A 57,671-nucleotide genomic window follows, 5' to 3' on the forward strand; every position below is an offset into this window, starting at 1 on the left:
GATATGGGGAAAGGTGAAGGTGATGATCTGCCCGGCATAGGATGGGTCGGTCATCACTTCCTGATAGCCGGTCATGGCCGTGTTAAAGCAAAGTTCGCCAATGGCTTCCCCTTCTGCTCCAATACCTTCTCCCCAAAACACATCGCCATCATCTAAAACCAAGGCAGCATTATAGGCAGGGCGGGCAGACGCCATGGGTCCTCACTATCTTTCCGGGCAAACTTGCGAGCGTTTAATGGACCATTGGGCATGCGTCAATCAATTTTTCATTTTTTTGACTGCTTTGGAAACCCGCGTAAATATGTTAATCATTCCGCATGACCACCTTCCCCCGAGCCCCTACTTATCAACGCGAGTTCTTGGACCGGCTTCGAGACTCCGTCCCGGTTTCGCAGGTATTGGCGCGTTTCATTCCGCTCAAGCGCAATGGCCGCCTCTGGAAGGCCTGCTGCCCGTTCCATAAGGAAAAAACCCCCTCCTTCCAGGTGCAGGATGACCGCCAGTCTTACCATTGCTTCGGCTGCGGCGCGCATGGCGATCATATCAAATTCCTGATGGAACATCAGCGCATGAGCTTCGCCGATGCCGTACGCGACATCGCCGCCATGGCGGGCATCCCCCTGCCGGAGCAGCCAAGCTTTTCTTCCACCGGCCAACCGCAGGCCGCCCGCCCGCAGCACGAACGCGCCTATGCCATGCTGGAGGCCGCCGCCGCCTGGTTTGAAAGCCAGCTCGCCAGCCCAGCCGGGTTGCAGGCCCGCGCCTACCTCGACAAGCGCGGCCTGAGCCAGACCATGCAGGCGCGTTATCGCATCGGCCTGGCGCCGGACCACCGCCAGGCTCTGGGCACGCATCTAAAAACACTGGGTTTTGACGACCGCCTGATGATCGAACACGGCCTGCTGATCGCGCCCGAAGCCGCGGGAAGCCAGCCCTACAGCCGCTTCCGCAGCCGCCTGATGATTCCTATCAAAAATCGCCAGGGCAAGGTTATCGCCTTCGGCGGGCGCATTCTGGGTGAAGGCCAGCCGAAATACCTCAACTCCCCCGAAACCCCGCTATTCCAAAAACGCCTGACGCTTTTTAACCTCGATACCGCCCGCAAACCCGCGCACGACAACAACCGCGTGCTGGTGGTGGAAGGCTACATGGACGTCATCGCCCTCGTGCAGGCGGGCATGGAAGAAGCCGTCGCCCCGCTTGGCACCGCCGTGACGGAAGAACATCTGGGCACCCTCTGGCAATTGTCCGACCGCCCCATCCTTTGCCTGGACGGTGACACGGCGGGTCAGCGCGCCATGCTCCGTGTGGCCGATATGGCCCTCCCTCTCATGCAATCCGGCAAGGATTTGCGCTTCGCCATCCTCCCAGCCGGAGAAGATCCCGACAGCCTGCTGAAAAAACCGGATGGAACCGCCAAAATGGAGGCCTGCCTTGCTCAGGCCGTTCCTCTGTCGCAGGCTCTCTGGCAAAGTCGCCTGAATGCCGCCCCGCACGCCACACCCGAAGAGCTCGCCAGCCTTGGCCGCAACCTGCGTGAGCTGGAAAAGAAGGTGAAGGATGATTTTTACCGGGAATCCCTCGGGGATTTCTTCCGTGCCAAGCTTTACGAACTGAAACAGGCAGCGCGCCAGGCCGCCTTTACGGCCAGCAAAGCCAGGGCAAACCCGGCCTCCGGACGCATGCGCTATCAGCCCGCACCCAAAAACCAGCCCGCCCGCAGCAGCCTGGCCGCCCCCAGCCGTGACATGCGCGCCATCCCCATCATGGCCTGGCTTATGCGCCACCCCGATCTCGTAGAACGGGCCGATGTGGAAGAGGCCCTGGCCGCGCTTGAGTTGCAAAGCCTTGAAATGCGCCATCTGCAAACCTATCTGCTGAATGACCGCCTGATGGGCGCGCTCCCGCCTGATGCCCCGGCGGTGGCGCAGCTTATCGCGCGGTTACAGGCATTTACCTTTCCGGATGAGGCCAGTCTTCATCCGCCTCATGTACACGCCATGCAGCTTTTCGGCCAGATGGCGGAGCATGAAAAAGGCCTTGCCGGGCTTCCCCGACCTGTTTCCCCCTCTCGAAACAGGGCCGGAAAAGCCGTTTAAAAAACAGGTTAAATAAAAAAGCGCTTTAACTTTATGTAAAAATTCGCATGATACGCGCTTTTGGTGGCATGGGTTACCATGCCAATAAATATGCTATTCTTTTATCTGGGCTCTGACGTAGGACGCAAACATGGCCAAAACCTCTGCCAAACCAGCCGCAAAACCCGTAAAGAAAACCTCCAGCAACAAAAAGCCCGCCATTAAAGTCGTAAAAGCAAGCTCCAGCAAACCCTCCACGGCCAAAAGCCTGGCTGCAAAAATGCTGGCCGGCGCCAAGGCACTTGCCAAGGGCAAAAGCAAACCAGCGGTGAAAGCGGTGGCCAAACCTGCGCCTAAAAAAGCAGCCCCACCCGCCAAGGCAAAAAAAGCACCGGTAAAAGCACCTACCAAACCCATCAAGCAGGTTGCGAAAAAACCCGCCCCCAAAAAAACCGCCCCAAAAAAACCGGTGGCAAAAAAACCTGCCGTCAAGCTGGTGAAAAAACCCGTCGCAAAAACGGCTCCCAAAAAACCGGCTAAGCAGATTGCGAAAAAATCCGCGCCTGTGGCAAAAACAAAAAAACCACCGGTGAAGCAACCGCCGCAGAAAAAAGCTTCTGCAAAATCAGCGACATCCAAACCGGTTTCAAAGCAACCCGTCAAGCCTATCGCCAAGCAGCCGCAACCAAAGGCAACAAAAGCACTTGCAGGTAAAGCTGACTCCGCTAAACAGACGCCTTCCAAACCATCGCCCAAAGCAGCGCCCGTGCAAAAAACCGATACCACCACCAAGGCAGGCCTCCTTAAGTCCAATAAGGCCTCCGCCGCGGTGCAGACGTCCGCAAAAAACACCGACAAATCCTCCAAAGCCGCCACCGCCGCTCAACAGGCGGCGGAAGCGGGCAGCATTTTCAAAAAGCTCGTCGCGCTCGGAAAAACCAAGGGCTATGTGTCCTTCGATGAACTGAACGGCATCCTCCCGCCCGATGTTTATTCGCCTGAACAGATTGAAGGCATTGTCGCCACACTGGTGGAATCCGGCATTTCCGTGCGCGATGCCAAAGGCAAGCCGATCGACCGCGATACGCGCGCCAACACGGGCGGCGAATTCGACGAGGATGACGACGACACCGGTTTCGTGCCCCCTCCCGCCGAAGCGGAAGACGAAGCCGAACCTCAGGAAGAAGTTTCCGATATCGGCCGCACCGACGACCCCGTGCGCCTCTACCTGCGCGAGATGGGCAGCGTGGAACTCCTTTCCCGCGAAGGAGAAATCGAACTCGCCAAACGCATCGAGCAGGGCCGCCAGATGATCATCGGCTCCCTCGTGGAGCTGCCGATGGTAATGCGCCAGTTCGCCGAATGGTATGACAGCCTGAGTGAAGGCACGTTGCTGCTGCGCGACATCATTGACCTCGACGCCACATACGGCGCAGGGCCTGACAGCCTGCCCGCCATCCCGGGCGAGGAAAGCTTCAGCGGCAAGCAGGAAGACTCCGAAGCCGCAAAGAAAGCCGCCGAGGAACGGAAAGCCGAAGAAAAGAAAAAGGCCGAGGCCGAAGCCGCCAAGAAAGCGGAAGAGGAGAAAAAGAAAGCCAAAGCCGCCAAACCGGCTAAAGCCGAAAAGAAACCGACCCGCGCCTCCCGCAAGGTAAGCGATGAGGACGAAGACGACTTCGAGGACGATGAGGAAGAAGATTCCATCGACGACGAGGATGAAGAAGAGGAAGAAGAAGGAGAAGGCGAGAAAGCCGAAGAGGAAGAAGACGAGGACGATGAGGATGATAGCGCCATTTCCATCACCGCGATGGAAACCAAGCTGCTGCCGCACATGATGGAGACCTTCGGGCTCTATGTGAAACAGTCCAAAAAGCTGAAAGGCTTTCTTGATCGCCAGCTTCAGGCTTCCATCGACGGCAAGCCGTTTACCGACAAGGACAAGGAGCAATACGCCCAGCTGCGCAGCGGCATCGTGGCGCTCATGGAAAACCTTCGCCTCAGCAACCCCGTGCTGGACCGCCTGCTGGAACGCATCAACGGCCGCTACAAAGAGCTGATCGCCATTGAGACCGAACTCTTCAAGCTCGCCACCGATGCCAAAGTTCAGCGCAAGAGCTTCTTCAAGTTTTTCTACAGCAACGAGCTCAACCGCGACTGGCTGGACGAAGCCGTCAAAAGCAAGGAACCGGGGTTCAGCACGCTGAAAGAGAAATATAAAAAACAAGTGGACGAACTGAACGACCGCATCCACCGCTTCGCGCTGGAAGAGGAAATGGAGATCGCCCATTACAAAAAATCCGTCCAGGCCGTGCAGAAGGGCGAACGCGACGCCACCCGCGCCAAAAAGGAAATGATCGAAGCCAACCTGCGTCTGGTGATTTCGATTGCCAAAAAATACACCAACCGCGGCCTTCAGTTCCTCGACCTGATTCAGGAAGGCAATATCGGCCTCATGAAAGCGGTCGATAAGTTCGAATACCGCCGTGGTTACAAATTCTCGACCTACGCCACCTGGTGGATCCGTCAGGCCATCACCCGCTCCATTGCGGATCAGGCCCGCACCATCCGCATCCCGGTCCACATGATCGAGACCATCAACAAGATCGTCCGCACCAGCCGCCTGATGCTGCACGAGATCGGCCGCGAACCGACGCCGGAGGAACTGGCCGAACGCCTCGCCATGCCACTCGATAAAGTGCGCAAGGTCATGAAAATCGCCAAAGAGCCGGTCAGCCTCGAAACGCCGATCGGCGACGAGGAAGACAGCCAGCTGGGCGATTTCATCGAGGACAAGAACGCCGTCCTCCCGCTTGAGGCCGCCATCCAGTCCAACCTGCGCGAAACCACCACGCGCATTCTCGCCAGCCTCACCCCGCGTGAGGAACGCGTGCTGCGCATGCGCTTCGGCATCGGCATGAACACCGACCACACGCTGGAGGAAGTGGGCCAGCAATTCTCGGTCACGCGTGAGCGTATCCGCCAGATCGAGGCCAAGGCGCTGCGCAAGCTCAAACACCCGAGCCGCTCGCGCAAGCTGCGAAGCTTCCTCGACACCTAACAAAAAGCCCCGCTCTGCGGGGCTTTTTTCTTTCTGCCATATCCGCCTGAAAACCCTGCATTGCTGCGCCGCAGCGGCGAATTCTCTGGCCTTGTCCCGCCTGTGTAATATTATGAGACTATACAAAAACGGATGCTCAACGAAGCATTCGCACAGGGACTTAACATGTACAATAACTGCACGGCGATCAACAAGCACCCGTTGAGCGTTCTCTACAAACAGGTCTTGTCGGTATGCCGCAACACCGCCGCTTTCCTGAAGCGGGAGGAAGGGCAGGACCAGCCCTTGCAAACCGGTGTGCGCGACGCCGTTAAAACCATGCTGGAACGCATGGAAGCCGCCAACCTCATCAATGCCACGCCCGAAGCCATCCTGACGACGCCCGGCATGCGCACGCCCCTGCACTCCTTACCGGTGGAAACGGTGCAATATCAGGCGCAGGCCATGAACATCCTGTTAAGCGACCTGGCCAGCACCCTGGAGCCGGAAGATACGCTACCCCGCATCCGCGTGGCGCTGGATAACATCGATGAACATCAATACCGCGACCTGCATGCCTACGAGGGGTTTCTGGTGCCCAGCCGTGGCGGCATGTACAGCATGCTGCAATTCATCAACCTGCTGCAGCACAAGTCGCTGGCGGAATATTACGGCAACAATACCCATGGCGGCAATCCGCATATCCACGAAGGCAATATCTTCGCCAAACCGGTGGTCATCCACCGCGAAGGCGATTTCTGGACCCCGCTGCTGGATCTGCTCCAGATCGACGAGGAAGGCCTTGCGCGTGACTGGAACATCCATTTTGCGGGCAGCCTGGAAGAATGCGCCGAGAAAATGACCGAAGGCTGGTGGCGCTATCGCAACGGCCCGCATTATCAACCCGCGCAGTGGCAGGGCAATATTCCCGAATGGGATGACCGCAAGCTGGTCATCCTCTTTTCGCGCACCGCTGAAAAGCTGGAGGATATAAAAGCCGCCATCGCCAACAGGCCGGAATATGCGCACATCACCGTCACCGATATCGGAGAGATTGAGCATCTGATGGCCCATGCCGATATTCGCGACGGCAACGGCCGACATGTCACCTTCGCCTTCCAAAGCCCACTGGAAACCAGCCTGAGCTATTCCGGCAACGCCGAGGAAAAACTCGCCGCGGCCTTCGACGCCATGAAACAGATCGGCATGACGCGTGACCAGGATGGAAACCAGACGGATGCCGGACGCCAGGCTACACGCTTTCTACTCGATCATTTCGGCGTGGGTTACAGCAACGTGCTCATCATGGTGGACGATGCCGGGCTCAACCTCAATGAACGCGAAAGCAGCGAACATTTCACCTTCCCCGCGCTGGACAACCTTCCGACGGACGCCATCGAGCGCAGCATCGAAGGCATGACCTTGAACGAACTCTATAAATGCATGCATGAAAGCAACTGCCTGGAACAGCTTCGCACCCGGCTGGCAACGGAGTTTCAACAACCTATCGACAACGACATGCTGGGCGACTGGATGCTTTACGTCATCTGGAATACCACACTGGTGAACAACCTGCCCTTTCCCGGCGTGGAACTGGCCTACGCGCGCGATGCGGCGGGCGGTTTCGGCCCCCTGATGAAGCGGCTTCAGCAGGCGGCGGAAACCGCCCTGCCCGATGCACAATCCACCATCAACAGCAATTACACCCAGCTTGCCTGCTCGCTGGATGCGTTGCGCGGCACGGTGGATATCACCCGCGTGCTGGCGGTGCATGATGCGCGCGACTACCTGCTTGCCCGTTCCGATCATGAAGGACGCGGCTACGCACCCGAACTGCCGCTGGAAAAAGCGAGCACCTGGCATTTCTCCATTCCGCTGGATGATCACCGCACCGTGCGCGAACTGCCGCCCGAGGAGGCCGCGTTCCATAACCAGCGGCAATCCTGCTTCCTGACCCTGCTGGATGAATTGCAGGCATTAAGCCATTCCATCGCGACGCAAGCGGACCGGGACGACGGCGCCATCCTCACCTCCAACGCCGCCGACGGCACCTACAAAACGGTGGCCTAGGACGCCCTAAGCCGCCTCCGCCTTATCATCCCCATTGGTGAGATACTGCATCGGCTGCGCGGCTTCCTCCACCGCCTCTTCGGCTTCCAGTTCGATCATGTGCGTTTCCTCCAGCACCGAGAAGCTCGGCAGCTGCTTTGGCAGATCCTTGTTCTTGGCCGGGCGGATGCCAAGTTTGCCGAGTTTGCGTGCGGTTGCCAGCAAACGACCATTCACGGAGGCCGAGAACTCGCTATACTGCTCCGCCGCCTGCTTCAGGTTTTTGCCAATGGCCCCGGCCTTGCCCAGCGCCACGCCGGTACGGTCGAGCAATTCGGATACGGTCTGCATGATGAGTTCCTGGTTCTCCGCCTGCTGCGCCAGCTGAATTTCCATGCGGCAAAGCGCCATCAGCCCTGCCAGACCGGTTGGCCCTGCCAGGATGATATTGCTGTTCATGCAGCTCTGGGTGAATTCCGGGTCCGCCTGCTGAATATGGTCCAGCGCCGCTTCGCTTGGCAGATACATCACGTTCAGCACACGGCGGATGCCCTGCTTGCCGTTAGCCTGCTTATGTGCCGCGCGCACGGCCTGTTCGTAATCCTTGGCGGCCAGCCCTTTCAGGTGGCGCTGCATACTGCCCTTGAGGTTTTTAGCAGCCTCCAGCTTGGCGACTTCACCTTCCGCCGCGCCGAACTGCAGCAGAAACTGGCTGGCCTTGCTGTCGATCACCATCACCGTTTCATGCGGCAGAAAGATGATCGCATCCGGCCGCAGCTTGTTGGCGGCCTCGCCTTCCACGCTGTATTGCATGCGGTAATCCCGCCCCGGCTGCAGACCGAATGCTTTGAGGGTATTTTCCAGGCCGATTTCGGAAAAACGCCCCACCTCGCCCGGCACGGTCAAGGCCTTCCACACACGCTCCACCGTGCCGCGCTGCTCGCCCACCTGCTCACGCAGCGTGGCCACATGCTGCAGTACCGTCTGGAATTCCTTGGTCAGCCCCTGCGTGGTTTTCTGGGTGGATTCCTCCTGCTGCTTGCGGGCTTCCTCCGCCTCGCGCTTGTGGTCTTCCAGCAATTTGCTGGAAAGCTGGTGGCCCGCTTCAAGCACGGAGGCTTTCGCCGCATGCAGGCTTTGTTCCTTCAGCGTCTCCCAGTCGCGCATGCGCTCTTCCATCGCCTTGATATCCTGCTGCACCAGCGCCACGCGCTGATCGGCCGCCTGCTTCTGCGTGAAGGCCATTTCGGCGCGGCTGATGGCCTGGGTGCGCTCTTCAAAGGCTTTCACGAGCTGTTTTTCCAGCTCTTCCATCCGTGTTTCCGCCGTCACCTGCGCTTTCAACGCCTCGGTCTTGGCCTCGCGCGCGGCGTCGATCTCCTCTTCCAGCGCGGCAAGGCGGTTACTCACCTGCTCATGCTGCACTTCCAGCGAATGCGCCATGTTCTGCGCGGCATTCAGCTCGCCGATCAGGTGCTGCCTGTCCTGCAGCGCGCGCCACAGCGCAATCACGGCCCACGCCCCGGCCGCGGTGATCACCAGCATCAACATGCCCATGCTGTTGGCTGCGAAACCTTCCATAGCGATCTCCCTGATTTATCGATGGCTTATAATACCTAACAAGACCGTAACTGGTGTTTTTATGAATACCTGTTAGAGAGGGGGACTGTAACAGATTCATCCATAAACGTCACCCATACGAAACAATCCCATGAAACATTTGGCTAAACGCTTGATATTCTGCTTCATGCTTCTGCTGGCCGCCCCCGCGCAGGCACAGGAGGCCTTCCCCGCCAAACCAGCGGATATCGAAGCCGTGAACAAATACATCAACAACATCCATTCCCTGGTGGCGGATTTCACGCAGGTTGCGCCGGACGGCTCCATCGGCTACGGCAAATTCTTCCTTAAGCGCCCGGGCCGCTTCCGCTGGCAATATGAGCCGCCCATCCCGCTGCTCATCATCGGCAATAATAACAACATGATTTATCATGACCTGGAACTAGACCAGGTGAGCAATGTTCCCACGCGCGACAACCTTGCCAGCATCCTGGCCAAGCCGCAGCTGGACATTGCGAAAGATGTGAAGCTTGCCAAAGCTGAGCGCCGCGCCAACACGCTGCGACTCACCATTCAGGATAAGACCACGCCGAAGGATGGCAGCCTGACGCTGATCTTCACGCAAAACCCCGTCTCACTCAGCCAGCTGGAGGTGCTGGACGCCACCGGCAACCTCACCCGTCTGAGCCTGAGCAACCTCGTCTATGGCAGCGACCTGAGCGACAAGCTCTTCACCATCGACCAGACATCCCGTCTGATGAAACGCGGCGGCGGACGCAAGTAACGCATCAACGGACGGGCATACTCCAGTCCTCACGCAAAATCTCCTGCGCGCCGCGCTTCATGACGAAATGCGCCGTGTAGCTGCCCTTCTCCCACCCGGTTGCAGGCTGCTTCAGCCCGAATGACCAGAGCGTGGTTGCCTGCGGCCGCGGCTGCACCTCATGGCGCTTCACCAGTTCGCGCCCGTCCGGCGCCATCAGCTGCATATCCATCACATCACCCTCGCGCGCGCCGGCCACTTCCAGCCAGGCAATCAGCGCGGGGGCCGCCGTGGGCAGTTGCACAAATGGGTCCGTCCCCGCACGCGCGGGTTCCAGCTCTTCCTGCTTTTCCACAAACCCGTGCCCCAGCAGGTTCACCGGCTTATAGGCCAGCAGGTTCAGCGCCGCCTCATCCCACAGCGGCTGCGCGCCTTCGGGGTGGCATCCCGCATCATTCTCGCCCTTTTCCGGCACCATGCGCCCGGTGAATGGGTCCACAGAGATGTTATGCTTACGAATCTCCGCATGCACATGCGGAAACTGCGCATTGCCCGAATGGCCGAGCATCGCCACCTTCTGCCCGCGCACCACCTGCTGCCCCGGCTGCACCTGGACCGATCCTTTGCGCAAATGGCATAGTTGCGACTGCCAGCCATCCGCATGGTCAATGACCACGCCATTGCCGCAGTCCTTGCCCTTAGGCAACCCACCGGGCAGCTGGCGCGGGTCCTTGTCTTCCATGCCGTCGCGCACGGCTTTCACCGTGCCGTCGGCCATTGCCAGCACCGGCACGCCGCGCTGCATGTCGGCAATGTTCTTCACCCGCACATCCGTGCCGTCATGCCCATTATAGGTCATGGCGCCGCACTGATAATCCCGCCTGCCTTCGCCGGGGTCCGTATCCACATAATTCTGCACGAAGCACCGCCCCGGAGCGCAATCCACCGGGCTGGAGAAGCGCATGCTACTTTCCTCAGCGCACGCGCTCCCCAAAACGATATTCCATGTAATAGGCGTCATCATGAGGGCTATGGTTGAACGGCTGAATTTCATAGAACCCCACTTGCTGATAAAGTTTTCCTGCGGCTTCCAGTCGTCGCATGCTGTCCATGCGCAGCATCTTGTATCCGGCTTTTTCGGCCTGGTCCATCGCATGCGCCAGCAGCAACCGGCCAATCTTCAATCCCTGATAGGCAGGGGTGACATACAGCCGCTTGATTTCTGCCACCCCCTCCCCTTGTGCGTAAAATGCCGCCGTACCGGCAATGACACCATCCACAACCGCCACGAACAACCCGCCTTTGGGCGGGGCATAGCGCCCCGGCAACCCGGCAAGCTCTTCCTCAAACCCCTGAAAGCAAAGGTCCACCTGCAGAAATGCCTCATATTCACGCCAGAGCCTGCGGATGGCGTCCATCTCCCCTTGCTGCGTTGCGGCGCGGATTTCCATTGAACGCGCAGTCCCTTTGCCCCATAGATAAATCAGTTCTTTCCCTGGGTTTATTCTATCAATGTCCTTAAGCGTTTTCGATCTTTTTTCCATCGGCGTCGGCCCTTCCAGTTCCCACACGGTTGGCCCCATGCGCGCCAGCGCCCATTTCGCCAACACCCTGCTGATGGCGCATGAACCATCTTCCATCACCCGCGTCATGGTTGAGCTTTACGGTTCACTCGCCCTCACCGGCATCGGCCACGGCACCGACAAGGCCGTGCTGCTCGGGCTGGAAGGCGAATATCCCGAAACGGTCGGCCTCGACAAACTCAGCAAACGTCCCGCCGCCATCAAGGAAGGCGACAGCCTGAAACTGGTGGGCCGTTACGCCGTGCCCTTCCATTTCAAAAATGATGTCATCTTCCGCAAGGCCGACGTGCTGCCCATGCATGCCAATGGCCTGCGCTTTGTCGCTTATGGAAAGAACGAAAAATTGTTGATGGAGTCCGTTTATTATTCCATCGGCGGCGGCTTCGTGGTGGATGGCGAGGGCAACCCTATTGGCGGCACCACGGCGCTGGTGGAAAAGCAGGAGCCCTATCCTTTCCGAACATTCGCCGAATTGCGCGAACATTGCGAGAAAAACGACCTCTACATCCACCAGGTGATGATGGCCAACGAGCGCTGCTGGCGCGGCGAAGATGCCATTCGTGAGAAACTCAACGACATCTGGGACGTCATGCGTCACTGCGTCGATACCGGCATTCATGGCGAGGGTATCCTCCCTGGCGGCCTCAACGTGCGCCGCCGCGCGCCGGGCATCTACCAGAGCCTGCGCGGCACCACCAACCCCGAGCGCGTCAGCGGCGCCATGGACTGGCTCAGCGTCTACGCCATGGCGGTGAACGAGGAAAATGCCGGGGGCGGCCGCGTCGTCACCGCACCCACCAACGGCGCGGCGGGCGTCATCCCCGCCGTATTATATTACTACCTGCACCATTCCCGCACCCCTCGGGCCGATGCCATTCAGGTCTACCTGCTCACCACCGGCGCCATAGGCATGCTTTACAAGCACGGCGCATCTCTTTCCGCCGCCGAGGTTGGCTGTCAGGGCGAGGTCGGCGTGGCTTCCTCCATGGCCGCCGCCGGTTATGCCGCCCTTATCGGCGGCACGCTGAACCAGATCGAGAATGCCGCTGAGATCGCCATGGAACACCATCTCGGCATGACCTGCGACCCCATCATGGGCCTTGTGCAGATCCCCTGCATCGAGCGCAACGCCATGGGCGCCATCAAGGCCGTCGGCTCCGCCAAACTGGCGCTGCATGAAGCAGGCACCAATATCGTCTCGCTCGATCGCGTCATCGCCACCATGCTGCAAACCGGCAAGGACATGATGAGCAAATACAAGGAAACCTCGCTTGGCGGCCTGGCCGTCAACGTGCCTGAGTGCTGATTAGGGAGTACTAGGAATGCTGCCATTCTGGTTCGAAGCCTTCTACGTGCTTGCGCTTCCATCCCTCATGGCCTTTGTACTTTCCCTCGCCGCCACCGGCTTCCTCATCCGCTGGCTGCACCACAAGCAGATCATGGACACCCCAAACGCCCGCAGCAACCACACGCTGCCCACCCCGCGCGGCGGCGGCCTGGCTGTAATGGGCGTCACCTTCCTCATGTGGGCGCTGGTGCCCTGGATGCAAAGCAGCCTGCAAAAACACACCGTGCCCGAAGGGCTCTGGCCCATCCTGCTCGCAGCCACCGGCCTCGCCTGGCTTTCCTGGCAGGACGACCGGCACGGGCTTTCCGCACGCATCCGCCTGGCCATGCAGGCGCTTGCCGTGCTGGCTGGCCTTTTCACTTTTCATACGCCCATTCTCGGGTTTTCCTTCCTGCCCCTTTGGCTTGACCATGCCATCGCCGCGCTCATCTGGCTCTGGTTCATCAACCTCACCAATTTCATGGACGGCATCGACGGCATCACCGGCAGCCAGGCCCTTTGCATGGCGGGCACCATCTGGATGGCGGTCATGTTCACGGATATGGACCGCGCCCACTTGGCCTACATCTCGATCCTCGGCGCCAGCGTGGCGGGCTTCCTTGTGTGGAACTGGCAGCCCGCGAAAATTTTCCTTGGCGATGTCGGCAGCATTCCGCTCGGTTTCATCCTCGGCTGGTTTCTGCTGAAATTGGGTGAAGGAGGCCACTGGCTGGCGGCGGCAATCATCCCAAGCTATTACCTGATCGACAGCTCCATCACCCTCATCCGCCGCCTGCTGAAACAAGAACGCATCTTCGAAGCCCATTCCCAGCACGCCTACCAAAAAGCCAAGCGCGGTGGCCTTTCCCCCCGGCGCATCTGCGTCATCCTTGCCGCCCTTTCCGCCCTTAATTTCGTCTGGATTGCATTATTTTATAACATGCCCGCCGAATGGGCATGGGTCTGGGTTGCGCTTGCCTATGGCTCTGGGCTATTAGTATTTATCCAATTCAGCCGCCGCGCATCTTCATGAAGCAAACATTCAGGCCTTTCTGGTCTCACAAAAACGTCATCGCCGTCTCGCATGATGCGGCCATGGCGGCCATCAGCTATGTGCTGGCGCTTTATCTGCGTCTGGGTGGCAGCCAGTCAGGGCAGATTCCTGGCCTGCTCTGGCCGGGCATGCTCATGTTTGTGCTGGTCTGCGTCGGCGTCTTCATTGCCAGCAAGCAATATCGCGGCATGTGGCGTTATGCCTCCATGCAGGATGTGGTGACCATCTGCAAATCCGCCACGCTGGCCGTGCTGATTTTCCTGCCGCTGCTCTTCCTCGTCACACGCCTGGACGGCTACCCCCGCTCCGCCCTCGTCATCAACTGGCTGCTGCTGGCCGCGCTGCTGGCGGGCCCGCGCCTGCTCTACCGCCTGCTGCGCGAGCGCAACATCGCCATGATATTGGGCGACCGCTGGAGCTGGCTCTTCCCGCCGGACCATCGCACCCCCGTGCTGCTGCTTGGCATGGATAACAACGCCGAGATGTTCCTGCGCAGCACCCAGCGCGCCGAATGCACACCATACAAAGTCGTGGCCATTGCTGATGACGACCCCCGCCTGCGCGGCCGCTACATCCATGGCGTCAAGGTCATGGGCAGCTATGCGCATCTCGAAAAAATCCTCTGGAAGCTCGGCAACAAAGGCACGCCCGCGCAGCAACTGATCCTGAGCCAGCCTTATCTGGAGCCTGATCGCGTCCGCAACATTCTCGCCATTGCGGAGAAGCATGGCCTTTCCATGGCCAAACTGCCGGATTTCGATCATCTTCAGAATGCCGTGGACAAAAACAAGCTCAAGCCCATCGCCATTGAAGAACTCCTCGGCCGTGCCCAAATCCCCATCGCGTGGGAAAATATCCACGCCCTCATCCGTGGCCGCAGCGTGCTGGTCACCGGCGCGGGCGGCAGCATCGGCAGCGAGCTGGCACGCTGCATCGCCGCCGTGGAGCCCGGCTGCCTCATACTGCTCGATCATTCCGAACTCGGCCTTTATAATATCGACCAGGACATCGCCGCCCTTGCCCCGCAGGTGGAGCGCATCAGCCTGCTGGCCGATGTGCGCGACGGCCCCACCATCCATCACCTGCTGCAAACCTACCAGCCGGAACTCATCTTCCACGCCGCCGCCATCAAACACGTGCCAATTGCCGAGCAAAACCCCTTCGAGGCCGTGATGACCAACCTGGTCGGTACGCGCAACCTGGCCGATGCCGCGCGCGAATCCGGCGCGCTGGCCATGGTGATGATCTCCACCGACAAGGCCGTGAACCCCACCAGCCTGATGGGCGCCACCAAACGCGCCGCCGAGCTCTATTGTCAGGCTTTGGGGGAGGAATCCTCCAGCAAGCACCCCACCCGCTTCATGACCGTGCGCTTCGGCAACGTGCTGGGCTCCACCGGCTCGGTCGTGCCGCTCTTTCGCAAGCAGCTGGAAGCCGGCGGCCCCATCACCATCACCGATCCCGGCATGGTGCGCTATTTCATGACCATTCAGGAAGCCGTCCATCTCGTGCTTCAGGCCAGCGTGGCGGGGATGGACCCCGCCCATAAAAGCGGCCAGATCTTTGTGCTCGATATGGGCGAACCCGTCCGCATTATCGAAATGGCCGAAAAGATGATCCGCCTCTCAGGCCTCATCCCCGGCAAGGATATCACCATCGAAACCATCGGCATCTGCCCCGGCGAAAAGCTTTTTGAAGAGCTGTTCTACCACGACGAAGCGCCGGAACGCACCCCCTTCCACGGCATCCTGCTCGCCAAACCGCGCCCGCTGGCCGGCCGCGCCGCCCGCCGCCACGCCGATGCGCTGGAACGCCTCGCCGCCAGCCACGACCTGACCAAAATGCTCCAGGCATTGCAAATGCTGGTAGAGGAATATGACCCCAACGGCCTGGCGGAAAGCTTCGCCGCCTAACGTCTATGCGCAGCGCCCCCTCCCCCTCACCCCAGCCCTCTCACCTTGTGGGAGAGGGCTGGGGTGAGGGGGTCTCTAAACAAAGATGAATCAACCATGACAAACTTGCGGCCCGTCGGCATCCGGGCTATAGCGCAGGCTTCCCTATCATAATGAGTATCATAATGAGTCATCCCATGCTGGTTCCCATCAAACGCGCGCTTATTTCCGTTTCCGACAAGACCGGGCTCATCGCCCTGGCGGAAGTGCTGCACAAGCATGGGGTTGAGATTCTCTCCACCGGCGGCACCGCAAAGGCCATTCAGGCCGCCAATATCCCGACCGTTGAAGTGGCCGACTATACCGGCTTTCCCGAAATGCTCGACGGCCGCGTCAAAACGCTCCACCCTAAAATCCACGGCGGCCTGCTCGGCGTGCGCGACGACGAACATCACCGCGCCGCGATGGACCAGCACGGCATTGGCAATATCGACCTCGTCGTGGTCAACCTCTACCCGTTCGAGGCCACCGTCGCCAAAGGCGCAAGCCATGAGGAAATCATCGAGAATATCGACATCGGCGGCCCCTCCATGGTGCGCTCGGCCGCCAAAAACCACCGCTTCGTCACCATCGTCACCGAAGCTGAGGACTACACCCAGGTCATCGCCGAGATGCAGGCCAACCGCGGCGCCACCAGCCTCGACCTCCGTCAGCGTCTGGCCGCCAAAGCCTATGCCCGCACCGCCAGCTACGATGCCGCCATCGCAACCTGGTGCAATGCCAACCTCGCGGGCGGCAACTGGCCCACGCGCTTCACCCTCGCGGGCGAGCTCAAGCAATCCCTCCGCTACGGCGAAAACCCGCACCAGAAAGCTGCCTTCTACGTCACCGATGGCAGCACCCCCGGCGTCGCCTCCGCCGAGCAGCTGCAAGGTAAGGAACTCAGCTACAACAATATCAACGATACCGACGCCGCCTGGCTGCTGGCCGCCGAGTTTGATGAACCGGCCGCCGTCATCGTCAAACACGCCAGCCCCTGCGGCGCCGCCACCGGCAAGAATTTGCTGGAAGCCTACGAACGCGCCCTCGCCTGCGACCCCGTCAGCGCCTTCGGCGGCATCATCGCCCTCAATCAAACGCTTGATGAAAAAACGGCCGAAGCCATTGCCAAGCTCTTCGCCGAGGTCATTATCGCGCCGGATGTAAGCGAACAGGCCCTTGCCATCCTTTCCGCCAAACCCAATGTGCGTGTGCTGAAAACCGGCGGCATGCCTTCACCCGCCCAGCTCGGCCTCGCCGCCCGCAGCGTCGCCGGTGGCCTTCTTCTTCAGGATTTGGATGCCAAACGCGTGACGCGTGAGGACATGACCGTGGCCACCACCCGTCAACCCACCGAGGCCGAATGGGCGGACATGCTCTTCGGCTTCCGCACGGTCAAACACGTGAAATCCAACGCCATCGTCGTGGCGCGCAACAACGCCACCATCGGCATCGGCGGCGGCCAGACCAGCCGCGTGGACGCCACCGAACAGGCCCTCGGCCGCGCCGCCAAAATGCATGGCAACCTGCTGAAAGGCGCCAGCCTCGCCTCCGATGCCTTCTTCCCCTTCCCCGACAGCATCGAGCTAGCGGCCAAAACCGGCATCACCGCCATCATCCAGCCCGGCGGCTCCATGCGCGATCAGGAAGTGTTAGATGCTGCCAACAAGCTCGGCCTAGCCATGGTCATCACCGGCGCACGGCATTTCAGGCATTAATCATTAACTCCCCAACCGTCATTCCAGCGAAAGCTGGAATCCAGCCAACGTCTCCACAACCTCATACCCAACAGATAATGCGTCCCTCAAAACAAGGACGCATACAAATCTTTCCATTCAGAATTCAGCGCCGCAATGGCCTGTAATTTCCAAACCCGCTTCCATGCCTTGATAGTCGTCTCCCGCAGAATTGCCTGCTCCATGGATTCATGCACCTCAAACCACACCAGCATATGCAAACCATAACGCTTGGTGAAACCTTCCATATCCCCTGCTTTATGCTGCGCCACCCGTTTGGGTAAATCCGACGTTACTCCCACATACAGCGTGCCGTTAGGCTTATTGGTCATCATGTAAACGCATGGCTTTGTCATGGGCAAGCACCGCTGGATTCCAGCTTTCGCTGGAATGACGAAAGAGTGAATGAAATCACAAACACTCCATGATGGAGCGAAAACAGATGGTGTGCGAGCACCGACGCGTAGCGCACCTCAGGACGTGAGCATCGGAGCGCAGCAAACCACCATTTGCAGCCTATGAGGGCGTTTAAACCGCCCGGCTTACCGCCTCAACCTTCCTGAGCGCCACCACCAGCCGCGCCGTATCCAGCGAGCCGGAGGCCGCGATATCATCCATCGCATGCTTCATGCGGCTGACACTCGCCTGGTTGCGTTCCATCCAGTCGGCCACGGCCACATCGGGCGTTTTGGCTTTGGGTGCGGCTTTCAGCACTTCACCGGCAAGGCGGGCATGCTGGTCAAACAGTTCGCTCTCCATCGCCGTCAATGCCTGGCGTGACCAGTCATCGGTCGGCTCCAGCTTATTCACGGCGGCATGCAGCTTATCCATACCCACCTCATGGCTCAGGTGCATGTAAACACCGGCCACATACGCCAGGGACACCTTGCTGCTTTCGCTCACACGGATGATATCGTAGGCGCCTGCCATCCAGGGCAGCAATGCCATGGTACTGGCCAGTTCTTCCGGCACACCGGCATCGGTGTAATGCGCAGCCACGCCAATTAGCTCCGCACGGATGCCTTCGCTCATCATCTTTGGCAGGCTTTCCATCAATTGCTGCACCGGCGCACTGAAACGCTGCACCGCCTCTGCCACATTCAGCGGGTGCGGCAGGTTACGCAGCAGCCACAGCGTCAAACGGTACAGCAGCTGGTTGATGGCCACAAACATGCTCACCTGAATGTCGGCGCTTACCTTGCCGTCCAGCGCCTCGATGGCTGCCCAGATGTCGCGCAGCTTGAAGCTGTCGCGCGCCACCACATAGGCCCGTGCGATGTCGCAGCTCTGCATGCCCACATCGTCCGTCAGCTGATAAAAGAACGTGCTGCCCACGCGGTTGATGATGGAGTTGGTCGTCATCGTGGCGATGATCTCACGGCGCAGCTGATGCTGCTCAATCACCTTGGCGTAACTCTCCCGCATGTTCATGGGGAAGTAACGGATGAGATCCTGCGCGAAATAGGGATCGTCCGGCAGGGTGGATTGCAGCAGGTCACGGAACAGGTGCATCTTGCTGTAGGCCAGCAGCACGGCCAGCTCCGGCCGGGTCAGGCCTTTTTTCAGCGTCTTGCGTTCCTCCAGCTGTTCATCGTCGGGCAAAAACTCAATGCCGCGGTCCAGTATGCCGTCCTTCTCGAGCATTTTCATCACCCGTGCCTGCGGCCCGAGCAGAGAGACGCCCTGGCGTTCGGCAATGGTCAGCGCCTGTGTCTGCAGGATATTGTCACGCAGCACGAGGAATTCCACCTCCGGCGTCATCGCCGCCAGCAGCTCGTCGCGCTTGGGTATATCCAGCGCGCCGGATTCCACCGCACGGCGCAAGGCGATTTTGATATTCACCTCATGGTCGGAGCAATCCACCCCGCCGGAATTATCAATCGCATCCGTATTGATGCGCCCGCCATGCAGCGCATACTCGATGCGCCCACGCTGCGTGAAGCCGAGGTTACCGCCCTCGCCCACCACCTTGCAGCGCAGGTCGCGCCCATCCACGCGCACGGCCTCATTGGCGCGGTCGCCTACATCCGCATGGTTCTCTTCTTCCGATTTCACATAGGTGCCGATGCCGCCGTTCCACAACAGGTCTACCGGCGCCGTCAGCAGCACGCGGATCATCTCATCAGGCGTCAGGCTGTCCTGCACAATGCCGAAACGCGCCTTCATCTCCGGCGTCACCTGAATCAGCTTGGCATTGCGCGGAAACACCCCGCCGCCTTTGGAAATCAGGGATTCATTATAATCCGCCCAGGTGGAACGCGGCAGGGCGAACAGCCGCTGACGTTCCACAAAGCTCGCCTTCGCATCCGGGTTGGGGTCGATGAACACATGCATATGGTTGAATGCGCCGACCAGTTGCATGGTTTCCGACCGCAACAGCCCGTTGCCGAACACATCGCCCGCCATGTCGCCGATGCCCACCACCGTGATGGGATCGCGGTTGGGGTCGATTCCCATTTCCTGAAAATGCCTGCGCACGGATACCCACGCCCCTTTGGCGGTAATGCCCATTTTCTTATGGTCATACCCTGCCGAGCCGCCAGAGGCGAACGCATCCCCCAGCCAGAAGCCGTAGCTTTCCGACACGCCATTGGCAATGTCGGAGAAGGTCGCCGTGCCCTTGTCCGCCGCCACCACCAGGTAAGGATCGTCGCCGTCATAACGCACCACGTTCTGCGGCGGCACCAGCTTGCCCTTCACCATGTTGTCGGTGATGTCCAGCAGGCCGGAAAGGAAGGTGATGTAGCAATAAACGGCCTCGTCCTGAAGCTCCTGACGGTCGCCGGAAGCGGGCGGCTCCTTCACATAGAACCCGCCTTTCGCGCCTTCCGGCACGATCACGGCGTTCTTCACCATCTGCGCTTTCAGCAGACCCAGCACCTCGGTGCGGAAATCCTCGCTCCGGTCGGACCAGCGGATACCCCCACGCGATACTTTCCCCCCGCGCAGATGGATGCCCTCCACCCGGCGCGAATAGACGAATATCTCGGCAAACGGCACCGGCTTCGGCAAAAACGGTACCTTATGCGAGGCGAATTTGAAAGACAGGTAGGATTTCGGCTCCTGCTTGCCGTCCGTATTTTCATGCGTCTGGAAAAAGTTCGTGCGCATGGTGGCCAGCATCAGGTCCGCATAACGGCGCAGGATGCGGTCTTCCGTCACATTGGTCACGGCATTGAACGCCTGGTCCAGTTCTTCCTTCAGCGCGGCCTGGCGCGCATCGCGGTGCCCACCCAGCTCCGGGTTGAAGCGCGCATGGAACAGCTGCACCAGCAGGCTCGCCACTTTCGGGTTTTTCGCCAGCGCATCTTCCATTGCTTCCTGGCTGTAGAAGAACCGCACCTGCTTCAAATATTTGGCATAGGAACGCAGCATCACCACATCGCGCCACCCCATGCGGGAAGCGATCACCAGACGGTTGAACCCGTCATTGTCGATTTCCTGATGCCAGGTTTTCAGCAGCGTTTCCTCGAACAGGGCCTTGATGGAAGAAAGCGGCGGCAATTCACCCTGCCGCAAACGCAGCCGGAAATCATGCACCCACACGCCATTCTCCACGCCAAGCGGTCCCAGCCGCACCGGCACCTCTTCCAGCACCTTCAGGCCCATATGCTCCAGCACCGGCAGAATGTCCGAAAGCGCCACCTGGTTGCCCGGGCTGTACAGACGAAGCGTCAGCGCCTGCTCACCCTCATCCACGCTGCACAAATCCACCGTGATGGATTTTTTCGCCATCACCAGCTCGATATTGCGGATATCCTCAATCGCACGCGGCACGGCATAACGCGCCACATAATCGCTGCTGAAAGCCTTGCCGTAAATGCGCATCATCTTGGCGCCGTGGTTGGGGCCGTAGGTTCCCTGCAGCGCCTTGCCGAGCGACTCGTCCCACGCGCTCACCGCATCCGCCAGGCGGGCATTCAGGGCATCCATATCCACCTCGGGTATATGCCCCGGCGTCGTGTGCAGCTTAAACAGGATGCGCGCCAGCGGCGAATCGGTCAGCTGGGTGTAAAACGCATCCATCTTGGCGTGGTAGGCCTCTTCCAGAATCGCCTGAATCTTGGTGCGCATCTCGGTGGAAAAGCGCGTGCGCGGCACATACACCAGGCTCACGATAAACCGCTCAAACTCATCCTTACGGGTAAACGCCCGCACCCGCGGCCGCGTCTCCAGCGAAAGCACCCCCATGGCCGTGCTGTGCAGTACATCTTCCGACATCTGGAACATCTCATCCCTCGGCAGGAATTCCAGAATGGTCGTCAGCGCTTTGGCATCATGGCTGCGCGGGGCAAACCCGGCGCGTTCCAGCACATGCTCCGCCTTCTGGCGAATCAGCGGGATATCGTCCATCTTTTCAAAATAAACCGTGGAGGTGAACAACCCGACAAAACGGCTCTCACCCACCAGTTCGCCACGGTTGTTCAGGCGTTTCACACTCACCACATCCAGCGCAATCGGCCTGTGCACGGCGGATTTGGCATCCGATTTGGTGATATAAATCAACTCGGGCCGTTTTTTCAAATGCGTCGTTTCATAATCGGCCAGCTTGACTGCGGGTGCCAGACGTTTCGGCACATCCGGGGAATAAAGCCCGAGGCGGGATGCTTCATCCGCGCTCAGGCCGCCCTTTGCATCCAGCGTGTAGTCCACCGCGCCGAGAAACACGAAATGATGGTTGCGCAGCCAGGCGAGAAACGCCAGCGCCTCGGGCATTTCATCCCGCGCGATGGAAGCTGGCAGCTGGCGCAGATGGCCGGTAAGGTTCTCCACCTTGGCCGTCATGGAAGGCCAGTCCGCCACGCAATGACGCACGGCATGAAACACCTCTGCCGCAGCCTTGGAAAATACCTGCATGTCATGCTCGTCGCCAACATGACTCACTTCCATATCGATGAGCGATTCCGCCTGATAAACCGGTGTTTCATCAGCCTCTTCCGCGCTGCCGAGCGCTTTCAGCACGCCATCCTTGTCGCGTTCCACAAACAAAATCGGGTGAATCAGCGACAGCACCTCATAGCCTTGCCCCCCTGCTTCGGATGTCAGGGAATCCACCAGAAAGGGCATATCGTCATGCAAGGTCAGCACATGGCTGCTGGGCGCCTGCCAGCCATGCTGCTTGATGGTGGGGTTGTAAAGATGGATTTTGGCGGGTTCCGACGCCGGACGCTTCTGGATGAACTCCCACGCGGCCAGCGCCCGCTTGCAGGCCTGCACCGGGTCCAGCCCCTGCAGGTCGACCTCGGGAAGATGACGAAAATATTCATGGATAAAGCGCGGCAGCAGTTGCGGCTGCGAAAATTCGATGTTTTTAGGAATCGCATTCAGGATGTTTTGCAAAACGGGATTGGTCTCTTCCACCGGCTTGGAAACAGCGCTCATCCGTTTGGCTGGCATAATGCGTCCTTTCATCCATATTTCCGGGCTTTGTTAAGCTTACGCCGAGAATATCAACAAAGCCTTGCTGCCTTCTAGTGCAGCCTACCACCAAAAGCAAAAGCTTTGCATCTTGCGCCGCAGCACCGTTTTCATGCCAGATCCGGCTTGCAAGCGAGGCCCGCCATGCGTACTGTCGCTTTTTCATAATAAGACAAAAGGCCCCTGAATGTCGCCCCACCCCGCCACATCCTCCCACCCTGATATCGCGCTGTGCCAGGCCATCGGCCAGCTGGCGGTGGAAGCCGCTGAAGCCGTCCTGGCCGTCTACGCGGGTGAGTTTACGGTGGAACGCAAGGACGACAAAAGCCCCGTGACCGAGGCGGACACCGCAGCCCACCACATCATCGCCGCCGGGCTGGCACGGCTTACTCCGCACATCCCCGTCATTTCCGAGGAAGAGACCTCCAACCACGCCGCTGCCGCCGCCGATGAATTCTGGCTGGTGGACCCCCTGGACGGCACCAAAAGCTTTATCAAACGCACCGGTGAATTCACCGTCAATATCGGCCTCATTCGCAACCATCAGCCGGCCCTCGGCGTGGTGCAGGTGCCGGTAACGGGTAAGCTCTATGGCGGCGTGGTCGGCATGGGCGCCTGGCTGCGGGAAAAAACCGGGCCGGAACGTGCCATTCGCACCCTTGCACCCTCAAAAGACGGCCTGAACGTGGTCATGAGCCAGTCGCACCTGGATGACGATACCAGGGCCTTCGTGGCCCATTTGCAGGTCAAAAGCGCCATCAAGGCGGGCAGTTCCCTGAAATTCTGCGCCGTGGCCGATGGCAGTGCCGACATCTACCCCCGCTTCGCCCCCACCATGGAATGGGACACCGCCGCGGGCCATGCCGTGCTCAATGCCGCAGGCGGCCTGGTGCTGACGCCCGAAGGCAAACCCTTCACCTATGGCAAGCCGGATTATCGGAACGGCCATTTTATCGCCTATGGCAGCAGGGAATTGCTGAAATAATCTCTCACGCCCCCCCTCTCCCGCAGCAGGGAGAGGGGAGTCAATCAATACTTATGTACCCGTAGCGGAGAAATTGCACGGCAGGCTCCCTCGCCCCGCTTGCGGGGCTTGAGGGGAACCGTGGCCGAAGGCCGCGTAAGTCCCAGAAAGGGCTGGGGTGAGGGGCGTCATCTTAAACAAAACACTTGCCTCTACCCCCTAACCACCCTAGAGAGCGTCCCATCAGACATTCCCTTGGAGATAAGAACATGGCGATCCAACGCACCTTTTCCATCCTGAAGCCGGATGCCACCGAACGCAACCTGACGGGCAAAATCAATGCCATGATCGAGGAAAGCGGCCTCCGCATCATCGCCCAGCGCCGCACGCGCCTGTCCCGCCTTCAGGCCGGCCAGTTCTACGCCGTGCACAAAGAGCGCCCCTTCTTCGGCGAACTGGTGGAATACATGGTTTCCGGCCCGGTAGTCGTACAGGTTCTGGAAGGCGAAGACGCCGTTGCCGCCTACCGCAAACTGATGGGCGCCACCAACCCGGCCAACGCCGATGCCGGCACCATCCGCAAGCTCCATGCCGAAAGCATCGAGCGCAACTCCGTTCACGGCTCCGACTCCGTCGAGAACGCCGCCAACGAGATCCGCTTCTTCTTCTCCGATTGCGACATCGTCGGCTAACCGACCGCACATCGAACGAAAAAGCCGGGCCAAAAGCCCGGCTTTTTTATTGGCCACTAACAACATTCATCCAATTGTTTTCCTTAATGAGCATAGCGAATTTAGGAAAACCGTCATCCCGGACTCGATCCGGGATCCATGCTGACATCCGCAATAAAACAAAAAGATAGATTCCGGCCTTCGCCGGAATGACAACAACCAACTCAGCGCCGCCCAAACAGCTTCTCAATATCCGCCTTCTTCAACTCCACATAAGTCGGCCGCCCATGGTTGCACTGGCCGCTATGCGGCGTGGCCTCCATCTCGCGCAGCAACGCATTCATCTCGCCCATGCTCAGCGCCCGCCCCGCCCGCACGGAGCCGTGGCAGGCCATCGTGCCGCAGATATGCTCGATGCGGGAACGCAGGGAAAAATGCTCGCCATGCTCCTCCATCTCCGCCAGCATGTCCTTCACAAGCCCGGCAATGTCGCATTCGCCCATCAGCGCGGGCGCCTCGCGCACCAGCACGGCCTTATCGCCGAACGGCTCCAGCTTCAGCCCAAGCTGCAGCAATTCTTCCACGCGGCTTTTCAATATCTCCTGCCCATGCGCGCCCACTTCCACCACTTCGGGTATCAGCAGCGCCTGCCGCGCCAGCTCGCCTTCGCTCATGGCAAGCTTCATGCGTTCATACACCAGCCGTTCATGCGCCGCGTGCTGGTCCACAATGACCAAACCATCCGCCGTTTGCGACACGATATAGGTGCCATGCAGTTGCGCCTTGGCATAGCCCAGCGGCGGCACATCCTCCTGCGGCTGATTATCCGGCGCGGGTGCAATCCCCGGCCCGCTGCCGAACGGCTCCTGCGATTCCGGCTCGTTCCATTGCTTAGGGGCCACCTGCTCGCGCACCCGCTGCATCATCGCGCCTGTATAGCTCGGCACCGCGCTTGCCACACGCGGCGCGGCACCGCTCATATACCCAAGCGGCAGACTGCTTTGTGGCATAACTGCAGGCCGCGCGAATTGCAGCGCCTGCGCCGCCACCTGCGTGGAGGCCTTAAACCCCGCCCCCGCCAATGCCTGACGAATGCCGTGAATCACCAGCGACCGCACCGCCCCCGCCATGCGAAAGCGCACCTCCGCCTTCGCCGGGTGCACATTCACATCCACCTCTTCCGAAGGCAGATCAAGAAACATCGCCACCACCGCATGCCGGTCATGCGCCAGATAATCCTGATAGGCCGCCTTGATGGCGCCAAGAAACTGCTTGTCGCGGATTGGCCGCCCATTGACGGAAACATACTGCCACGCGCTGGTGGCCTTGTTGAAGGTCGGCAGGCTGGCGAACCCCGTCAGCTTCATGCCTTCGTTATTGGCTTCAATCGCCTGCGCGTTCTCGGCGAATTCCTTGCCCAGCACATCCGCCAGCCGGAGCAGCCTGCCCTCATGCCCCGTCCCTCGCGCGGGCCATTGATGCAGCATCTTGCCATCATGCATCAGGGAAAACGCAACGGACGGATGGCTCATCGCCAGCCGTTCCAGCATGTCGGTGGCGGCCTGCAGCTCCGTGCGTTCCGTCTTCAAAAATTTCAGCCGCGCCGGCACCGCGAAGAACAGATCGCGAATCTCCACGCTCGTGCCCACCGGGTGCGTCGCGGGCGCTGGCTCCATCACCTCGCCGCCATCCACGGCCAGCATCCAGGCCTCATCCGCACCCTTGGCGCGGCTGGTCAATTTCATCCGGCTCACCGAGCCGATGGAAGGCAATGCCTCCCCCCGAAACCCGAGCGAACGGATCGCCAGCAGATCATCCTCCGGCATCTTGGAGGTCGCATGCCGCTGCACGGCCAGGTTCAAATCATCCGGCCCCATGCCGATGCCATTATCCGTCACCGCAATCAGGCTGCGCCCGCCCTGTTCCAGCCGCACATCCACGCGGGTCGCGCCCGCATCCACGGCATTTTCCACCAGCTCCTTCACCACACTGGCGGGCCGCTCCACCACCTCACCCGCCGCAATGCGGTTCACCACCACATTCGGCAGCAGGCGGATAATGGGCTTCGCATCGCTCATGCGGCAGTCCCTTGCGCCCGCAGCACCTTGCGCGTCAAAGCTTTGCCCTGTTCCACCGCAAGCTGGTCGTAGGGGTTGACCTGCATCAGCTCCGCCAGCGCGATCACTTCCAGCATGAAATGCATCAGCAATGCCCCCACGGCTTCACTGTCCAGCCGCTGCATCACCATGTGGCGCACGGGCAGCCCATGGCCTGCCATCGTCGCCGCCGTGGCCTGGCACTGCGCCATCAGCACATCGCCGGATGTATTATCCTGCAGGTAATCCAGCCCATATTTGGTCAACCATTCCGCCGGAGCCATATCACCCTTGCCGCGCACATTCACTTCCAGCATGGTGAAGCATTTGTCGCGCGGGCCGTCCAGGTAAAGCTGCAGCTGGCTGTGCTGGTCCACCGCGCCGAGTGAGCGGATGGGCGTGAACCCCTTGCCACTCTTGCCCAGGCTTTCCGCCAGCAGCTGGCGATACCAGGTGCCCATGGCAAACAGCTGGTTGCAATAGGGCATGAAGACCGAGAGCTTCGCCCCCTGCTGCTGGCAATGCATCAGCCATGCCGCGCCGATGAGCGCGGGGTTATAACCCGGCGTTTCCTTCAGGCGCGTCACCACTTCCGTCGCGCCATGGCGCAGAGCATGGATGTCATGCCCGGCCAGCAACGCGGGAATCAGCCCGACCGCCGTCAGCACCGCATAACGCCCGCCAATATCATCCGGGTGGGGGATGATGGTAAGGTCGTGGTCTTCCGCGAAGCTGCGCATGGGCGAAGGTTTGCTGCCCGTCAGCACCGCCACCTGTTCTTTCAGCGGCACCCCCATCTCACGCAGCATGGAGGCCGCCTGCAGCAGCAGGTAAAGCGGCTCCACCGTCCCGCCGGATTTGCTGATGGCCAGCACCATCGATTCCCTTAACCTGTCGGGAGACAACAGCGTGGAGAGGCTGTCCGGGTCGAGATTCTCCACAAAATGCACCGTGGTCGTACCCGGCTTGCCGAGCCCCACCAGCGTCGCCCCGCCAAGGGTGGACCCCCCCGTGCCAAGCACAATCAGCCGCTTGAAGCGCGATGCCCTTTCGGCAAAATTCACCACGGCCTTAAGGTCCTCCTTACGGTAAGGAAGTTCCAGCACGGGGTGGCGCTTCAGAATATCCGGCTTGCTGAAAATATCCGCCAGGCCTTCGAGCCCTGCCACATCCATGGTGGGGGGCATGGCGTAATCCTGCCCTTCTGCGTTGAGAAACAGCTGACTATAGGGAAAACTCATGATGCATGTACTTTCTGTATTACGGTTTTGCCGCCGTACCTGGCCCGGCGCTGATGATGCGCGTGGCATCGGCCTTCAGCCATAGTTTTGCAATGCGTTTCAGGTCATCCAGCGTCACCGCCTGATAATTCCGCACATAGGTCTGCAGATGCTCGGGCGGCACACGGTTGGCCTGCATATTGGCCAGAATGCCCGCCAGCCTGCCTGTGCTGTCCGCCTGCAAGGCAAAATTGCCGAGCAGGTTGCTGCGCGTATCGTCCAGCTGCGCCTGAGTGAAATTGCCCTTGGCCGTCTGCGCCAGCAACTCGCGGAAGCTGGCAATGGCCTTTTCGGTATTTTCCGGACGGGTGGAAAACACACCCGTCAATACCGGGCAGGATTCATGAAACACATAATCGGCAGAGGCACCATAAACCAAACCCTTCTCCTCACGCAACCGCTGCATCATCAGCGAGGAGAAATTGCCGCTGCCAAACAGATGCGTCAGAATGTTCATGGCAAAAAAATCCGGGCTGGAACGCGGCATGGCGGGCATGCCGAACATCACGGCCGCCTGCGGCGTGTCCATGCTCACATGGCTGGTTCCCCCCTTGGCCATCGGCACGGCAGCGGGGAATGCGTAGGGCGCGGGTTCATCCGGCAAGGCGCCGAAGGCCGCATCCACCAACTGCACCGCCTTTTCCTTGCTGATATCGCCCACCACCACCACGTTCAGGCGCTGGCGATACAGTCCTTTTTGCAAAAAGCCTTTCACATCCTTCAGGCCGATATGCTGCGCGCTTTCCGGCGTCAGCTGTCCGTGCCGCCCGCACGGGTGCGTCGGAAACGCCTCCTTCCACCAGGCAATGCCTGCCACGCTGGAGGGGTCCTGCTGCATGGCCTGCCAGCCTGCGAGCAGCTGTTCCTTCACGCGGCCCAGCGCCGCTTCCGGCAGGGCCGGGCGCAGCAGCAGGTCCGCCAGCTTCGGAAAAGCCTCATCCACGCGGTTGCTGATGGTTTTCAGCGACACATCCAGGCTCAGCGGTTGCGCCACTGGCGCAAGCTCAATGCCACGCTGGTCCAGGTACATCTGGAAATCCTCGGCGCTCTTGCCGCCCGCGCCTTCAATCAGCATGCGCGCGCTCGTCGCCGCCAGGCCGGATTGCGCTTCGCTTTCCGCAAACGCGCCGATCCCCTGCACCGACACAATGGCCGAAACCACCGGCACCTCATGATGCCCCATATACCAGAGCGTGATACCTTTTGGCGTCTTCAGCGCTTCCACCGGAGGGAATGCCTTTGCTTGCCATGGCAACAGCACCAGCAGCAGGCATGAAAATGCGATCAGATAATGCCTCATTGTTTGCCTCCCGGTACGGCTTTTGCGGATGCGGGTGGCTGCGTCAGCCACAATCCCACCGCGTGCCGTGCCATCACTTCCCTCGCCACCTGGTTCACCTGCTCCTTCGAGATGCCCTGCAACCGCTTGGCGGCATCCAGGATGTAAGAAGGCGGCAGCCCCACCGCCACGGCAAACCCGATGCGAAACGGCATGCCGCTGATGCCCTCATAGCCGTAGATATCCGCCGCGATCATCGCATCCTTGGCCTGTTGAAGCTGCGCATCCGTCACGCCGTTTTTCAGGAAATCCGCCAGCACCCTCTCATAGGCCGCATCCATCGCCGCGCGGCTGGTTCCCGGCGCGGGCTGAAAGCTGATATCCACGCTTGTGGGCCCGACCGTCAGCGGCGTGTAGCCCACATTCACCCCCGTGGCGACCGGCTGCTTTTTCACCAGCTGCTGATACAGCACCCCATGCGGCTCCGCACCCAGCACATAGGCCACCAGGCGCAGCGCGTCGGCCTTCCACGCATCCGCTCCTGTGCTTCCCTGCGGGGCGAGGTAACGGCGCTCCCACACCGGCTGCCTTGCCAGCGGGTGCGTCAGCATCAGTTCCACCGCCCCATGCTGCGGCGGTTCCACCGGCCATTGGCGCGCATTGCGCTGCCCTGCCTTCAGCGGGCCGTAATGTTTTTCCGCCTCGGCGAACACCTGTTCCGGCTCCACATCACCGCCGACAATCAGAATCATATTGGCCGGCTGGTAATAACGGTCATAAAACGCCTTCAGGTCCTCTAGCTTCATGCCGAGAATCTCGCTGGTAAAGCCGATGGTCGGCAACCGGTACGGATGATGGCGGAACTCATGCAGGTTCATCTCCTCATCCGCCATGCCGTCCACGCTCGCTTCGCTCCGCATCTTGCGCTCTTCCACAATCACGTTGCGCTCACCCTCGAAGGTTTTGGGGTCGCTCGGAAAATGCTGAAACCGGTCCGCCTCCATTTCCATCAGTTTTGGCAGAAAATCCTTGGGCACCCGCGCGAAAAACGCCGTGTAATCGCGGCTGGTAAAGGCGTTGGAACTGCCGCCGACCTTATCGATCTCACGCGAATATGCGCCCTCGGGGAAACGCTTCGTTCCCTTGAACATCCAGTGCTCCAGAAAATGCGCCATGCCGCCCTTGCCCGGCAGCTCATCGGCTGACCCCGCCGTAAACCAGATCATGTGCATCACCGCCGGCACGCTGCGGTTCACCACCACCACCACGCGCATGCCGTTGGAAAGCGTCTTCTCCGCCATGCGCGGTTTCAGGCTCGGCGCATCGGCCGCATGGGCGGGCACACCCAGCACCAGCGCCATCCCCAACACAAGGGCGCAAACCGCCTTCAGCCTCTGCGTGTCACGCGGCTTCATGCGATAAACTCCGGCGACAGGCTGGACGCCTCGCGCGTCGGCAGCCCTTGTTTGATATGCCCGTTCTTCAGCCGCAAAATCGGGTGCCCCATGCGCTCCACCATCGCTTCGTTGTGGGTGGCCACCAGCACGGTCACCCCTTGCTTGTGCAGCCCTTCGAACAATTTCATGGACCGCATGCCGAGGTCGGGGTCGAGGTTGCCGGTCGGCTCGTCGGCCAGCACGATTTCCGGCTTGGTGATCACCGCGCGGGCAATCGCCACGCGCTGCTTCTGCCCGCCCGAAAGGGTCGGCGGCAGCACTTTTGCATAAGGCCCCATGCCGATCCATTCCAGCATCTCGTTCACGTTGCGCGCCACCGTTCCGCGGTCCACTCCTTCGATCTTCAGCGGCAGGGCCACATTCTCCTCTACCGTCAGGTGGTTCAGCAGTTTGTAATCCTGAAACACCATGCCCACCTTGCGTCGCAAAAACGGCATGCGCTCGTCCGGCAGACGGGTGACCTCGTCATTGAACAGGAAGATTTTGCCCGAGGCAGGCCGCATCGCCAGCGACAGCAGGGAGAACAAGGTGGATTTGCCCGAGCCGCTCGGCCCGGTAAGGAAATGGAAGGAGCCTTTCTTGAGGGCGAAGCTCACATCCTCCAGCACCGGCTTATCCTGTTCATAATAGGCGCTAAGCCCTTCGCAACGCAAAATATACTGGGCATTGGCAGCAAGCTTGGCCACGGAAGCACCTCAAATCGGGGGATGACACGGTTAATGGAATTGGAACAAGTTTTTAGTGGATGCATGGCGAAAAATAAACATAATCATGCAGAGCTCCTTTTTACGATGCGCCATGATCATCACCTGCCCGTCTTGCGCGGTTAAATTCTCAGTACCCAATTCCGCCGTGCCCCCGGCCGGCAGGAAAGTCCGCTGCGCGAAATGCAGCCACACATGGCATGTCCTTCCTTCCGATGCCGATGAACCGCCCCCCCTCGCCGCGCCTGCTCCCGCCGCTCCCGCGCCGGAACCGGCCATCAGCGCACCCGCTCCTTCGACCGACGAGCCCATGCAGCCCATCGCGGAATGGGACGATGGCGACATGCCCAAAATCGCCTTCGGCTCCGCCGCGCCTGCGCCGCAGGAAAAAGCGCCGATGGATCCGGGCGTCTTCAAGCTGGCGGCCATGGCCTTCGGCATCGCCGCGTTCGTATTTGGCGCATGGGTATTCAGCGACAAGCTCTCCGGCATGCCCGTGCTTTCCTCGCTCTATGAAATGGCGGGCATCACCGCCACCGATGGCCTCGTCCTCGGCAAGGTCAATGTGCAGGTGCTGCCCGGCCGTAAAGAAAACAGCTACTTCATCACCGGCACCATCCAGAACAAGGCCGAAAACAACCGCATCGTGCCTATTCTGCGCATCAGCCTGAAGGACGCGCAGAACAACATCGTCCATTATGTCAATTACCCCGGCGAGGGCCTCTCGCTTGAGCCGGGCAAATCCGTGCCCTTCTCCGCGGAGATCAAAAATCGCTCGCCACGCGTCACGCATGTCGATATTGACCTGGGCAACACCATCCAACTCAGTATGCGCCCCTAAGAGCACCCCTTTATGATCACCACCGCCGCCGACCTCGCCCCCCACAGCATCGATGTGCTCTACCCGGAAACCGTCATCGCCACGCGCATCAAGGAACTCGCGGCCGACATCGCGCGCGATTACAAAGGCAAGCATCTCACCGTGGTGGCGCTGCTGCGCGGCAGCTTCATGTTCGCCGCCGATCTGATGCGCGCGCTCGCCGCGCATGACATGCGCATCCAGGTGGAATTCATGACCCTGTCCAGCTATGGCAAAGGCACGCAAAGCAGCGGCAAGGTACAGCTGGTGCGCGGCCTGGGCGACGGCATGGAAGGTCGCCACGTGCTGCTGCTGGATGATATTCTGGAAACCGGCAACACGCTCGGCTTCGCCATCGAGATGCTGAACGCCTACGAACCGGCCAGCGTGAGGCTCGCCGTGCTGCTCAACAAGCCGGGCAAGCTTAAGCACCCTGTAAAGGCTGATTATGTCGGCTTCACGGTAGCGGATGAATTCGTCATCGGCTACGGGCTGGACTGGGCAGGCTATTACCGCGAGCTGCCTTATATTGGCGTGGTAAAAAGCTGACTATCAACGCGCGGCGCCATTCTCCAGGGCGCGAATAGCTTCCTGCAGGACGGCATCCACATAACCCTCCGCGCCAAAGCTGTAAACCGTTGCCCCTTCGGCAACCGCTACCTGGGCGCTGATGGTGGCCAATGCGCGGGAAACTGCGAGGATGCTTTCTTTATCACCCTTCATGATCAGCCCTTGAATAGCACCGGCATACGTCTCGCTCAGTGCATATACGGCCTGCATTGACATTCTTGTATTAACCGGGCGCGGCGCATCCGTGGCCTGCCCCTCCAGGGAAATGGAAATATTGCGCCGATCGTATGAGTAACGCAGGTAATAGGCAATCTCACCTGCCACATAGCCAGCTTGAGCCTCGTCCGTAGCGGCCATTAAGCGCGCGTCGTTGGCCATGCATTGAAGCGCGCGCGCCAGCACCCGTGCCACCCCGAGCTGATCGAGATTGTCCAGCGCTTCCACTCTGGGAAAAAGCTCCGCTTCTCCTTGGGAAGCCATGATAATTGCCAAATCCGCCATAAAAACCTTTCCTAAGAGCGTCCCTCATAGGAAGCAATTATGACAAAGCGATGAAAAAGCCTAATCCCGTTCCAGCATAATAGATATGCGCCGGTTAATCGCACGGTTCTCCTCAATCGGATTGCCGTAGCCATCCTTGTTCGGGCGCTTGGGGAAGGTATCGGCATAGCCGCTGGCCGTCAGCCGCCGCGGATCAAACCCTTTGGCGATGAAATAACGCACCACTGCCGCCGCGCGGACGGAAGAAAGCTCCCAGTTGGTCGGGAATGCCGGATTGGTCGGCTGCGTGTCGTCCGTATGCCCTTCCACCACGATGCGGTATTTATCATATTCCACCCGCGCCAGTTCCAGCACCAGATCGTCCAGAATCGGCTTGGCCTTATCGCTGATGGTGGCGGAGTTCGGCTCAAACAGGCTGGCCTCGGTGAAATCCATCATCATGCCGTTGCCGGAATCCTCCATGGTGATTTCCTTGGAGGCCTTATGCTTCAGCAGCAGCGCCTGGATGGCGTCCTTGGCGGTCTCGGTGGTGGCCGCCTCCTGCCCCTTGCCTTTGCCTTCGGTGGCGAATTCGGAAATCAGCCCCTGTTTCACCCCTTCGAAAAGCGAAGGCTGCGGCTTGGAAACGGTGGCCATCAAAATAAAGAACGACATCAGCAACGTCACCATGTCGGCGTAGGTTACCAGCCAATTCTCATCTTCTGGTTTATGTTTCTTCTTGAAAGCCATGGAAACCTTAATGCATCTGCTTGTCGATGCTGAAATGCATGGACGGGTCGAGGTAGCTGTTCAAACGGTCCTGCAGGTAACGTGGGCTCTGCTTCTCGGCGATGCCGACCAGCCCTTCGGCCAGCATCATGTTGCGATGGCGCACGATGCCCTCATTCTGTTCCATCTTGAGCGCGGCGGGCAGAAACACCATCCGCGCGGCCACCACACCATAAAGCGTTGCAAGAAGAGCGACCGCCATCCCCTTACCGATCTTGGACATATCCTCGCCCATATTCTGGAGCATCACCACCATCCCGACCAGCGTGCCCACCATGCCGAACATCGGGGCGGTTGCGGCCATGTTCTTCAGCACGTCCACTACCACGGTCGCGCGCTCATAGGCGCTCTCCACCGCGATTTCCATGATCTCCTTGATCTTGTGGGATTCATAGCCCGTCGCCACCGCGTCCGCACCGAATTTCAGCAGCGGGTTGTTGATGCGCGTGGCCTTTACTTCCTGCTCCAGCGCAACGATCCCTTTGCTTTGCACCACATAGGCCCATTTGATGAGGTACATCACGTCCTGCACCATGCTTTCGCGGCTGGCGGGCGGTTTTTTATACATGTTGATGACGGCCTTCAAAGCCTCGACCACGTAACGGTACTGATAGTTCATGAAAGCGGTCGAAAGCGTGCCGCCGAAAATGATCATGAAGGCAGAAAGGCTCATGAAGGAACGGTAATTATCCGTCTCATGGGCAATGGCGCCCACAAACAGCATAAAACCGAACAAAACGCCTAATAAGGTGCTGGTTGACATTGGCCTATCCTGTGCCATCCTACTGGTACACATCCCTGATAGACCGGATTGATAAAGAAATGGTGAAATCCAGCTTTATGCCGTTGATTGGCATCACGCTCGACCACGAGGAACCGGGCGGCTACGCCCAAAGCCCCTGGTATGCCCTCCGCCAGAATTACAGCGACGCGGTCGCCCGTCATGGCGGCATCCCCTTCATGCTACCATATCATCCTGATTTAGCTGAGAAATACTTGGATATGATTCAGGGTCTCGTCATCACCGGCGGCAATTTCGATATCGACCCCTCCATTTTCGGCGATACCAGCAAGCACGCCACCGTCACCACCAAACCCGCGCGCACACAATTTGAAAGCGCCATGCTTCACGGCGCGCTCAAGCGCAACATCCCCATCCTCGGCGTGTGTGGCGGCGAGCAACTGCTGAATGTCGGGCTCGGCGGCACGCTCATCCAGCATATCCCCGATGCAATCCCCAATTGTCTGGAACATGAGCAGAAAACGCCCAAGCACCTGCCCAGCCACAGCGTGAAGGTCGAAAGCGGCACCCTGCTCCACCGCATCACCGGCAAAAGCGAATTCATGGTCAACAGCACCCATCACCAGGCCGTGCGCGAGCCGGGTAAGGGCGTTGTGGTCAATTGCCGCGCCCCTGATACGGTGATCGAAGGCATCGAAGCACGGGATTATACCTTCTGCCTCGGCGTGCAATGGCACCCGGAATATTTGACGACGGAAGAAGACAATGCCATTTTCGCCGCATTCCTGACGGCCTGCAAACAGTCGGCGAGCGCAAAGGCGGCATAAGAACATGAGTAAGAAAAGCGGCGACTACGTCTATCTTTACGACTCCACCCTGCGCGACGGCGCTCAGGCACGTGGGGTGGATTTCACCCTGTCGGACAAACATGCCATCGCCAAGGCGCTGGATGAATTCGGCATCGATTTCATCGAAGGCGGCTGGCCCGGCGCCAACCCGCTGGATGAAGCCTTCTTCTCCGCCCCGCCCAAACTCAAGCACAGCAAACTCACCGCCTTCGGCATGACCCGACGCGCCGGGCGCAGCGCCAGCAACGACCCCCAATTGCAGGACCTCGTCCAGCAGGAGGTCGGCAGCATCTGCATCGTCGGCAAAGCATGGGATTTTCAGGTGGAAAAGGCCCTCGGCCTCAAGCTTGAAGAAAACATCGCCATGATCGCCGACAGCATCCACGCGGTCGCCAAACACGGCAAGGAAGCCATGCTGGATGCCGAGCATTTCTTCGACGGCTACAAAGCCAATCCGGCATTCGCCATGCGTTGCATCGAAACCGCCCTGCAATCCGGTGCGCGCTGGATTGTGCTGTGCGACACCAACGGTGGCTCCATGCCTTCGGAGATCCATCGCATCGTCAGCCATGTGACCAAACACATCCCCGGTACCCAGCTTGGCATCCATTGCCATAACGACACCGAGCAGGCCGTTGCCAACTCCCTTGCCGCGGTGGAAGCCGGCGTGCGCCAGGTGCAGGGCACCATGAACGGCATCGGCGAGCGCTGCGGCAATGCCAACCTCGTCAGCATTATCCCGAACCTCATGCTGAAAATGGGCCTCCGCACCGGCGTGGGTGAACACAAGCTGCCGCACCTCACGGCCCAATCGCGCATGATCGACGAACGCCTGAACCGCTCCCCCAACCAGAATGCCGCCTATGTCGGCGTGGCCGCCTTTGCGCACAAGGGCGGTCTGCATGCCTCCGCCATCGTGAAGGATTCCCGCACCTACGAGCATATTGCGCCGGAAACGGTGGGCAACAAACGCACCATCATCGTCTCTGACAAGGCAGGCCGTGCCAATGTGGTGATGCGCCTGAAGGAACTCGGCATCAAATGCGACGAATCCGGTCCGGAACTGGAAAAACTCATCAGCGAGCTGAAGCGGCGAGAAGCGGAGGGTTACAGCTACGAAGGCGCGGCCGCCAGTTTCGAGTTGCTCGCCCGCCGTGTGCTGACACCGAACAACGTGCCGGAATTCTTCAAGCTGCAAAGTTTCCGCGTAATGGACGAGCGACGCTTCAACGCGCACGGCAAGGTCGTCACCCTGTCGGAAGCCACCGCCAAGGTGGAAGTCAAAGGCGAGCAGGTGATGACGGTGGCTGAAGGCAACGGCCCCGTGAACGCGCTCGACATGGCGCTGCGCAAGGCGCTTTCCAGCCATTACCCCGTGCTCGAAAAACTGGTGCTGACCGACTATAAGGTGCGCATCCTCACGCCGGAAGCCGGCACCCGCGCCATCACCCGCGTGCTCATTGAAAGCCGTGACGAAAAAGGCCGCGTCTGGACCACCGTCGGCGTGTCCGGCAACGTGATCGACGCCTCCTACGGTGCATTGCATGACAGCCTTTCCTACCGTTTGACGTTAAGAGGATAACCGCCATGCGCGCGCCGTTTGACAAGGTAATCGAAGCCATCCGCCAGCGCGTGGTGGGCATGGATGCCGCCATCGAACAATTACTGGTCTGCCTGCTCTGCGGCGGCCACGGGCTGCTCGAAGGCATGCCGGGGCTGGCCAAGACCACGCTGGTCAAGACGCTCGCCGAAACGCTGGAAGCCGACTTCCACCGCATCCAGTTCACGCCCGATCTGCTTCCCTCTGATGTCGTGGGCACCGATATCTATGTACCGGAAAGCGGCCAGTTCACCTTCCGCGCCGGGCCGGTCTTCCACAACATTTTGCTGGCCGATGAGATCAACCGCGCCCCTGCAAAAGTGCAGTCCGCCCTGCTGGAGGCCATGGGCGAAGGTCAGGTGACGGTCGGTCAGAGCTCCTACGCCCTGCCGGAAGTCTTCATGGTGCTGGCCACGCAAAACCCCATCGAGCAGGAAGGCACCTACCCCCTGCCCGAAGCCCAGCTGGACCGTTTCCTGCTGCACATCCCCATCACCTATCCCAGCAAGGAAGAGGAAAAACGCATCCTCTCGCTGGATGCAAAAATCGCCCCCAACAGCAAGGCAAGCCCCGTCCTGCGGCTCGACCAGGTGCTGGCCGCGCGCAAACAGGCCGCGCAGACCTACATGGACGACAAAATCGCCGATTACATCGTCACCCTCGTGCATGCCAGCCGACAGCCGAAAGCGCTGGACGCCAACCTCGCAGGCTGGCTGCGTTACGGCGCGAGCCCGCGTGCCACGCTGGCGCTTGGCCGCACCGCCCGCGCGCTGGCCTGGCTGCGCGGCGATGAATATGTGCTGCCGCAGCATGTGAAGGCCATGGCCCCCGCCGTGCTTCGCCACCGCATCGGCCTCAGCTTCGAGGCGCAGGCCAGCGGCATCAGCGCCGATCAGGCCGTGGCGCGTCTGCTCGATATCGTTGCCATCGTCTAGCCATGTGGAACGCGCGCAGCCAGCACGCTGACGCGACTCACCCCAGCCTGCCGGGGCTGATGCAATGGCTGGCGCGCGGCCGCACCCTTTCCAACCAGTTGCGCGGCACGCCGATCGCCAGCCTCAGTATGGTGGGCGAAGCGCCCAGCCGCCGCCGTGGCCAGGGCATGATCTTTGATTCCGTGCGTGAATATGCGCATGGCGACGACATTCGCCGCATGGACTGGAAGGTCACCGCCCGCACCGGTCGCGCCCATACCAAGCTTTACGTGGAAGAGCAGCAGCGTCTGGTCGTATTGCTGATCGATGCCACTGCGCCGATGCGCTTCGGCACGCGCGTGCAGTTCAAGCATGTGCTGGCAGGCAACATGGCCGCACTGGCAGCGGGGCTTGCCCTTGGACGCGGCAGCCTGGTGGGTGGCCTCATCTTGACCGATCAGGGCGGCATCGCCATCCCGCCGACACATGGCCCAAAGGCGGCCTACCGCATCCTGCAAGCCCTGTCGGAAGGCAACATGAAACCGTCCATCAACATGCCCGGCAATTTGAGCGCCCAGTGCCAGGCCATCCTCACCCTGCCCTGGTTGCGCCAGGTGCATGCGCGCATCCTCTGGTGGTCGGATTTTCATCAGCACCAGGAAAAAGACGCCGACAACCTGCAACAGCAACTGGCCATCCTCGCCAGACGCCACCGTCCCGTGCTGCTGGCCATCGACGACCCGGCGGATCAGCAATTGCCGCCGCTCTCCGCCCTGCCGCTGGAAGATGCAAGCGGCCGCCGCGTGAAGCTGAACACCGAAAGCCAGAAGCTTCAGCATAGCTACTCACAAATCTGGAAAGACCGCCGCGCCAGCCTGCAACGCATCGCGCAGCTGTGCGGCGTACCGCTCATGGCAACCTCCACCACCACCGAGCTTGGCACCACGCCCATGCTCTGGCGCAAATTGGGAGAATGGCTGTGACGCATGACGAGGCCCTCGCCCAGCTGAAAGATATCAGCCCGATGGATGCAAGCTGGTGGCAGGCGCTGCTGGAATGGCTGATGATCATCGGCGGCGCGGCCATCATCCTTGGGCTCGTGCTCTTTCTCACGCGGCTCATCTGGAAGGAAACCAGAAAACGCCAGCCCGTTATCGCGGTCAACGAACTGCGCCAGACGCTGGAAACGCTGGCCCGGCATGGCAACGTCAACAAAGAAAACATCCTGCTGCTGATGGGCTGCCTCAAGATGCTGGCCATCCGTCAGGCCGGGCGCGATGCCGCCGCCGGGCTAGAGGGCGATGCCTGGCTCGCCTGGCTGGACGAACATGCGAAAAACGGCTTTGCGTGGCAACGAGACGGCGGCGAATTGCTGAAGCAGCTCTACCATCCCAATCCGCCTCCTTCTTCATCTCAGCTATTGCAACAAGCCGCCAAAGCAGGGCTGGAATGGCTCACCCGCCTGGAAACCCCAGCGGATGCAAAAGGTAAAACCGATGCAAAACGCTAGCTTCCATTTTGCATCACCCCTGCAAATAGCATGGCTGTTTATACCCCTGCTTATCTGGCTCGCCCATCGCTTTCTGTTCACGCAAAAAGGCAATGAACCCGAAAGCGGGACCTACCTCTATCACCCCGCCGCGGGCTGGCTGAAAATGCTGATGGAAAAAACGGGCGCCACCCCGCGTCGCGCGCAAACGAACTGGCGCTGGGTCTGGTGGTCATGCGTCTGGCTGTTTCTTACCCTCGCCCTCATGCAGCCGGAAATCCTCCGCAGTCAGACGCGCGTGAAAAGCGAGGGCATCGACCTGGTGCTGGCGACCGACCTTTCCCGTTCCATGTTGGCGCTGGATATGTCGAAGGACTGGCGCGACGCCGACAACCGCGTCACCCGCATGGAGGTGGTGCGCCAGGTGCTCTACCGCTTCGTGGCCGACCGCATGAAGGACCAGCCGGGCGATCGCCTGGGCCTCGTCTGGTTCGGCGAGAATGCCTATGTCGCAAGCCCGCTCACCAACGATGGTGATGCCGTGCTGGAAACGCTGGAAGACATGCAGGTGGGCCTGGTGGGCGATGCCACCGCCATCGGCGATGCCGTGGCCCTAAGTGTTAAAATGCTCAAAACCAGCAACGCCAAAAGCCGCGTCATCATTCTGCTGACGGATGGCGAAAACACCGCCGGTTCCATTCAACCGCTGGATGCGGCCAAACTGGCGAAGGATTACGGCGTGCATTTCTATGCCATCGCCATCGGCAAAAGCGACAAGGTGCCCTTCCCGCAGGAAGGTCCCTTCGGCACCACGGTGATCGAAGCGGAAATGAAAGTGGATGTGGAAACGCTGAAAGAGATGGCCCGCATCACGCAGGGCAGCTTCTTCCGCGCGACCGAGCCCGACGTGCTGAAAGAGGTCTACAACCGCATCAACGCCATTGAGCGCACGGAAAGCGAAAGCACCGTGCTGATGCAGCATGAACCGCTTTTCCGCTGGCCGCTGGGCATGGCACTCGCCGCCATCATCATCCTGCTGCTGCCTCTGGCCAACCCCGTGCAACTGGTGAAACGCCATGGATGAGCAGGGCTTTCATTTTGCGGAACCCAACTGGCTGCTGCTCGGCTTCATCCTGCTGCCGCTGCTCTGGTGGCTGGTGCGCCCGCGTGTGAAAAAGCCCACCCTGGCGGAAAGCTTCGCCGCCTATGCCGATGCACATCTGTTGCCGAAGCTGCTGCGCGGTGGCGGCGGACAGTCTCAGCACGACAGCTCCACCGCCTGGCCGCGTTGGCTCGTCCCTGCCCTCACGCAGCTGGGGGCCGTGCTCATGCTGCTTTCACTCGCAGGCCCGCGCTGGCAGCATGAGGACGTCCCCCTTGCCGCGCCGGATGCCGCTGTGATGCTGGTGGCGGATATCTCCCGCTCCATGCTCGCCGCCGACCTTAAACCCAGCCGCATCGACCGCCTGCGGCAGGAAGGCCTCGACCTTGCGAAACGTTTCACCAGCTTCGGCATTCAGACGGGCCTGATCGCCTTCGCCGCCAGCGCCCACGGCCTTTCCCCGCTCACGCGCGATAACGAAACACTGAAAAGCCTCATCCAGAGCCTGACGCCCGACATCGTGCCGCTCCAGGGCAGCAACACCCCCGCCGCGCTGGAGCTGGCCGACAAACGCCTGCAGCAGATGGCCGCCAAGCACGGCTCCAGCAACCTGCACATCATTTTGATGACCGATGGCGACTTGGCGGACACAAAAAATGGCACCGAACATGCGGTGGAAAAACTGACCGCCTTTGGCAAGGACCATATGCCCGTCATGCTGCATATCTTCCAGTTCGGCACCGGAGCAGGCGCGCCCATCCCCGATGGCGAAGGCTATTATGTGCAGGATGACAAAGGCGCGGCGCACATATCCAAAAGCGATGAGGCCTGGCTGAAGGAACTGGCGAAAAAAACCGGTGGCACCTGGGTGAACGCCACCTATGGGCGGGAGGACACGGACGCGCTTTTTGCCCCCATCATGGCTGGTCTGAAAGGGACCGACCAGCATATGACCTGGCGCATGTGGAAAGAGGGCTATCCCTGGTTTCTCATCCCCGCTATGGCGGCCTTACTGGCTGCCTGGTGGTTGCGCCGCCTTGAAGCGGGAGAAATGCCATGAAATATTTCTGGCCGCTGATCGCCACCATGCTCCCTGCGCTGGCCATCGCGGAAGAGCCCGCATCGCTGCGCGACGACATGAAAGGCCTCTCGCTCTACGAACACCGCGATTACAACGCGGCCGCCGAAGCCTTACACAACGACTACCGCAAGGGCGTGGCGCTTTACAAAGCCGGTAAATATGCCGAAGCCGCCGAGGCCTTTAAACAGGCCGCGCCAGAGGAAAAGCAACCCTTCCCCGCCCTCTACAACTGGGGCAACAGCCAGTTCCAGCAGCACGACTATCAGGGCGCCATCAATGCCTACACTGCCGCCCTCGCCGCCAAGCCGAAAGACCCCGACGCCACCTACAACCTCGAACTCGCCAAAAAAATGCTGCGGCAACAGCAGCAAAAGCAACAAGGCGGCGGCGGCGGGCAGGGAAAACCCAATGAACAGCAGGGCGGCGGCAGCGGCGAAGGCAAGCCGCAGGATGGAAAACCCGAGCAGGGCGAAGGCGGCTCCCCCTATAAACCCGAACAGGGCAACGAGGGCCAGCAGGCCGATTCCTCCCCCGGCGAGAAGCAGGGCGACAAGGACCAGCAGGGTAATCAGCAAAACGACCGCAAACCGGACGAGCAACCGCCCATGCCGTCGGATTACATCATGAACCAGCTCTCCACCAACCCGGCGGAACTGGCAAAAAAACGCATGCAGATGGATGAGATGAACGACCGCCAGGCCCAGCGCAACAGCATGAAGTTGGACCCCTGGTAAACGCTAAAGCGTTTCTATTCTGACAAGCTTGGTACGCCCCGCATGCCCGCGCTCAATCTCGACATGCTGCTTCGATACGTTAAAATACTCCGCCAATAGCTTGATAACGGCATCATTCGCTTTGCCGCCCTCCGGCTGCGCATTGACTTTCACCTTCATGTTAAATCGGCCGTCCTCTTCCCGCTCTTCAAGCACTTCATCCCGTTTCGCGTTGGGAATGACCTTGACGGTAATCCGCCTCACTGCTGGGGCGGCAATTGCTTGTTCTCAACCTTCACAGGCTGCACCTTGCGCTCCTGATGCATGCACCAGTAAAAACCGATGATGCTGACCAGGATGGAAAGGCTGGTGATGGCGGCCATGAGTGCCTCGGGGGTTTAAACGTATCGGATGCGTGAAATTTCAGGATAACCCTAATTCCTGACCGAATGGTTAAAATTTTAGCCAAACATCAAAAATCCATAAGAATCGCGCCAGAGCCGTTGCAATCGAGGAAAACTCTTTTATGGTGCAAGGCATCATAAAATAACGTGAGGGAATCTTCCCATGAATATCCATGAGTATCAGGCCAAAACCATCCTTGCCAAATTTGGCGTCAACGTGCCCCGCGGGCATGTCGCCTTCACGGCGGATGAAGCCGTAAAAGCCGCGGAAAAGCTTTCCTCCAAAGTAACCGTGGTGAAAGCACAGATCCACGCGGGCGGGCGCGGCAAGGCGGGTGGTGTGAAACTGGCCAAGAAACTCTCCGAAGTACGCGAATATGCCGAAGCCATGCTGGGCATGACGCTGATAACGCACCAGACCGGCCCCGATGGCCAGGTGGTTAAGCGCGTCTACATTGAAGAAGGCAGCGATATCGCCGAGGAACTCTACCTCAGCGTGGTGATGGACCGCGCCACTAGCCGCATCACCTTCATCGGCTCCAGCGAAGGCGGCATGGACATTGAAGAAGTCGCCGCCAGCACGCCGGATAAAATTGTTACCGTTTCGGTCGATCCCGCCGCCGGTCTGCAGGCCTTCCACATCCGTCGCCTGGCCTATGGCATGGGCCTGAAGAAAGAGCTGCACAAGGAGCTCTCCACCTTCATCGGCAGTCTGTACAAAGCCTTCGTGGAGACCGATGCCAGCCAGCTGGAGATTAACCCCCTCGTCATCACCTGGGACAACCGGCTGATCGCCCTCGATGCCAAATTCAACTTCGACGACAACGCCCTCTACCGCCACCCGGATATCGTGGAACTGCGCGACGAGGACGAGGAAGACCCGCTTGAGCGCAAAGCCTCCGAATTCGGCCTGAGCTACGTGCGCATGGACGGCAATATCGGCTGCATGGTCAACGGCGCCGGCCTTGCCATGTCCACCATGGACATCATCAAGCTCTATGGCGGCGAACCTGCCAACTTCCTCGACGTAGGCGGTGGCGCGAATAAGGAAAAAGTGACCGAAGCCTTCAAGATCATCCTGTCTGACCCGAACGTGAAAGCCATTCTGGTGAACATCTTCGGCGGCATCATGCGGTGCGATGTGATTGCCGAAGGTGTGATCGCGGCTGCCAAGGAAGTGGGCCTTTCCATTCCGCTGGTGGTACGCCTTGCCGGTACCAACGTGGAAAAAGGGAAAGAGCTGCTGGCCAAATCCGGCCTGGCCATCATCCCGGCGGACGACCTGGCCGATGCGGCGGAAAAAGCCGTAAAGTCCATCAAGGGCAAACAGGCTGCCGCTTAATTTAGAAAATTCATAAGGATACACACACATGGCCATTCTCATCGACAAATCCACCAAGGTCATCTGCCAGGGCTTCACCGGCAAGGAAGGCACCTTCCACTCCGAGCAGGCCGTTGCCTATGGCACCCAGATGGTCGGCGGCGTGACCCCGGGCAAGGGCGGCACCAGCCACCTCGGCCTGCCCGTGTTCGACACCGTGCACGAAGCCAAAGCCAAGACCAATTGCGATGCCTCTGTCATCTACGTTCCGCCTCCCTTCGCGGCCGATGCCATTCTGGAAGCCATCGATGCCAAAGTTCCCCTCATCATCTGCATCACCGAGGGCATCCCCGTGCTGGACATGGTGAAGGTGAAAAAGGCGCTTTCAGGCTCTTCCAGCCGCCTGGTCGGCCCCAACTGCCCGGGCGTTATCACGCCGGATGCCTGCAAAATCGGCATCATGCCGGGCCACATCCACAAGCGCGGCCGCATCGGCATCGTCTCCCGCTCAGGCACGCTGACCTATGAAGCCGTGGCACAGACAACGGCTGCAGGCCTTGGCCAGTCCACCTGCGTGGGCATTGGTGGCGACCCGGTCAACGGCACCAACTTCACCGATGTGCTCGGCCTCTTCCTCAATGACGATGAGACCGATGCCATCATCATGATCGGCGAAATCGGCGGCGATGCGGAAGAGAATGCCGCCCATTACCTGAAGAACGCCAAGAAGAAAAAGCCCGTTGTCGGCTTCATCGCCGGCCGCACGGCCCCCCCGGGCAAGCGCATGGGCCATGCCGGCGCCATCATTGCCGGCGGCAAAGGCGGTGCGGAAGACAAGATCGAAGCCATGCGCTCCGCAGGCGTGGTCGTGTCCGACTCCCCCGCGGCCCTCGGCAAGACCATGAAGGAACTGCTTGCGGCGTAATCGTGCTGCAATAATAATGGATTAGGCTTCCATCCATAACGGGTGGAAGCCTTTTTCGTTTCCTCCATCAAAGGGAGCAGAAAATGACCATTTCCGATGCACTCTTCACGCAGCTTACACAGAATCGCGATACGAGCTTGAGCAACGTGGACGCCTCTTCCGAAGTGATGCAAATGGCTTCGCACATGCAAGCCTTGCGGAATGACTGCCATACCCAGATCATGACTGCGGATGAAACGCTGCTGATTCAGGTCGAAGCAGAAGCTGGTTTGCCTAGCACCCATACCTATAATAAGTTCACCGATCGGTTTTACCTTCAAATCCCCAACAGCATCTTCACCGACGAACAGTTCCAGGCCGTCATGAACGGCTACTGCATGGAATTTTAGCGCCAGCGGGGTTCCGGTTATTTGCCTTTGCCGAGGTTTTTGGCGGCTTCCGCAATCACATCATCCACAATATACACATCATACAGCGGGTCTTTGGCCAGCAGCGTAGTGTCGAAATAGGCGGACAGGGTCGAACGCTCGCTCGCAGGCCGGCTGTCGCGGTCATCCACCCCTTCGCCGCGCGTACTGACATCCAGCGCGATATCCTTAGCCAGCCGCCCGACTTCCGCCGCCAATTCTTTCATAAGCAAAATAACGGCGCGCGCATCCTCTGAATAATCGGAGGGGAAATATTCATGACTGGCGGCGATATGAACATGGTTCTCCTGATCGCGCTCAATATGTACGTCGCCTTTCAGGCGAATGCCGCGCTTACGAAACAGGTTGGCAACTGCTTGCTCTGCTTGTTCGAATAGTTCGCTCATGCCATACCTCCCATGATGCATAAATATTATCCGGCATAAATGTTGCTTTTAGATGAAACCCATTGATTATCTTGGCTGTATACTGGTCGCCGCCCTCTGGGGCGGCAATTTCGTGGCGGCCAAGATCGCCATGGCCCATTACCCGCCCATCATGTATGCCACCATCCGTTTTGGCGGAGTTGCCTTGATGCTGGCCCCTTTCATGCGCTGGCCGGATAAAAAACGCTGGAAGGACCTCAACCTCTTCGCCCTCACCCTCGGCACACTTTATTTCCCCTTCACCTTCAAGGCCATCAACATGGGGCTGGACCTGCCCACCGCCATCCTTACCTCGCAGATGGGCGTGCCCTTTTCCTGCGTCATGGGCGTGGTGCTGCTGAAGGATAAGCTCGGCCCCTGGCGCAGCATGGGGCTGATGATCGCCTTCATCGGCCTGCTGGTCATTGCCGGTTCACCCAATTTGCGGGAGCACATGCTGGCCTTCTGGTTCATGCTCATCGGCGCCTTTTTCTGGAGCCTCTCCAACATCTACATCAAGCGCTTCAATGATATGAAAATATACAACGTCCTCGGCTGGGCCTGCCTGCTGAGCGCGCCACAACTACTTGTTCTTTCTCTGATTTTTGAGGATAATGCGCTGGAAAGCCTGAAAACCACACCCTTTGCCCCTGCCATGGGCATGCTCTATTCCATCGTCGGCTCCACGGTGATCGCTTACGGCCTGTGGTATCGCCTGCTCAGCAAGCACAAGGTCAACCAGGTGGTGCCCTTCTCGCTGCTCGTGCCGTTTTTCGGCATCTCCGCGGGCGTGATCATGCTGAACGAGCCGCTGACGCTCAACACCATCATCGGCGGGCTCATCACGTTGGCGGGTGTGGGCACCATCGTCATCCGCAAACCCAAAATGTTCAGGCAGCAGGAACCATGATGATTCTGCATTCTCCCAACCGTGACGACCGCAGTGAGGAAGCCTCCATCACCATGCTCGTGCTGCACTACACCGGCATGAAAACGGCGCAGGAGGCCATCGACCGCCTGTGCGACCGCGAGGCCAAGGTCAGCGCGCATTACGTGGTGGATGAGGATGGCAGCACCTACCAGCTGGTGCCGGAGGAAGACCGCGCCTGGCACGCGGGCAAAAGCCACTGGCGCGGGCATGAGCGCATCAATGACTGGTCCATCGGTATCGAGATCGTCAATCCGGGCCACGAATTTGGCTACCGCCCCTTCCCCGATGCCCAGATGCATGCCGTCAAGGACCTGAGCCTTGCCATCATCAAGCGCCATCACATCGCCGCGCGCAACGTCATCGCCCACAGCGACATCGCGCCCGACCGAAAGGAGGACCCCGGCGAACTGTTCGACTGGGCCTGGCTGGCCGAATGCGGCGTCGGCCTCTGGCCAGGCGTGACACCGGATAAACGTGAAGGTTGGGAAAGCACGCCGGACTCCATCCGCGTTCTGCAAATCCGCCTGAAGACATACGGTTATGGTGTGGAGGCAACCGGCGAACTCGACGACACCACCATGCAGGTCATCACCGCCTTCCAGCGTCATTTCCGCCAGAACCTCCTCACCGGCATGTGGGACGGCGATTGCGACTGGCGCCTCAACCGACTGCTGGAACTCGCCTAGATTTCACTGCACGCGAGAGCAAGCCAATCACGCTCCGTCTCGTCCAGCATCGGCGCGATGGTGGCGAACACGCGCTTGTGGTAGCCGTTTAGCCAGCTCAGCTCAGCCTCACTCAGCATATCCTTGATGACGAGCTGCCGGTCGATGGGCACCATGGTCAAGGTCTCAAACCCATAAAACGGACGCTGGCTGGAAAGCTCGGGCCTCTCTTCCACCACCACCAGGTTTTCGATACGGATACCGTAATAATCCTGCCGGTAATAGCCAGGCTCGTTGGAAAGAATCATCCCTGGCAGCAACGCCTGCGTGCTGGGCGATTTGCTGATGCGCTGCGGACCTTCATGCACGTTCAGGAAACTGCCCACCCCGTGCCCCGTACCATGGTCGTAATCCAGCCCCTTGTGCCAGAGCGGACTGCGCGCCATCGCATCCAGCTGGCTGCCGGTGGTGCCTTTGGGAAACACGGCGCTTGCCAGGGCGATATGCCCCTTCAGCACCAGCGTGAAATGCTCGCGCATGGCGGGCGTTACATCGCCGATGGCGATGGTGCGGGTAATGTCCGTCGTTCCTTCGCGGTATTGCCCGCCGGAATCGATCAGCAGGATGGAGCCTTCCTCGATGGTGGCCGCACTGGCGGCCTCGGCACGGTAATGCACGATGGCGCCGTTGGGCCCATAACCGGCGATGGTGGAAAAACTAAGGCCCGTGCAGGCTGGGTTGCTGGTACGGAATCCCTCAAGCCGGTCGCCCAGTACCACTTCCGTCAGCCCCTGCCGCAATCCTTCGCGGTAAAACCAGCTGAAGAACCGGCACATGGCCGCGCCATCCATAATGTGCGCCTTGCGCATGCCCTCCACTTCCACGGCATTTTTGCAGGCTTTGGGCAGCTGGCACGGGTCTTCTGCCATCACCAGGTTCACCCCTTCGGCCTGCGCGAGAATCTGCCCGATATTGGCGGGTGTCAGCGTCAAATCCACCCACACGCGGCAGCGGCGGGCCTCCCCCAGCTGGGTCACGGTGGTTTCCAGCAGATTCATGGGCAGAATAGTGGTGTTGCTTCCCAGATGCTCACGCACCGGCTTGTCCACCCGCAGCGCATCGATGAAAATCGTGGCCTGACCTTCCGGTTCATGCTCATTGACGCAAAGCAGCGCGAAACACAAGGCCACCGGCGTGTGCGGCAGGTCGTGCGCGCGGATGTTGAACAGCCAGGCGATGGAATCGCTGGAAGCGATGAAGAGCGCATCCACGTGGCGCTCCTTCATCATGCGGCAGATGTCGCGCCGCTTATCGGCGGAGGATTTGCCGCTATATTCCAGCCCATGCACCTCCACCACGCTGGAAGGCATCGCCGGACGGTCTTTCCAGAGCAGGTCGACCGGGCATTGCGACATCGGCGACATTAGAATGCCCGCCTGCGCCAGCGCATCTTCCATGCGCGTCAGCTGGCTCATGCTGAACAGGCTGGCGTCATAGCCCAGGCGCATGTCTTTTTTCATCTGCTGCTTCAGCCAGTTGACCGGCGTCAGGTCCGCGCTGTTATGCACCTCGTAAAGCTCGGGCGGCAATTGCTGGCTGGCCTGCAGCGTGTAACGCCCGTCCGTGACCAGGGCGGCCTGCTGCGCCGTCACCACCACCGTCCCGGCGGAGCCGTTGAACCCCGTGAGCCATGCCACGCGCTGAGCGGCTTCGGGTGGATATTCGCTCAAAAACTCATCGCCGATGGGCAGGACATACCCATCCACATGCTGCCGGGCCATTTCCGCCCGCAGAGCCTCCAGCCGTTCCTTGCTTTCCAGGATTGATAGCATCAAGCGCTTCTATATCTTGTTATATCCACGATTTTGCATTACAAAATCTACCACTCATCTTAGCATCGATAGGTTTCATGCGGCAATCGCATTTACTGCGCACAGGTCCACAACATGGTGCAGACAGGCTAAAGGCCTGGGTTCTCTGGGTCTTTGTTCTGCTGGCATCCCTCATCATGGTCACCATCGCCTTCCCTGCCCGCGCGCAGGAGCCCTGGGTGGTGCTGATTTATGAGCAGCTTGCCAATGTGCAGGATAACGGCTTCAACGAAATGGCCAACCGCGGCGCCATGCGCGCCAATAAGGAACTTGGCATCCGCGTGGTGGAGCGCACCATCCCCCAGGGCAAAGCCTGGCAGGAATTCTACCGCGAGGTGGCGCGTGAGAAACCCAGCATGATCATCACGGTAGGTTTTGCCCACGTGCGCCCGCTGCTGGACGTGGCGGATGAATTCCCTCAGACCAAATTCACCTCCATCGACGGCCTCGTGCCGCCGGTATTCCCCAACATGCAGTCTGTCATTTTCAAAGACCATGAAGGCGCCTTCCTGGTGGGCATTATCGCCTCGCTCGCCAGCAAAACGAACAAGATCGGCTTCATCGGCGGCATGGACATCCCCCTCATCCGCAATTTCGGCGTGGGCTACGCCCAGGGCGCCCGCTTCGCCGTGCCCAAAATCCAGGTCGACCAGTCCATGATCGGCGACGACCCTACCGCCTGGAACAACCCCATCCGCGCCACCGCGCTTGCGCAAAAGCAATATGAGGCGGGCTCCGATGTCATCTTCGCCGCCGCCGGCGCCTCCACCCTGGCCGTGCTGGAAACCGCCAAGAAACAGGGCAAGCTTGCCATCGGCGTGGATACCAACCAGAATGGCCTCTACCCCGGCTTCGTGCTCACCTCCATGGTCAAGCGCGTGGACATGGCCGTGTTTGAGACCATCAAAAGCCTGAAGCTGGAAAAATGGGAACCGGGCATCAAATACCTCGGCGTAAAGGAAGACGCCGTGGATGTCGCCATCGACACCAACAACGAAAAGCTCATCACCAAAAGCATGAAGGACCGGGTGGAAACCGCCAAGGCCCTGATCAAGGATGGGCTGCTGAAGGTGGATACCTATAGCCCCTGAGTCTGGTCGTATTCATGAGTGACCAGCGTTTAGATACCCCCTCACCCCGTCCCTCTCCCTCAAGGGGTGAGGGAGTTTGGTCCGGGCTTTTTTATGCTTATTGGAAACAAGCGGAATACCCCCCCCTCTCCTTGAGGGAGAGGGACGGGGTGAGGGAGTATCTTCACTCAAGCCAATATCAGTGCACTCCAGTTATCGCGCCGGAATGCATGTTTCAGCTTCATCCCCTGCGCTTCATAAGCAGGCAGCACCATCGGCTCCTGCGCCGTCAGCAGGCCGGAAAGAATGACGATGCCATCCTTCGCGCGCGCTTTCGCTATATCCGGCGCCAGCTGCACCAGCGGCTGCGCCAGGATGTTGGCGGTGATCACCGCATAAGGCGCATAGCGCTTGATGGCCGGATGGTCCAGCCCGTCCGCCTCAATGGCATGGATGCCGCTGATGCCGTTCAGCGCGAAATTCTCTTCCGCCACCTGCACCGCCGTGGGGTCGATGTCGGTGGCCACAATCGTGGCATCCTGCGGCTGCAACCGCCCCATCGCCATGGCCAGCACGCCCGAGCCGGTGCCCACATCCATCCAGTTACCGTCGGGTATATCCAGATGCCCGTTGGCGATCCAGTCCAGCGCCATCAGGCAACCATGCGTGGTACCATGTTCGCCGGAGCCGAAGGCCAGCCCCGCATCCACACAAATGGGCAACACATCGCCAGGAGGCACCTCCTCCACATGCGAGCCATGCACCCAGAAGCGCCCGGCATGGATGGGTTTGAAGGATGCCTGCACCTCCAGCAGCCAGTTGCGGTCATGCACTTCCATCAGGCTCAGTTCCGGCACCACCGCATCCACTGCGGCAAACAGGGGAGCAAGCTTCTGCTTCCACAGGCTGAGGTCGGGCTTCTGCTCCAGCAGCAGCTCCATGCGGCGCGGCTCCGGTTCATCCGGCGTCAGGGTGGAAAGCGACAGGCAGTCGTCGCTCAATGATTCAGCGAAAAAATCCGCCCATGCGGGCTCCACATCGAATGCCAGCGTCCATAGACTGCTGCCCGCCACATGTGCTTTGAAGGGATTGCCCGTCATTTCTCTATCCTGCCATTTCCAGCCATTCGGCCTCGTTGATTACCTTTACACCAAGCTCGGCGGCCTTTTTGGCCTTGGAGCCCGCATCCTCACCCGCCACCAGCATGGTGGTGGAAGACGATACGCTGGATGCCACCTTGGCCCCCAGCCGTTCCGCCACGGCCTTGGCCTCCGCGCGAGACATGCTGGCAAGCGTGCCGGTGAACACCAAGGTCTGCCCGGCCAGCTTGCCACCGCCGGCAATGGCTTCTTCCGGCAGCAGCGTCACGTGCTGCAAAAGCCCGTCCACCACCTCGCGGTTATGGGCCTCATGGAAAAATTCCACCAGCGCCATCGCCACCGTGTCGGCAATGCCGTCCAGCCCTACCAGTTCGGCATAAGCCGGGCTTGCTTCTTTTTCCCCCGCCAGTTGCTGCATGGCGACAAGCCACGCGTCGCCGGTGCCGTAATGCCGCGCCAGTTGCCGCGCCGTCACCTCGCCGATATGGCGAATGCCCAACGCATAGATGAAACGCGAGAGCGGAACCTCCCGCCGTGCGGCAATGGCCGCGAACAGCTTTTGCGCCGACAGGCTACCCCATCCCTCGCGGCGGGATAACGGCAGGGTGCCGACCATGTCGAACAGCTTCCTGTCCCGCTCTTCCAGCGTGAAAATATCAACCGGCGTCCTTACCAGTCCCTCATCCCAGAAGAACTGCACCTGCTTGGCGCCAAGCCCTTCAATATCCAGCGCATCGCGCGAAACGAAATGACGGATGCGCTCCACCGCCTGCGCCGGGCACACCAGCCCGCCCGTGCAGCGGCGCGCCACCTCGCCTTCCTCGCGCACGGCCTCGCTGCCGCATTCCGGGCAATGGTCCGGAAACACATACGCCGCTGCGCCTGCCGGACGCTGGCTCACATCCACGCCCACAATCTGCGGAATCACATCCCCCGCCCGCTGCACCATCACCCGGTCACCCACGCGCACATCCTTGCGCACGATCTCGTCTTCGTTATGCAGCGTGGCGCGCGCCACCATCACGCCACCCACATTCACCGGCTCCAGCTCCGCCACCGGCGTCAGCGTGCCCGTGCGGCCGACCTGGATGGTGATGTTCTTCAGCAGTGTATAGACCTGCTCGGCCGGGAATTTGAACGCAATCGCCCAGCGCGGTGCGCGGGCGGAACTGCCGAGCCGTCTTTGCCATTCAAAGCTGTTTACCTTCACAACAAGGCCATCAATTTCGTAATCCAATGACGAACGCTTACGCAGCATCTCATCGTAGAATTCCATTACCTCTTCATCTGACAAACAACGATGGTCGTGGGATAAATCAACCGGAAAGCCCCATTCGGGAAATTGCTGCAGCATCTCAAGCTGGGTCTTCAAATCATGGGCCGTTGTATAACCCAAGGCATAAAAGAAAGCTCTCAAGGGTCTGGAAGCAGTCACAGCAGGATCAAGCTGCCTGAGGCTACCAGCCGCTGCATTGCGAGGGTTGGCAAAAATCTTTTCACCTCTTGCGGCATGCTGTTCATTAAGCTTCAAAAAATCCGCTTTGCGTATATAGACTTCGCCACGGACTTCCATTACGTCCGGCCAGCCAGAACCCTCAAGGCGCTCGGGAACATCTTTTATGGTGCGAAAATTAGCGGTGATATCCTCACCAATTTCTCCATCCCCACGCGTAGCAGCCTGCACAAGCACACCATGTTCATAACGCGCGGAAAAGGAAAGCCCGTCAATCTTCGGCTCACAAAAAAATTCAATTATTGCGTCATTGGATAGGTTTAAAAAACGGCGAATCTGAGCCGTAAATTCAGAAAAATCCTCTTTGCCAAACGCATTATCCAGCGAAAGCATCGGCACACGATGCTTCACCTTGCCGAAGGCGGAAACCGGCGCCGCGCCCACTTTCTGACTAGGGCTGGCCTTGTTTTTCAGTTCGGGATGCTCCGCTTCCAGCGCCAGCAATTCTCGGCGCAGCGCGTCATATTCCGCATCGCTGATAACAGGCGCATCCTGCTGGTAATAGGCCGCATCATGCCGGGCGATTTCTTTCGCCAGCTCCGCATGGCGGGCTTTGGCTCCCGCCAGCGCAAACATATCGGGGGCCTTGGCGGCGGGCATCTAATCCACCAGTTCCAGCAGCGCATCCGCCGCCGCGCGCGCCTGGTCGGTCACCGATGCGCCGGAAAGCATCCGCGCCAGTTCCTCACGCCTGCCCTGTTCATCCAGCGTGCGCACCTGCGTGGTGGTGTTGCTGCCGTCATTTTGTTTCGACACCACAAAATGCCGCTGCGCGAACGCCGCCACCTGCGGCTGGTGCGTCACCACCAGCACCTGACGGTGCTTGCCCAGCTGCGCCAGGCGCTTGCCGATGGCCTCCGCCGTCGCGCCGCCCACGCCGGTGTCGATCTCGTCAAACACCATGGAAGGAATGCCGTCTACTTCCGCCAGCGCCAGTTTCATCGCCAGCATCAAACGCGACAATTCACCGCCCGACGCCACCTTGGCCAGCGGCCCGGCAGGCTGGCCCGGGTTGGCCGCCACATGGAATTCCACCATCTCCAGCCCGTCGCCGCTGGCTTCCGGCAGGGTTTTGATCGCCACCGTGAAACGTGCCGATGCCATGTTGAGCGGCGGCAATTCCTCCATCACCCGCGCTTCCAGTTTTTTAGCGGAAGCGGCGCGTGCCTTGCTGAGTTTTTCCGCCGCCTTGCGATAGGCTTGTCCGGTTTCTTCCACATTTTTCAGCAGCGCGTCGCAATGTTGCTGGCCATGCTCCAGACTGCCGAGTTGCTCTTTCAGCGCCTGATGCTTGGCGGGCAGTTCATCCACCAGGCATTGATGTTTTCGCGCGGCATCGCGCAATTCGAACAACCGGCTCTCCGCGCGCTCCAGCTCGGCGGCGTCATAGCCGTCATCATCCAGCAGACGCTCCAGCGCATCCATCACTTCCTGCGCATTCAGCATGGCCTGCTCCAGTACCGTATTGACCGGCGCCAGCGCGGCATCCTCCTCGCCCCGGCGCTGCAGAATGCGCTCCGCCCCCGCCAGCATCTGCACCACGGATTTCGGTTGCGACAGGCTTGCCAATGCATCCTTCAGGCTTTCACCGCGTTTTTCGGCCAGCATCATCTGGCGGCGGCGTTCAGCCAACTCTTCCTCTTCACCCGGCTCCGGCGCCAGCTTGTCCAGCTCGGTCAGCACATGGCGCAGGTAATCTTCCTCCGCGCGCAACTTCTCCTGGCTGGCCATGGCTTCGGCTAGCGTCTGTTTTGCCTGCTGCCATTCACGCCACGCACCGCGCATGGCCGTCACCATCTCGCCATGCTGGCCATAAGCATCCAGCAACTGCCGATGGATGCGCGCATCCGTCAACCCGCGCTGGTCATGCTGGCCATGCACTTCCAGCAGCATTTCGCCCAGCTCACGCAACAGCGTAACGGTCACCGCCATATCATTGACAAACGCCTTGCCTTTGCCGCCTGCGTCCAGCACGCGGCGCACATGGATGTTGCCATCCTCGCTTTCGCCCAGTCCATTCTCTTCCAGAAACGCCTGCGCATCCGCCGTTGGAGCAAAACTCGCACCCACCACCGCCTGCTGCGCGCCATGCCGCACCAGCGATGCATCCGCCCGGCTGCCAAGCGCCAGCCCAAGCGCATCCAGCACGATGGATTTGCCTGAACCCGTCTCCCCCGTGAACACATGCAGCCCGGCTTCGAAATCCAGCCCAAGCTGTTCGATCAACACGACATTGCGGATGTCCAGGCGCTGAAGCATGCGTTACAGTCCGACTGCGTCTTTTACCTTATCCCACCAGGGCGTGTCCTGCGGCATCACCACATCCGCGCCCGGGTCGCCCACCAGCAGGCGGTAGCTGTCCACATACCACGGGTTGCCAGGATAGTTATAGCCCAGCACCGCCGCAGCACGTCGCGCATCGTCGCGCATGCCCATCGCCATATAGGCTTCCACCATGCGGTGCAGGGCCTCGGGCACATGGCTGGTGGTCTGGTAATTATCCACCACATAGCGGAAACGTGTGATGGCGGGCAGCCATTCCTTTTTGCGCAGATAATAACGGCCGATCACCATCTCCTTGCCGGCAAGGTGATCGTAAACCAGGTCCAGCTTGATGCGGGCATCCTTGGCATAGTCGGAATCGGGGTAACGGCGCACCACGTCCTGCAGGGCGTCCTGAGCCTTCTGCGTAATCGCCTGGTCACGCAGCGTGTCGGATATCTGCTCGTAATAGCAAAGACCGATCATATAATAGGCGTAAGGCGTCTGCTCACTCGCCGGATAAAGCTGGATATAGGCTTCATACATGGAGATAGCGTCGTCATATTTATTGCGCTTGTAGGCGCCATAAGCCCCCATCAGCTGCGATTTGCGCGCCCATGGCGACAGCGGATATTCCTGCTGCAGGCTCTCAAACACCTTGATGGCGTCGGTGGGTTTATTGTCGTTCAGCAGGTCCATGCCTTCCTGATAGACTTCTTCCGCCGGGCGGCCTTTCACCAGGTCGTTCTTATCCTCGTCGTCGGTGGTGGAGCAGGCGGCCAGCCACAGCAGTGAACAGATGGATAGCAAGCATAGGGAGGATTTCTTCATGCCATGCGCCTTAGGTTATACCGCCCCCTTTGTAAGGAAAGGCAACGGGCCGCGCAAGCATTCAGCAGCCGCAAAAACAGGTGGAAGCGGATTAGATCGTCAGGGAAGAACCACCGGCGGGGATGGAAGCCGTCATAACAGGAAGGTCGGAAGGAACTTCCGTACGGTTTTCAAGCGTCACGCGCTCCACCACGCCTTCGCCGTCCAGCATGGCATGCAGCAGCATATTGTTGATGCCGTGCCCCATGCGGAACCCGCGCACACGGCCGAGAATCGGCGCACCGGCCAGATACAGATCACCCAGGCAGTCCAGCGTTTTATGGCGCACAAACTCATCGGCGTAACGCAGGCCTTCGCGGTTCAGCACGGCCTTATCACCTACCACGATGGCATTATCCAGCGAGCCGCCCAAAGCCAGGCCGACTTCACGCAGCTTTGCCACATCCTGCTCGAAGCCGAAGGTACGGGCGCGGCTGATGGTGTTTTTGAAATGCGACTGGCCGAAATCCACCACCAGATGCTGGCGGCCAATCACGGGGTTCGCGAAATCGATCATCATGTCAAGAATCGGCGTTTCGGCGGGCTCCACCTCAATCCAGCTGCCATTTACATGCAGCTGCACGGGCTGCAGCACGCGGATATATTCACGCAGCGCGCCCTGCTTTTTCACGCCTGCGCATTCGATCAAAAACACAAACGGCTCGGAGCTGCCATCCATGATGGGCACTTCCGGCGCATCCAGCTCAACCACGGCGTTATCCACACCCAGACCTGCGAATGCGGCCATCAGGTGTTCGATGGTGGCCACCGACACATCACCATCGGTGATGGTGGTGCAGAAGCGCGTATCCGTTACGCGGTCATAGGCGGCGGAAATTTCCGGCTTGCCGGCCAGGTCCGTCCGGCGGAACACAATGCCGCTATCTACCGCCGCGGGCAGCAGGCGCACATGCACATCCTTGCCCGTGTGCAACCCTTTGCCGGTGCAGCTGATGGCGGATGCAAGCGTGTGTTGGTAGGTCGTCAGCATGGTAAATCCTAATGTTACATGCTGAATCTACGCAAATCCCCCGTCCATCACAAATGACGCTTTATTGCCGTTTGTTACAATCCCGCCAACTCAAAACCGGCGGATTCCCTAAGGGATTGAAATCTAAGCAGCAGGCGCCAGATCGGCAAACATCGGGGCCAGCTTGCAGGTCTGGATATCCACATGTTCCCAGACATTTCCGGTCACATAGGGGTCTTTGTAAAGCCAGGCATCCAGGCTAGCCCGATCGGGATAATTCACCGTCATCACCGACCCGCGCATAATCCCCTGCTCATCCACCAACGCCGCTGCGAACAACAGATTACCGGATTTCTTGTTTGCCTCCGCCACCGCCAGATGCGCATCCCGGTTGGCCTGCCTGCGCGCAGGTGCCTCCGCATCCATGGCATCATGACCAATCACAATGAAAGTAGGCATAGGAATGACTCCGGTGAAAAACGCCGCGGTAGCAAGCATTCGCTAGGATAGAGCGAAAATAGTGGTTTGGCGAGAAGCGGAGCGTACTGTAAGTACGTGAGCATCGCATCGCAGACAAACCGCTATTTGCAGCCCATCCTAGTAGAATGAAATTCGCTAGGGGCGAGCGAGGATGCCGGGTTTTGAGAACCGTAGCGCAGCGTACTTAAAGTACGTGAGCAACGGAAGCGCAAAAACCCTGCTTCCGCAGCCGCTCCTAGTAGAATTTACCCCTGGCGGCGGAGGAAGGCGGGGATGTCGAGAT

The 57,671-nt window shown here is 59.8% G+C and carries 51 protein-coding genes (1 of these 51 running past the window's edge); 26 read left to right on the forward strand and 25 right to left on the reverse strand.

Going from position 1 to position 57,671, the window contains the following annotated elements; translation table 11 throughout:
- Positions 1 to 195: carbamoyl phosphate synthase small subunit (locus GC177_06690; GenBank protein ID MBI1275641.1), on the reverse strand; the 195-nt coding region annotated here is incomplete at its 3' end.
- 122 nt (positions 196 to 317) lie between these two features.
- Here GC177_06690 and GC177_06695 point away from each other — a divergent pair.
- Positions 318 to 2,099: a DNA primase gene (locus tag GC177_06695; protein ID MBI1275642.1), complete on the forward strand. Its 1,782-nt coding sequence runs from the start codon at positions 318 to 320 to the stop codon at positions 2,097 to 2,099.
- Between the two features lie 93 nt (positions 2,100 to 2,192).
- Here GC177_06695 and GC177_06700 read toward each other — a convergent pair whose 3' ends face one another.
- Positions 2,193 to 2,870, reverse strand: coding sequence for a hypothetical protein (locus GC177_06700; protein ID MBI1275643.1), 678 nt, complete (start codon positions 2,868 to 2,870; stop codon positions 2,193 to 2,195).
- Between the two features lie 37 nt (positions 2,871 to 2,907).
- Here GC177_06700 and rpoD point away from each other — a divergent pair, with 37 nt between their 5' ends.
- Both rpoD and GC177_06710 read left to right on the forward strand, forming a co-directional pair.
- Positions 2,908 to 5,136 (forward strand): RNA polymerase sigma factor RpoD, encoded by a 2,229-nt coding sequence (gene rpoD, locus GC177_06705; GenBank protein ID MBI1275644.1) that lies wholly within the window; start codon positions 2,908 to 2,910, stop codon positions 5,134 to 5,136.
- A 165-nt stretch (positions 5,137 to 5,301) separates the two neighbouring features.
- Positions 5,302 to 7,185 carry a hypothetical protein gene (locus GC177_06710; GenBank protein ID MBI1275645.1) on the forward strand — a complete coding sequence of 628 codons (1,884 nt, stop codon included), beginning with the start codon at positions 5,302 to 5,304 and terminating at the stop codon, positions 7,183 to 7,185.
- A gap of 6 nt (positions 7,186 to 7,191) precedes the next feature.
- On the opposite strand, the gene rmuC is transcribed toward GC177_06710, so the two are convergent.
- Positions 7,192 to 8,745, reverse strand: a complete 1,554-nt coding sequence (gene rmuC, locus GC177_06715; GenBank protein MBI1275646.1) for a DNA recombination protein RmuC — start codon at positions 8,743 to 8,745, stop codon at positions 7,192 to 7,194.
- A gap of 130 nt (positions 8,746 to 8,875) precedes the next feature.
- On the opposite strand from rmuC, the gene GC177_06720 reads away from it, so the two are divergent.
- Positions 8,876 to 9,508, forward strand: a complete 633-nt coding sequence (locus GC177_06720) for a hypothetical protein (protein ID MBI1275647.1) — start codon at positions 8,876 to 8,878, stop codon at positions 9,506 to 9,508.
- A gap of 4 nt (positions 9,509 to 9,512) precedes the next feature.
- Here the strand turns inward: GC177_06720 and GC177_06725 are convergent, their stop codons facing one another.
- The gene (locus GC177_06725; protein ID MBI1275648.1) at positions 9,513 to 10,541 is read right to left on the reverse strand and encodes a peptidoglycan DD-metalloendopeptidase family protein; all 1,029 of its coding nucleotides are present in this window, start codon (positions 10,539 to 10,541) and stop codon (positions 9,513 to 9,515) included.
- Positions 10,462 to 11,070: a GNAT family N-acetyltransferase gene (locus GC177_06730; protein ID MBI1275649.1), complete on the reverse strand. Its 609-nt coding sequence runs from the start codon at positions 11,068 to 11,070 to the stop codon at positions 10,462 to 10,464. Before GC177_06730 ends, GC177_06725 begins: the two co-directional genes overlap by 80 nt.
- Here GC177_06730 and GC177_06735 point away from each other — a divergent pair.
- The 4 genes from GC177_06735 to purH all read left to right on the forward strand — a co-directional run bounded on the left by GC177_06735 (position 11,000) and on the right by purH (position 17,100).
- Positions 11,000 to 12,376, forward strand: coding sequence for an L-serine ammonia-lyase (locus GC177_06735; protein MBI1275650.1), 1,377 nt, complete (start codon positions 11,000 to 11,002; stop codon positions 12,374 to 12,376). The genes GC177_06730 and GC177_06735 overlap by 71 nt on opposite strands.
- A 16-nt stretch (positions 12,377 to 12,392) precedes the next feature.
- A complete protein-coding gene (locus GC177_06740; GenBank protein ID MBI1275651.1) occupies positions 12,393 to 13,430 on the forward strand; it encodes a hypothetical protein in 1,038 nt (345 codons plus the stop codon).
- Positions 13,349 to 15,364: an NAD-dependent epimerase/dehydratase family protein gene (locus GC177_06745; protein ID MBI1275652.1), complete on the forward strand. Its 2,016-nt coding sequence runs from the start codon at positions 13,349 to 13,351 to the stop codon at positions 15,362 to 15,364. The genes GC177_06740 and GC177_06745 overlap by 82 nt, the downstream gene beginning before the upstream one ends.
- A gap of 164 nt (positions 15,365 to 15,528) precedes the next feature.
- Complete coding sequence (gene purH / locus GC177_06750) at positions 15,529 to 17,100, forward strand: bifunctional phosphoribosylaminoimidazolecarboxamide formyltransferase/IMP cyclohydrolase (protein ID MBI1275653.1); 1,572 nt, start codon at positions 15,529 to 15,531, stop codon at positions 17,098 to 17,100.
- Positions 17,101 to 17,186: 86 nt separating this feature from the next.
- Here the strand turns inward: purH and GC177_06755 are convergent, their stop codons facing one another.
- The gene (locus GC177_06755) at positions 17,187 to 17,474 is read right to left on the reverse strand and encodes a GIY-YIG nuclease family protein (protein MBI1275654.1); all 288 of its coding nucleotides are present in this window, start codon (positions 17,472 to 17,474) and stop codon (positions 17,187 to 17,189) included.
- 172 nt (positions 17,475 to 17,646) lie between these two features.
- Positions 17,647 to 22,530 carry an NAD-glutamate dehydrogenase gene (locus GC177_06760; protein ID MBI1275655.1) on the reverse strand — a complete coding sequence of 1,628 codons (4,884 nt, stop codon included), beginning with the start codon at positions 22,528 to 22,530 and terminating at the stop codon, positions 17,647 to 17,649.
- A gap of 193 nt (positions 22,531 to 22,723) precedes the next feature.
- Between GC177_06760 and cysQ the strand changes: the two genes are divergently transcribed.
- Both cysQ and GC177_06770 read left to right on the forward strand, forming a co-directional pair.
- Complete coding sequence (cysQ, locus tag GC177_06765; GenBank protein MBI1275656.1) at positions 22,724 to 23,521, forward strand: 3'(2'),5'-bisphosphate nucleotidase CysQ; 798 nt, start codon at positions 22,724 to 22,726, stop codon at positions 23,519 to 23,521.
- A 248-nt stretch (positions 23,522 to 23,769) separates the two neighbouring features.
- Positions 23,770 to 24,192, forward strand: coding sequence for a nucleoside-diphosphate kinase (locus GC177_06770; GenBank protein ID MBI1275657.1), 423 nt, complete (start codon positions 23,770 to 23,772; stop codon positions 24,190 to 24,192).
- Positions 24,193 to 24,395: 203 nt separating this feature from the next.
- On the opposite strand, the gene mutL is transcribed toward GC177_06770, so the two are convergent.
- The 5 genes from mutL to GC177_06795 are packed head-to-tail and all read right to left on the reverse strand — an operon-like array spanning position 24,396 to position 30,939.
- Complete coding sequence (mutL, locus tag GC177_06775; protein MBI1275658.1) at positions 24,396 to 26,249, reverse strand: DNA mismatch repair endonuclease MutL; 1,854 nt, start codon at positions 26,247 to 26,249, stop codon at positions 24,396 to 24,398.
- A complete protein-coding gene (locus GC177_06780; GenBank protein ID MBI1275659.1) occupies positions 26,246 to 27,577 on the reverse strand; it encodes a glucose-6-phosphate isomerase in 1,332 nt (443 codons plus the stop codon). Before GC177_06780 ends, mutL begins: the two co-directional genes overlap by 4 nt.
- Entirely contained in the window at positions 27,528 to 28,847 is a 1,320-nt protein-coding gene (locus GC177_06785; GenBank protein MBI1275660.1) for a hypothetical protein, read from the reverse strand. The genes GC177_06780 and GC177_06785 overlap by 50 nt, the downstream gene beginning before the upstream one ends.
- Complete coding sequence (locus GC177_06790; GenBank protein MBI1275661.1) at positions 28,844 to 30,241, reverse strand: insulinase family protein; 1,398 nt, start codon at positions 30,239 to 30,241, stop codon at positions 28,844 to 28,846. The genes GC177_06785 and GC177_06790 overlap by 4 nt, the downstream gene beginning before the upstream one ends.
- Positions 30,238 to 30,939: an ATP-binding cassette domain-containing protein gene (locus tag GC177_06795; protein MBI1275662.1), complete on the reverse strand. Its 702-nt coding sequence runs from the start codon at positions 30,937 to 30,939 to the stop codon at positions 30,238 to 30,240. Before GC177_06795 ends, GC177_06790 begins: the two co-directional genes overlap by 4 nt.
- A 115-nt stretch (positions 30,940 to 31,054) precedes the next feature.
- Between GC177_06795 and GC177_06800 the strand changes: the two genes are divergently transcribed.
- Positions 31,055 to 31,828 carry a DUF3426 domain-containing protein gene (locus tag GC177_06800; GenBank protein ID MBI1275663.1) on the forward strand — a complete coding sequence of 258 codons (774 nt, stop codon included), beginning with the start codon at positions 31,055 to 31,057 and terminating at the stop codon, positions 31,826 to 31,828.
- Between the two features lie 48 nt (positions 31,829 to 31,876).
- Complete coding sequence (hpt, locus tag GC177_06805; protein MBI1275664.1) at positions 31,877 to 32,395, forward strand: hypoxanthine phosphoribosyltransferase; 519 nt, start codon at positions 31,877 to 31,879, stop codon at positions 32,393 to 32,395.
- 3 nt (positions 32,396 to 32,398) lie between these two features.
- Here the strand turns inward: hpt and GC177_06810 are convergent, their stop codons facing one another.
- The 3 genes from GC177_06810 to GC177_06820 are packed head-to-tail and all read right to left on the reverse strand — an operon-like array spanning position 32,399 to position 34,481.
- On the reverse strand, positions 32,399 to 32,917 hold the full coding sequence (locus GC177_06810; GenBank protein MBI1275665.1) for a hypothetical protein: 519 nt from the start codon (positions 32,915 to 32,917) through the stop codon (positions 32,399 to 32,401).
- Positions 32,918 to 32,977: 60 nt separating this feature from the next.
- Positions 32,978 to 33,646, reverse strand: coding sequence for an OmpA family protein (locus GC177_06815; GenBank protein MBI1275666.1), 669 nt, complete (start codon positions 33,644 to 33,646; stop codon positions 32,978 to 32,980).
- A 7-nt stretch (positions 33,647 to 33,653) separates the two neighbouring features.
- The gene (locus GC177_06820; protein ID MBI1275667.1) at positions 33,654 to 34,481 is read right to left on the reverse strand and encodes a flagellar motor protein MotA; all 828 of its coding nucleotides are present in this window, start codon (positions 34,479 to 34,481) and stop codon (positions 33,654 to 33,656) included.
- Between the two features lie 26 nt (positions 34,482 to 34,507).
- Here GC177_06820 and GC177_06825 point away from each other — a divergent pair, with 26 nt between their 5' ends.
- The 8 genes from GC177_06825 to GC177_06860 are packed head-to-tail and all read left to right on the forward strand — an operon-like array spanning position 34,508 to position 42,195.
- A complete protein-coding gene (locus tag GC177_06825) occupies positions 34,508 to 35,254 on the forward strand; it encodes a gamma-glutamyl-gamma-aminobutyrate hydrolase family protein (protein ID MBI1275668.1) in 747 nt (248 codons plus the stop codon).
- A gap of 4 nt (positions 35,255 to 35,258) precedes the next feature.
- Positions 35,259 to 36,857 carry a citramalate synthase gene (locus GC177_06830; protein ID MBI1275669.1) on the forward strand — a complete coding sequence of 533 codons (1,599 nt, stop codon included), beginning with the start codon at positions 35,259 to 35,261 and terminating at the stop codon, positions 36,855 to 36,857.
- A 5-nt stretch (positions 36,858 to 36,862) separates the two neighbouring features.
- Entirely contained in the window at positions 36,863 to 37,810 is a 948-nt protein-coding gene (locus GC177_06835; GenBank protein MBI1275670.1) for an AAA domain-containing protein, read from the forward strand.
- Between the two features lie 2 nt (positions 37,811 to 37,812).
- Positions 37,813 to 38,772 carry a DUF58 domain-containing protein gene (locus tag GC177_06840; protein ID MBI1275671.1) on the forward strand — a complete coding sequence of 320 codons (960 nt, stop codon included), beginning with the start codon at positions 37,813 to 37,815 and terminating at the stop codon, positions 38,770 to 38,772.
- Positions 38,763 to 39,299, forward strand: a complete 537-nt coding sequence (locus tag GC177_06845; GenBank protein MBI1275672.1) for a DUF4381 family protein — start codon at positions 38,763 to 38,765, stop codon at positions 39,297 to 39,299. Before GC177_06840 ends, GC177_06845 begins: the two co-directional genes overlap by 10 nt.
- Positions 39,268 to 40,362 (forward strand): VWA domain-containing protein, encoded by a 1,095-nt coding sequence (locus GC177_06850; GenBank protein MBI1275673.1) that lies wholly within the window; start codon positions 39,268 to 39,270, stop codon positions 40,360 to 40,362. Before GC177_06845 ends, GC177_06850 begins: the two co-directional genes overlap by 32 nt.
- Positions 40,355 to 41,440 carry a VWA domain-containing protein gene (locus tag GC177_06855; protein MBI1275674.1) on the forward strand — a complete coding sequence of 362 codons (1,086 nt, stop codon included), beginning with the start codon at positions 40,355 to 40,357 and terminating at the stop codon, positions 41,438 to 41,440. Before GC177_06850 ends, GC177_06855 begins: the two co-directional genes overlap by 8 nt.
- Positions 41,437 to 42,195, forward strand: a complete 759-nt coding sequence (locus tag GC177_06860; GenBank protein MBI1275675.1) for a tetratricopeptide repeat protein — start codon at positions 41,437 to 41,439, stop codon at positions 42,193 to 42,195. Before GC177_06855 ends, GC177_06860 begins: the two co-directional genes overlap by 4 nt.
- A 3-nt stretch (positions 42,196 to 42,198) precedes the next feature.
- On the opposite strand, the gene GC177_06865 is transcribed toward GC177_06860, so the two are convergent.
- The gene (locus GC177_06865) at positions 42,199 to 42,453 is read right to left on the reverse strand and encodes a DUF167 domain-containing protein (GenBank protein MBI1275676.1); all 255 of its coding nucleotides are present in this window, start codon (positions 42,451 to 42,453) and stop codon (positions 42,199 to 42,201) included.
- A gap of 288 nt (positions 42,454 to 42,741) precedes the next feature.
- Here GC177_06865 and sucC point away from each other — a divergent pair, with 288 nt between their 5' ends.
- The 3 genes from sucC (at position 42,742) to GC177_06880 (ending at position 45,213) form a co-directional block, all read left to right on the forward strand.
- Entirely contained in the window at positions 42,742 to 43,920 is a 1,179-nt protein-coding gene (gene sucC, locus GC177_06870) for an ADP-forming succinate--CoA ligase subunit beta (protein MBI1275677.1), read from the forward strand.
- A gap of 28 nt (positions 43,921 to 43,948) precedes the next feature.
- Positions 43,949 to 44,824: a succinate--CoA ligase subunit alpha gene (sucD, locus tag GC177_06875; protein ID MBI1275678.1), complete on the forward strand. Its 876-nt coding sequence runs from the start codon at positions 43,949 to 43,951 to the stop codon at positions 44,822 to 44,824.
- A gap of 83 nt (positions 44,825 to 44,907) precedes the next feature.
- Positions 44,908 to 45,213, forward strand: coding sequence for a hypothetical protein (locus tag GC177_06880; protein ID MBI1275679.1), 306 nt, complete (start codon positions 44,908 to 44,910; stop codon positions 45,211 to 45,213).
- Between the two features lie 17 nt (positions 45,214 to 45,230).
- Here the strand turns inward: GC177_06880 and GC177_06885 are convergent, their stop codons facing one another.
- A complete protein-coding gene (locus tag GC177_06885) occupies positions 45,231 to 45,638 on the reverse strand; it encodes a hypothetical protein (GenBank protein ID MBI1275680.1) in 408 nt (135 codons plus the stop codon).
- 52 nt (positions 45,639 to 45,690) lie between these two features.
- Between GC177_06885 and GC177_06890 the strand changes: the two genes are divergently transcribed.
- Entirely contained in the window at positions 45,691 to 46,566 is an 876-nt protein-coding gene (locus tag GC177_06890) for an EamA family transporter (GenBank protein MBI1275681.1), read from the forward strand.
- Positions 46,563 to 47,273: an N-acetylmuramoyl-L-alanine amidase gene (locus GC177_06895; GenBank protein MBI1275682.1), complete on the forward strand. Its 711-nt coding sequence runs from the start codon at positions 46,563 to 46,565 to the stop codon at positions 47,271 to 47,273. Before GC177_06890 ends, GC177_06895 begins: the two co-directional genes overlap by 4 nt.
- On the opposite strand, the gene GC177_06900 is transcribed toward GC177_06895, so the two are convergent.
- Entirely contained in the window at positions 47,270 to 49,084 is a 1,815-nt protein-coding gene (locus tag GC177_06900; protein MBI1275683.1) for a M24 family metallopeptidase, read from the reverse strand. The two genes, GC177_06895 and GC177_06900, sit on opposite strands and share 4 nt — an antisense overlap.
- Here GC177_06900 and GC177_06905 point away from each other — a divergent pair.
- Positions 48,943 to 50,214, forward strand: coding sequence for a BMP family ABC transporter substrate-binding protein (locus tag GC177_06905; GenBank protein ID MBI1275684.1), 1,272 nt, complete (start codon positions 48,943 to 48,945; stop codon positions 50,212 to 50,214). The genes GC177_06900 and GC177_06905 overlap by 142 nt on opposite strands.
- A gap of 167 nt (positions 50,215 to 50,381) precedes the next feature.
- On the opposite strand, the gene GC177_06910 is transcribed toward GC177_06905, so the two are convergent.
- The 7 genes from GC177_06910 to ftsZ form a co-directional block, all read right to left on the reverse strand.
- Entirely contained in the window at positions 50,382 to 51,293 is a 912-nt protein-coding gene (locus GC177_06910) for a methyltransferase (protein MBI1275685.1), read from the reverse strand.
- A 4-nt stretch (positions 51,294 to 51,297) separates the two neighbouring features.
- Complete coding sequence (gene ligA / locus GC177_06915; protein ID MBI1275686.1) at positions 51,298 to 53,406, reverse strand: NAD-dependent DNA ligase LigA; 2,109 nt, start codon at positions 53,404 to 53,406, stop codon at positions 51,298 to 51,300.
- Positions 53,407 to 55,065 carry a DNA repair protein RecN gene (gene recN, locus GC177_06920; GenBank protein ID MBI1275687.1) on the reverse strand — a complete coding sequence of 553 codons (1,659 nt, stop codon included), beginning with the start codon at positions 55,063 to 55,065 and terminating at the stop codon, positions 53,407 to 53,409.
- A gap of 3 nt (positions 55,066 to 55,068) precedes the next feature.
- Positions 55,069 to 55,899, reverse strand: coding sequence for an outer membrane protein assembly factor BamD (gene bamD / locus GC177_06925; protein ID MBI1275688.1), 831 nt, complete (start codon positions 55,897 to 55,899; stop codon positions 55,069 to 55,071).
- Positions 55,900 to 55,990: 91 nt separating this feature from the next.
- Positions 55,991 to 56,929, reverse strand: coding sequence for a UDP-3-O-acyl-N-acetylglucosamine deacetylase (locus tag GC177_06930; protein MBI1275689.1), 939 nt, complete (start codon positions 56,927 to 56,929; stop codon positions 55,991 to 55,993).
- Positions 56,930 to 57,052: 123 nt separating this feature from the next.
- The gene (locus tag GC177_06935) at positions 57,053 to 57,367 is read right to left on the reverse strand and encodes a hypothetical protein (GenBank protein ID MBI1275690.1); all 315 of its coding nucleotides are present in this window, start codon (positions 57,365 to 57,367) and stop codon (positions 57,053 to 57,055) included.
- A 266-nt stretch (positions 57,368 to 57,633) separates the two neighbouring features.
- A protein-coding gene (gene ftsZ, locus GC177_06940) for a cell division protein FtsZ (protein ID MBI1275691.1) crosses the window boundary here: on the reverse strand, positions 57,634 to 57,671 show its end. Its footprint extends 1,636 nt past the window's final position; the window shows 38 of its 1,674 coding nt (coding positions 1,637-1,674); its start codon lies beyond the right edge, outside the window; the stop codon is at positions 57,634 to 57,636.

The organism is bacterium, from assembly GCA_016124905.1.
In the GTDB taxonomy this organism is placed as follows: domain Bacteria; phylum Pseudomonadota; class Alphaproteobacteria; order Rickettsiales; family RI-342; genus RI-342.

Bases quoted from the DNA above. Each gene is read 5' to 3' on its own strand.
- sucD (MBI1275678.1), top strand. From the start codon at position 43,949: ATGGCCATTCTCATCGACAAATCCACCAAGGTCATCTGCCAGGGCTTC.
- GC177_06760 (MBI1275655.1), bottom strand. From the start codon at position 22,530: ATGAAAGGACGCATTATGCCAGCCAAACGGATGAGCGCTGTTTCCAAG.
- GC177_06730 (MBI1275649.1), bottom strand. From the start codon at position 11,070: ATGGGGCCAACCGTGTGGGAACTGGAAGGGCCGACGCCGATGGAAAAA.
- GC177_06840 (MBI1275671.1), top strand. From the start codon at position 37,813: ATGTGGAACGCGCGCAGCCAGCACGCTGACGCGACTCACCCCAGCCTG.
- GC177_06890 (MBI1275681.1), top strand. From the start codon at position 45,691: ATGAAACCCATTGATTATCTTGGCTGTATACTGGTCGCCGCCCTCTGG.
- GC177_06825 (MBI1275668.1), top strand. From the start codon at position 34,508: ATGGTGAAATCCAGCTTTATGCCGTTGATTGGCATCACGCTCGACCAC.
- cysQ (MBI1275656.1), top strand. From the start codon at position 22,724: ATGTCGCCCCACCCCGCCACATCCTCCCACCCTGATATCGCGCTGTGC.
- GC177_06770 (MBI1275657.1), top strand. From the start codon at position 23,770: ATGGCGATCCAACGCACCTTTTCCATCCTGAAGCCGGATGCCACCGAA.
- GC177_06905 (MBI1275684.1), top strand. From the start codon at position 48,943: ATGCCACGCGCTGAGCGGCTTCGGGTGGATATTCGCTCAAAAACTCAT.
- purH (MBI1275653.1), top strand. From the start codon at position 15,529: ATGAGTCATCCCATGCTGGTTCCCATCAAACGCGCGCTTATTTCCGTT.
- GC177_06745 (MBI1275652.1), top strand. From the start codon at position 13,349: ATGGGCATGGGTCTGGGTTGCGCTTGCCTATGGCTCTGGGCTATTAGT.
- GC177_06725 (MBI1275648.1), bottom strand. From the start codon at position 10,541: ATGAAATTCAGCCGTTCAACCATAGCCCTCATGATGACGCCTATTACA.
- GC177_06880 (MBI1275679.1), top strand. From the start codon at position 44,908: ATGACCATTTCCGATGCACTCTTCACGCAGCTTACACAGAATCGCGAT.
- GC177_06735 (MBI1275650.1), top strand. From the start codon at position 11,000: ATGTCCTTAAGCGTTTTCGATCTTTTTTCCATCGGCGTCGGCCCTTCC.
- GC177_06790 (MBI1275661.1), bottom strand. From the start codon at position 30,241: ATGAAGCCGCGTGACACGCAGAGGCTGAAGGCGGTTTGCGCCCTTGTG.
- GC177_06930 (MBI1275689.1), bottom strand. From the start codon at position 56,929: ATGCTGACGACCTACCAACACACGCTTGCATCCGCCATCAGCTGCACC.
- GC177_06720 (MBI1275647.1), top strand. From the start codon at position 8,876: ATGAAACATTTGGCTAAACGCTTGATATTCTGCTTCATGCTTCTGCTG.
- GC177_06935 (MBI1275690.1), bottom strand. From the start codon at position 57,367: ATGCCTACTTTCATTGTGATTGGTCATGATGCCATGGATGCGGAGGCA.
- GC177_06845 (MBI1275672.1), top strand. From the start codon at position 38,763: ATGGCTGTGACGCATGACGAGGCCCTCGCCCAGCTGAAAGATATCAGC.
- GC177_06740 (MBI1275651.1), top strand. From the start codon at position 12,393: ATGCTGCCATTCTGGTTCGAAGCCTTCTACGTGCTTGCGCTTCCATCC.
- GC177_06800 (MBI1275663.1), top strand. From the start codon at position 31,055: ATGCAGAGCTCCTTTTTACGATGCGCCATGATCATCACCTGCCCGTCT.
- GC177_06855 (MBI1275674.1), top strand. From the start codon at position 40,355: ATGGATGAGCAGGGCTTTCATTTTGCGGAACCCAACTGGCTGCTGCTC.
- GC177_06780 (MBI1275659.1), bottom strand. From the start codon at position 27,577: ATGCCACGCGCATCATCAGCGCCGGGCCAGGTACGGCGGCAAAACCGT.
- ligA (MBI1275686.1), bottom strand. From the start codon at position 53,406: ATGCCCGCCGCCAAGGCCCCCGATATGTTTGCGCTGGCGGGAGCCAAA.
- GC177_06785 (MBI1275660.1), bottom strand. From the start codon at position 28,847: ATGAGGCATTATCTGATCGCATTTTCATGCCTGCTGCTGGTGCTGTTG.
- GC177_06895 (MBI1275682.1), top strand. From the start codon at position 46,563: ATGATGATTCTGCATTCTCCCAACCGTGACGACCGCAGTGAGGAAGCC.
- GC177_06810 (MBI1275665.1), bottom strand. From the start codon at position 32,917: ATGGCGGATTTGGCAATTATCATGGCTTCCCAAGGAGAAGCGGAGCTT.
- GC177_06850 (MBI1275673.1), top strand. From the start codon at position 39,268: ATGCAAAAGGTAAAACCGATGCAAAACGCTAGCTTCCATTTTGCATCA.
- GC177_06710 (MBI1275645.1), top strand. From the start codon at position 5,302: ATGTACAATAACTGCACGGCGATCAACAAGCACCCGTTGAGCGTTCTC.
- GC177_06900 (MBI1275683.1), bottom strand. From the start codon at position 49,084: ATGCTATCAATCCTGGAAAGCAAGGAACGGCTGGAGGCTCTGCGGGCG.
- GC177_06830 (MBI1275669.1), top strand. From the start codon at position 35,259: ATGAGTAAGAAAAGCGGCGACTACGTCTATCTTTACGACTCCACCCTG.
- GC177_06910 (MBI1275685.1), bottom strand. From the start codon at position 51,293: ATGACGGGCAATCCCTTCAAAGCACATGTGGCGGGCAGCAGTCTATGG.
- mutL (MBI1275658.1), bottom strand. From the start codon at position 26,249: ATGAGCGATGCGAAGCCCATTATCCGCCTGCTGCCGAATGTGGTGGTG.
- GC177_06755 (MBI1275654.1), bottom strand. From the start codon at position 17,474: ATGACAAAGCCATGCGTTTACATGATGACCAATAAGCCTAACGGCACG.
- rmuC (MBI1275646.1), bottom strand. From the start codon at position 8,745: ATGGAAGGTTTCGCAGCCAACAGCATGGGCATGTTGATGCTGGTGATC.
- GC177_06885 (MBI1275680.1), bottom strand. From the start codon at position 45,638: ATGAGCGAACTATTCGAACAAGCAGAGCAAGCAGTTGCCAACCTGTTT.
- GC177_06820 (MBI1275667.1), bottom strand. From the start codon at position 34,481: ATGTGTACCAGTAGGATGGCACAGGATAGGCCAATGTCAACCAGCACC.
- bamD (MBI1275688.1), bottom strand. From the start codon at position 55,899: ATGAAGAAATCCTCCCTATGCTTGCTATCCATCTGTTCACTGCTGTGG.
- GC177_06835 (MBI1275670.1), top strand. From the start codon at position 36,863: ATGCGCGCGCCGTTTGACAAGGTAATCGAAGCCATCCGCCAGCGCGTG.
- GC177_06860 (MBI1275675.1), top strand. From the start codon at position 41,437: ATGAAATATTTCTGGCCGCTGATCGCCACCATGCTCCCTGCGCTGGCC.
- GC177_06695 (MBI1275642.1), top strand. From the start codon at position 318: ATGACCACCTTCCCCCGAGCCCCTACTTATCAACGCGAGTTCTTGGAC.
- sucC (MBI1275677.1), top strand. From the start codon at position 42,742: ATGAATATCCATGAGTATCAGGCCAAAACCATCCTTGCCAAATTTGGC.
- recN (MBI1275687.1), bottom strand. From the start codon at position 55,065: ATGCTTCAGCGCCTGGACATCCGCAATGTCGTGTTGATCGAACAGCTT.
- GC177_06815 (MBI1275666.1), bottom strand. From the start codon at position 33,646: ATGGCTTTCAAGAAGAAACATAAACCAGAAGATGAGAATTGGCTGGTA.